Source organism: Streptomyces sp. NPDC104307, assembly GCF_055584045.1.
The window spans coordinates 335,701-392,123 of record NZ_JBVJMU010000003.1 but is presented as its reverse complement, the minus strand read 5'-3'; the positions used below and the strand labels follow the sequence as shown (position 1 = coordinate 392,123).

The window sequence follows — 56,423 nt, the reverse complement described above, 5'->3', positions numbered from 1 at the left end:
GCCGTCGAAGCCCGCGGCGATCACGGTGACCCGCACCTCGTCGCCCAGTGCGTCGTCGATGACCGCACCGAAGATGATGTTCGCCTCCGGGTGCGCCGCCTCGCTCACCAGCTGGGCGGCCTCGTTGATCTCGAAGAGACCGAGGTCGCTGCCGCCGGAGATGGAGAGCAGGACACCCCGGGCGCCGTCGATGGACGCCTCCAGGAGCGGCGAGGAGATCGCCATCTCGGCCGCCGCCACCGCACGGTCGTCGCCGCGCGCGGAGCCGATGCCCATGAGCGCCGATCCGGCCTCGGACATGACCGACTTGACGTCGGCGAAGTCGAGGTTGATCAGACCCGGGGTGGTGATGAGGTCGGTGATGCCCTGGACACCCGAGAGCAGCACCTGGTCGGCCGACTTGAACGCGTCGAGCACGCTGACCTGGCGGTCCGAGATGGACAGCAGTCGGTCGTTGGGAATGACGATGAGGGTGTCGACCTCTTCGCGGAGTTCGGCGATGCCGTCCTCCGCCTGGTTCGCGCGACGCCGGCCCTCGAAGGTGAACGGGCGGGTGACCACACCGATCGTCAGGGCGCCGAGCGAGCGCGCGATATTGGCGACGACGGGTGCGCCACCGGTTCCGGTGCCGCCACCTTCGCCTGCGGTGACAAAGACCATGTCGGCCCCCTTGAGGACCTCCTCGATCTCTTCACGGTGGTCCTCTGCCGCCTTGCGACCGACGGCCGGGTTCGCCCCGGCGCCGAGGCCACGGGTGAGTTCACGGCCGACGTCGAGCTTGACGTCGGCGTCGCTCATCAACAGGGCTTGCGCATCAGTGTTGATCGCGATGAACTCGACGCCCTTGAGACCGACCTCGATCATTCGGTTGATGGCATTGACACCACCGCCGCCGACACCGATGACCTTGATGACTGCGAGGTAGTTCTGCGGTGCTGCCACGTCGAAGGCCTCTCGCCTCGAGTTACGTGTCGTCGCTTGGCGGTAGTCCCGCCGCGACGACGGATGCCGATTGGGACGGTCCGAACGCCGACCCAAACCCTAACGTTGAAGTTTAGGGTTACCAGTGTGTCTGCTTCATGGACTCTTCCGAACAGGACACTAAGTCGACAAGTGGCGCACGTTCAACGAACACGCCGAACCTCCCGTTTTTCTTTTCACCCTATGTGATCACCCGTAGCGCTGACCAACCAGGGTGCTGGCCAGGCCGAATGTGCGTCAACTGCCCGACACCGCAGGAGCGGTGGGTGCACTCACGTCGAAGTGTCCTGCTTTGGGAGCGGCTTTCATGAGCGCGGTGAGGACTTTCGCCTTCACAGCACCTTCTTCACCACTCCCCCAGATCACCTCACGGTCCCGAGTGAGCTCCAGGGAGATCGAATCGTACGAGGTGACCCGCACGACCTCGGTGTCCCCGGCAATGCCGCCCGGAAGGTCGCCCGCGACCCGGACCGCCTCCCGCACCAGCCGGTCACTGCCGAAACGGCGCAGGCTCGCTGACTGACCAGGGGTCAGTTCCAGCAGGGGTACGCGCCCGGGCGCCTTGTCCACCGTGGCGAAGCGCACGCCTTTGGCGTCCACTTCGATGAACTTTGCGCCCTTTTTCACCAACAGGACCGGCTTTCGTTCGGTCACCTTAAGTCCGATGCCGTGCGGCCATGACCGTACGACATCCACCGAGTCGATACGAGGCAACTTCTGGCGCAATCTGTCCGCGATGACGCCCGTGTCCACGGAAACGAGCGGAGACCCCATCGGCACCGCCGCGGCAGACTCGACCTCTGCCGGTGACAGCACGTCGACGCCGGTGATCCGGACCTGTTCGGTCCGGAGCCAGGACGAGCCGTAGAGCGCCCAGACGGCGCCGGAGCCGAGCAGCAGTACGGCCGCGGCGATCACGATCAGCAGGGTCCGCCGGGACATCCGGCGCCCTTCGGTCCCCGGGCGCGGCGGCCGGTCCTGGGTGTCCTCCTGCTGCCCTGCACCGCGCTGGGCGGTCGTCGGTCCGGCCACGCTCGCTCCTTATGCCGGGTCCGGGGGCGCCGCCCCCGGACCCGTACGCCTCACGCGCCTCGGCGTGCGGCAATCGCCTCGTACACCATGCCGACCAGCAGGTCGTCGGCGTCCCGGCGGCCGAACTCGGCGGCCGCGCGGGACATTTCGTACAGCCGGTGCGGATCCGCCAGCACCGGAAGGACGTTGCCCTGCACCCACTCCGGGGTCAGCGCGGCGTCATCCACCAGCAGACCGCCGCCGGCGTTGATCAGCGGCTGGGCGTTGAGCCGCTGTTCGCCGTTGCCGATCGGCAGCGGGACGTAGGCGGCGGGCAGCCCGACGGCGGAGAGTTCCGCCACGGTCATCGCGCCCGCGCGGCAGAGCATCATGTCGGCCGCGGCGTACGCGAGGTCCATCCGGTCCACATACGGTACCGGGATATAGGGCGGCATACCGGGCATGTTGTCCACACGCGGCATTTCGTTCTTCGGGCCGACCACGTGCAGGATCTGGATTCCGGAGCGCTGCAGCAGTGGCGCGACCCGCTGGACCACCTCGTTGAGGTGACGGGCGCCCTGCGAGCCGCCGGAGACCAGCAGCGTCGGCAGGTTGGGATCGAGCCCGAAGGCGGCACGTGCCTCCGGACGGACCCGGGCCCGGTCCAGGGTGGCGATGGTGCGGCGGAGCGGAATGCCGATGTAGCGGGCGCCGCGGAGCTTGCTGTCGGGGGTGGAGACGGCGACCCCGTGCGCGTACCGCGAACCGATCTTGTTGGCCAGGCCGGGCCGGGCGTTGGCCTCGTGCACCACGATCGGCACCCCGGCGCGCTTGGCGGCGAGGTAGCCGGGCAGCGCGACGTAGCCGCCGAAGCCGACCACGCAGTCCGCCTTGGTCCGCTCCAGGATCTGCTCGGCGGCCTTGATGGTGCCGCGCAGCCTGCCCGGGACGGTGATGAGTTCGGGGGTGGGCTTGCGCGGCAGCGGTACGGCCGGGATCAGGGCGAGTTCGTACCCCCGCTCGGGTACGAGTCTTGTCTCCAGTCCGCGCTCCGTGCCGAGAGCGGTGATTCCCACGCTCGGGTCCTGCCTGCGCAGGGCGTCCGCGAGGGCGAGCGCGGGCTCGATGTGGCCGGCGGTCCCCCCACCGGCGAGTACGACATGCACCGAAATTCACCGCTCTCCGGACGAACGCTTCTTGACGCGCCGTCTCATCGTCTTCCATCTCACCCCGGGCCTCCGCATGGCCAGGGCCGCCTTCGCGGCGGGATCCTCTCGCGCGAACGCGATCAGCAGCCCGACAGCGAACATGGTCGGAAGCAGGGCAGACCCTCCGTAGGAGAACAGCGGGAGCGGGACGCCGGCGATCGGAAGCAGACCGAGCACCGCACCGATATTGATCACGGCCTGAGCCGTGATCCAGGTGGTCACACCTCCCGCGGCATACCTCACGAAGGGGTCCTCCGTGCGTCCGGCCACGCGGATACCCGCATAGCCTAGAGCCGCGAAGAGGGCGAGTACCGACAGCGTCCCCGCCAACCCCAGTTCCTCCCCCGTGATGGCGAAGATGAAGTCGGTGTGCGGTTCGGGGAGTTGCCCCCATTTCTCCACACTCGCACCGAGCCCGGATCCGAACCAGCCGCCGGACGCCAGAGCGTAGATACCGTGGACCGCCTGCCAGCACGAGCCGCCGGGTCCCGGCTCGCTCGCGCCCATGCAGTCGAGCCTGGCCATCCGGTTCGGACTGGTCTTGATCAGCACGAAGCCGATCAGTCCGGCGGTGGCGAGCACCCCGGCGAACAGCCGGGTGGGAGCCCCGGCCAGCCAGAGCAGCCCGAACAGTATCGCCGTGAGAATGATCGCAGTGCCCATGTCACCGCCGAGCATGATCAGCCCGAGGAGCATGAAGGCGACCGGCACCAGCGGTACGAGCATGTGCTTCCACTGGTTCAGCAGCCGCTTGTCCTGTTTGCGGGCGAGCAGGTCCGCCCCCCACAGGACGAGGGCGAGCTTGCCGAACTCGCTGGGCTGGAGCTGGAAGGGGCCGCCCAGGTAGAGCCAGTTGCGGTTGCCGTTGACCGACATCCCTATCCCCGGCACCTGGACCAGCACCATCAGGAAGACGGCGCCCATCAGCAGCGGGTAGGACAGGGCGCGGTGCAGCTTCACCGGCATCCGCGCGGCGATCGCCATCAGCCCGGCCCCGATGACGGCGGCCAGGAACTGCTTGCGGAAGAAGTAGGTGCCCGGCTTGTCGAGCTCCAGCGCCTTGATCATCGAGGCTGAGTAGACCATCACGAGCCCGAGCACGGTGATGAGCAGCCCGGCACCCAGGATCAGGTAGTACGCCGTCAGCGGCCGGTCCCAGGCCCGGCGTGCCTGCTCGTAGAGCCGCCGCACACCGCCGCCGCGCGGGGTACGGGGACCGCCCGTGCTCCTGGAGCGGGCGGCGGGGGGCCGCCGGGAGCCGGGCGCGGAGCGGACGCGGAGCGCGAGTCCGTCCGGCTGCGGGGCGCCCGCGGCCGCCAGGAGGGGCGGGTGGAGCGCCCGGCTGATCGCCGCGGACGCCCGTGAGCGGTCCCCGCCGCGTGCGGCAGGGCTCTCTTCGGCCGGCATGGTCCTGTCCCCTCCACTGCTCGTGCCCGGGGCTTCGGTGCCGAGGGCCCGTGCCCACGGCACTGCCGTACGCACCCGGTTGTGCCGGGACGGTACGGCGTGGAGGCCGGGCCCGTCAGGCGCTCTCGGCGGCGAGTGCGCGGACCGCGTCCGCGAAGGCCTCGCCCCGCTTGTTGTAGTTGGTGAACATGTCCATCGAGGCGCAGGCCGGGGCCATCAGTACGGTGTCTCCCGGCCGGGCGAGCCGTGCCGCCTCGCGGACCGCCTCCGACATCGCCCCAGTGTCGGTCCGGTCGAGGTCGGTCACCGGGACCTCGGGCGCGTGTCGCGCGAGGGCTTCGCGGATCAGGTGGCGGTCGGCGCCCATCAGTACGACGCCCCGCAGGCGCCCCGCGCACCCGGTCACCAGCTCGTCGAAGGTGGCGCCCTTGGCCAGGCCGCCGGCGATCCAGACGATGGGGTCGTACGAGGCCAGCGAGGCTTCGGCGGCGTGGGTGTTGGTGGCCTTGGAGTCGTCGATGTACGTGACCCCGGCGACGTCCGCGACGTGCTCGATGCGGTGCGGGTCGGGGCGGAAGTTCCGCAGCCCGTCGCGCACGGCGGCCGGGGCGACGCCGAAGGCGCGGGCCAGCGCCGCGGCCGCCAGCGCGTTGGCGATGTTGTGCGGGGCGGGCGGGTTCACGTCCGCGACCTCTGCGAGCTCCTGGGCCTGCTTCTGCCGGTTCGTCACGAAGGCGCGGTCGACGAGGATGCCGTCGACGACCCCGAGCTGGGAGGGCCCGGGGGTGCCGAGGGTGAAGCCGATCGCCCGGCAGCCCTCCTCGACGTCCGCCTGGCGCACCAGTTCCTCGGTGAGCCCGTCCGCCACGTTGTAGACGCAGGCCACGGTGTTGCCCTCGTAGATCCGGCCCTTGTCCGCGACGTACGCCGCCATGGAGCCGTGCCAGTCGAGGTGGTCGGGGGCCAGGTTGAGTACGGCCGCGGAGTGGGCGCGCGGTGAGGGCGACCAGTGCAGCTGGTAGCTGGACAGCTCGACGGCGAGTACGTCGTACTTCTCGTCGCCGAGCACCGCGTCCAGGAGTGAGACGCCGATGTTGCCGACGGCGGCGGTGCGCAGACCGGCCGCCTCCAGGATCGAGGCCAGCATCCGGACGGTCGTGGTCTTGCCGTTGGTGCCGGTGACCGCGAGCCAGGGTGCTGGTTCGCGGCCGTCCTGTCCGCGCAGCCGCCAGGCGAGTTCGACGTCGCCCCAGACGGGGACGCCCGCCTCGGCGGCCGCGGCGAACAGCGGCTTGTCGGGCTTCCAGCCCGGGGTGGTGACGATGAGCTCGGTGGACTCGGGCAGGGTGGCCCCGTCGCCGAGGCGCACGGTGATGCCCTGCGCCTCCAGCTCCGCTGCCTGGGCGCGCGAGCGCTCGTCGTCCCCGTCGTTGACGACGGTGACGACGGCGCCGAGACCGTTCAGCACCCGGGCCGCCGGGATCCCGGAGACTCCGAGTCCGGCGACCGTGACGTGCTTGCCCTGCCAGTCCGCGTTGCTCACTTCTTGGCTGCCCATCCTGCGTAGAAGAGGCCGAGGCCGACGATGACGCACATGCCCTGGATGATCCAGAAGCGGACTACGACAAGGACTTCGGACCACCCCTTGAGTTCGAAGTGGTGCTGGAGCGGCGCCATCCGGAACACCCGCTTGCGGGTCATCTTGAACGAACCGACCTGGATGACAACGGACATCGTGATCATCACGAAGAGGCCGCCGAGGACCGCCATCAGGAATTCGGTGCGGGAGCAGATCGCCAGACCGGCGAGCGCGCCGCCGAGGGCGAGCGAACCGGTGTCACCCATGAAGATCTTGGCGGGTGAGGTGTTCCACCACAGGAAGCCGAAGCAGGAGCCCATCAGGGCGGAGGCCACGACCGCGAGGTCGAGTGGATCTCGTACTTCGAAACAGGCGCTCGGGTTGGTGAGGGTGGCCGCGTTGGCGCACGACTCCTGGAACTGCCAGAGCCCGATGAAGGTGTACGCGCCGAAGACCATCACCGACGCGCCGGTGGCGAGGCCGTCCAGACCGTCCGTCAGGTTCACGCCGTTGGACATGGCGAGAATCATGAAGAGCGCCCAGACCACGAACAGCACCGGCCCGATCGACCAGCCGAAGTCCTCGACGAACGAGAGCTTGGTGGAGGCGGGGGTGTTGCCGCGGGCGTCGGCGAACTGGAGCGAGAGCACCGCGAAGGCGATGCCGACGGTCAGCTGGCCGATCATCTTCGCCCTGGCACGCAGGCCCAGCGAGCGCTGCTTGACGATCTTGATGTAGTCGTCGAGGAAGCCGACGAGCCCCATCCCCGCCATCAGGAAGAGGACCAGCACGCCGGAGAAGCGCATGTCCTCGCCGGTGATCAGCTTCGCGACGACGTACGCGATGATCGTCGCCAGGATGAAGGCGATGCCGCCCATGGTGGGCGTGCCCTTCTTCGATCCGTGGCTGCGCGGGCCGTCGTCGCGGATGAACTGCCCGTATCCCTTGCGGGCCAGCAGCTTGATCAGCAGCGGGGTACCGACCAGGGTCAGGAAGAGCCCGATGGCCCCCGCGAAGAGGATCTGCCTCATCGGCCGGCGACCTCGCCCTCGGTCGCGTTCTCCAGCAGTGCCGTAACGACCTGCTCCAGGCCGACCGACCGGGACGCCTTCACCAGCACGACGTCTCCCGGGCGCAGTTCACTGCGCAACAGGTCGACGGCAGCCTGTGCGTCGGACACATGCACCGACTCCTCACCCCACGAACCCTCGTTGTATGCGCCCAGTTGCAGCCAGGAGGCCTCTCTGCCCCCGACCGCGACGAGCTTGCTGACGTTGAGCCGGACGGCGAGCCGTCCGACCGCGTCGTGCTCGGTGAGCGAGGCGTCGCCGAGCTCGGCCATCAGGCCGAGCACCGCCCACGTACGACGCCCCTTTCCCATGGCGACCAGCGCGCGCAGCGCTGCCTTCACGGATTCGGGGTTGGCGTTGTAGGCGTCATTGACGAACGTCACGCCGTCCGGACGCTCGGTGACCTCCATGCGCCAGCGGGAGAGGGTGCCCGCCTCGGAGAGCCCTTCGGCGATCTCGTCTGCGGACAGGCCCAACTCATGGGCGACGGCGGCCGCGGCGAGCGCGTTCGACACGTGGTGCTCACCGTACAGGCGCATGGTCACATCGCTGCACCCGGTGGGTGTGTGGAGGCGGAACGCGGGGCGGCCGTCGTCGGTGAGCCGCACGTTCTCTCCCCGTACGTCCGCTTCCGCGGCTTCACCGAAGAGCAGAACGCGGGCCTTGGTGCGGGAGGTCATGGCGCGTACGAGCGGGTCGTCGGCGTTGAGTACGGCGAGACCTTCCGGGGGAAGGGACTCGACCATCTCGCCCTTCGCCTGGGCGATCTGCTCGCGGCCGCCGAACTCACCGATGTGGGCGGTGCCGACGTTCAGGACCAGGCCGATCCGGGGTGGGACGAGACCGGTGAGGTAGCAGATGTCACCGATGTAGCGTGCACCCATTTCGAGGACCAGGTGCCGGGTCTCGTCGGTGGCGCGCAGCGCGGTGAGCGGCAGGCCGATCTCGTTGTTGAGGTTGCCCTCCGGGTAGACGGTGGGGCCCTTGCGCTCCAGGAGCTGGGCGATCAGGTCCTTGGTGGAGGTCTTGCCGGCGGATCCGGTGAGGGCGACCACGGTGGTGCCCAGGCGGCCGACGACGGCGCGGGAGAGCGCGCCGAGGGCCGCCACCACGTCGTCCACGACGATCGCGGGGACGCCGACGGGCCGGGCGGCCAGCACGACGGCCGCACCCGCCTCGACGGCGCGCCGCGCGTAGTCGTGGCCGTCGACCCGTTCACCGGCGAAGGCGACGAAGAGGCTGCCTGGCTTCACCGCCCGTGAGTCGATGACGACCGGCCCGCTGACGGTTGCTGCCGGATCCGGTATGTCGTGCGGCTGCCCGCCGACGATTTCGGCGATCTCGGCGAGGGAAAGGGTGATCACTTGGTCATCCCTGACTGTTGTTCTCGTGGGTGGGGGCGCGGTGGGCGGCGCTCTCGTGTCCCATGGACCGCTCGATGGCCTCGCGCAGGACCACCCGGTCATCGAAGGGGCGCACGACGCCGTGGATGTCCTGGCCCTGCTCGTGGCCCTTGCCCGCGACGATCACGGTGTCGCCGGGCCCGGCCCGGCCGACCGCGGCGGCGATGGCGGCGGCCCGGTCGGCGTCGACCAGGACGTCGCCGCGTTCGTGCACGGGCACTTCCGCGGCGCCCGCGAGCATGGCGGCCAGGATGCCGAGGGGGTCCTCGGAGCGGGGGTTGTCGGAGGTCAGCACGGCGGTGTCGGAGAGCCGGGCGGCGGCCGCTCCCATCGGGCCGCGCTTGGTGGTGTCGCGGTCGCCGCCGCAGCCGAGGACGATGTGCAGCTTGCCCTCCGTGACCTTCTGGAGGGAGCGGAGCACCGATTCGACGGCGTCGGTCTTGTGCGCGTAGTCGACGAGCGCGAGGTACGGCTGTCCGGCGTCGATCCGCTCCAGCCGGCCGGGCACCCCGGGCACGGCGGCGACGCCGTCGGCCGCGATCTGCGGGTCGATGCCCGCGACGGCGAGGGTGACGATCGCGGCCAGGGTGTTGGCGACGTTGAACGGTCCGGGCAGCGGGGCCCTGGCGGTGGCCCGTTCGTCCTTGGGGCCGACGACCGTGAAGGTGGAGCCGAGCTGGCCGACCTCTACGTCCTCGGCCCGCCAGTCGGCGTCCGGGTGGCCCTCTGCGGAGAAGGTGGTGATCGGGACGGATGCCTCGGTGATCAGCCTGCGGCCGTACTCGTCGTCGTAGTTGACGACGCCCTGCCTGCTGCGCTGCGGGGTGAACAGCCGCGCCTTGGCCTGGAAGTAGTCCTCCATGCCGGAGTGGAACTCCATGTGCTCCGGGCTGAGGTTGTTGAAGACGGCCACGTCGAACGTGCAACCGTCGACCCGGCCGAGCACCAGGGCGTGGCTGGAGACCTCCATGGTCACCGCGTCGGCGCCGCGTTCGCGCATCACGGCGAACAGGGCCTGGAGGTCGGTGGCCTCCGGCGTGGTCCGCTCCGACTTGATGCGCTCGTCGCCGATCCGCATCTCCACGGTGCCGATCAGGCCCGTGCTGCGGCCCGCGCCTCGGAAGCCGCCCTCGACGAGGTAGGCGGTGGTGGTCTTGCCGGAGGTCCCGGTGATGCCGATCTGGAGCAGGCCGGTGCCGGGGTGCCCGTAGATCTCGGCGGCGAGTTCGCCCATCCGGCCGCGCGGGTCCTCTGTGACCAGCACCGGGAGTCCGGTGGCGGCGGCGCGTTCGGCGCCCGCCGGGTCGGTGAGGATGGCGGCCGCGCCGAGGCCGGCCGCCTGGGCGGTGAAGTCGGCGCCGTGCAGGCGGGCGCCGGGCAGGGCCGCGTACACGTCTCCGGGGCGTACGGCCCGGGAGTCGTGGGTGATGCCGGTGACTTCGCCGGTGCCCGGCGGTTCGACTCCCAGCCGGACGGCCAGCTCAGCGATGGAGGTCGGCCGCAGCCGATCCGGGCGGGGCGCTCCCGGGTAGTTCACAGGGGCGTCCTTCTGGGTGGTTCGGGACTGTTCAGCGTGGGACACGGCGGTGAGCGTACCGGGAGCACCCGGCCTCTCGCGAAGTGAGGGGCCGGGGTCGTGGTCGTTCCCGTTCCGGTTCCCGGGATCAGGGGTGATGGTTGTCACTGGAGGGTCTCCCCGAGTTCACTCGCCGGGTTTGAAGGACACCGGCAGCCTGGCCGGCTCGCTGCCGGAGGGTGCGGTCTGAAGGGTCTTGAGCGCGAATTCCATGACCTGCTTGTAGATGGGCCCGCAGATCTGGCCGCCGAAGTAGCCGCCCTTGGTGGGGTTCTGGATCGCACAGTAGACGGTGATCTGGGGGTTGTCGGCGGGGGCGAAGCCGGCGAAGGAGGCGGTGTAGCCGTGGTAGCCGCCGCGTACCGGATCGACCCGGTTGGCCGTACCGGTCTTGCCCGCGACCCGGTAGCCGGGGATCTTGGCCTTGGTTCCGGTGCCCTCCTGGTCGCCGACCACCGACTCCAGCATCTTCGCCAGTGTCTTCGCCGTCTTCTCGCTGACCACCCGGGACTGCTCGGGGGCGTCGGCGGCGGTGAAGCGCCCGTCGGCCCCCTTGGTGCCGCGGACCAGGGTGGGTGCGATCCGGACCCCGCCGTTGGCGATCGTGGAGTAGATCGAGGCGGCCTGCATGGCGTTGAGCGAGAGCCCCTGGCCGAACGGGATCGTGTACTGCTGCGAGGTCGACCAGTCCTGCGGCTTGGCGAGGATGCCGGGGGTCTCACCCGGGTAGCCGAGTCCGCTCGGTGAGCCGATGCCGAATTTGCGCAGGTAGGAGTAGAGCGTCTTGTTGGCCTGGGCCTGCGTCTTGCCGAGCTGTCCGGTAGCCAGGATGGTGCCGATGTTGCTGGACTTGGCGAGTACGCCGTTGAGCGTCAGGTACCAGGTGGGGTGGTCGATGTCGTCCTTGAAGAGCCGGTCGCCGCGGTGCAGCCGGTTGGGGACGGTGACGTGGGTGCCGGGGGTGGCCGCCCCCTCCTCCAGCACTGCGGCCATGGACATGACCTTGCTGGTGGAGCCGGGCTCGTACACGTCCTGGAGCGCGGCGTTGCCCAGGGACGCCGCGTCGGCCTGCGAGAGGTCGTTGGGGTCGAATCCGGGGGCGTTGGCCATGGCGAGCACCTCGCCGGTCCGGGTGTTCTGGACGACGACGTAGCCCCGGTCGGCCTTGGACTTCTCCACCTGTTCCGAGATGGCCTTCTGGGCCGCCCACTGGATGTCCCGGTCGATGGTCAGCTCGATGTCGGAGCCCGCGACGGCCGGGACCTCCTTGGTGCCCGCGGTGGGCACCCGGCGGCCGCCGGACTGGGCGTACTTGATCGTGCCGTCCTCGCCCGCCAGCTCCTTGTCCAGCTGCGATTCGAGGCCGCCGGCGCCCTTGCCCTCCGCGTTGACGTAACCCAGTATCCCGGCGGCCAGCCCGCCGTTGGGGTAGACCCGCTTGGTGGTCGCCTCCTGGAAGACACCGGCGAGCACATTGGCTCCGGGGCCGCCGGCCGCCTTGTCCTTGGCGGCCTTCTCCGCGAAGACCGACTTGAGGTCCTTGATCTGCTTCCAGACCTGCGGGGTCTGCCGGCGGGCGAGCACCGTGTACCGGCTCTTGGGCTTCGCGAGCTTCTTGGTCAGTTCGGCGGCGTCGGCGCCGAGGATGGGCGCGAGCAGGGCGGCCGCCTGCTGGGGGGCGTCCGGGGCCTTGCTGTCGGCCGGGGTGAACATCTTGGGGTCGGCGGTGATGTCGTACGCGTCGACGCTGGTGGCCAGCGCGATGCCGCTGCGGTCGGTGATCTCGCCGCGCTCGGCGGCGACGGTGTAGCTGAGGTAGCGGTTCTTGTCCGCCTTGGCGGCGTAGGCGTTGGCGTCGACGGCCTGGACCTGGAGGAGCCGGACGACGAACGCGATCATGACGAGCGTCAGGGCGAGGCTGACCAGCCGGAGCCGGGGGCGCGGGCTGCCGAGCCGCAGCGGACGGCCGGAGCGGGCGCGCGGGGCCGGCCGGCGCGCGGCGGGCGCGGACCGCCGTCGCGCGTCGGGGCGGGGACGGCCGGAGCGGGGCGCCGCGCCACGGGGGCGCGCCGGGCCGGGGACCCGGCGGCGCGGGGGTTCCTTGGAGGGCACTGCGTCACCTGCCGGGGCTTGAGGAGGTCTGGTCTGCCGGGGTACGCGGGGCCGCCTGGGTGCTCGGCGCGGCCACGTCGGGGCCGGCGGCGGAGGTGCTCGGGCCGGTGGCCGCGCTGCCCGACGGGGCGGGGACGCCGGACGCGGGCGAACCGGAGGGGGTCGCCGCGCCCGCGGGGGGCTGCGGCGGCGCGGTGGTCTTCTGCGGGGGTGCGGGGGCCGGTTCGGAGGTGGCGGCGGAGGGCACGCCCCGGACCCTGCCGTCGGGGCCGAGGAAGACGGGGCTGCCGCCGGGGACCATGCCCAGTTCCCGGGCCCGGCGGGCGAGCGCGTCGGGTTCCGCGGAGCTGTCGACGTCGTGCTGGAGCGCCTGCTGCTCGTCGGTGAGGTCCGTGGTGCGCTTCTTCAGCTCGCTCAGCCGGAACGATCCTTCGTTGAGCGCGGAGTTCAGCACGAGCAGGGTGATCAGGCCGCCGCCCAGGAGCAGGACGACCAACAGGACGAAGGGCGTCCGGGCGGCCTTGCTCGGCCCGGCCGGCATCAGCCGGGTGAGCCGTGCGGCACGCCCTTTCAACTGCCCGGCCGCTTTGCTCACCGCACCGCCCCGTCCCTCGGCCGTGTCAGCCCGCCGGGGTCCCGGGGGCTCATCGCTCCTCCGCCCTGATCCGCTGGGCACCGCGCAGCCGGGCGGGGGCGGCGCGCCGGTTCTCCGCGACCTCCTCCTCCGTGGGCAGCTCCGCGCCCCGGGTCAGCAGCTTCAGCCGGGGCTGGTAGCGCTCGGGGACGACGGGCAGCCCGGCCGGAGCGGTGTTGGCGGCGCCCGCCGCGAGCACCTGCTTGACCAGCCGGTCCTCCAGCGAGTGGTACGAGAGGACGGCGATGCGCCCGCCGACGGCGAGGCTCCGCACCGCGGCCGGGATCGCCCGTTCCAGCACGGTCAGTTCGCCGTTGACCTCGATGCGCAGGGCCTGGAAGGTGCGTTTGGCCGGGTTGCCGCCGGTGCGCTTGGCGGCCTGCGGCAGCGAGTCGCGGATCAGCTCGACGAGGCGGGCGCTGTTGCTGAAGGGTTCCTTCTCGCGCTCGCGGACGACGGCGGAGACGATCCGCTTGGCCTGCTTCTCCTCGCCGTACGCCCGCAGGATCCGGACCAGTTCGCCGGGCGGGTAGGTGTTGAGGACCTCTGCGGCGCCCATGCCGGTCGTCTGGTCCATGCGCATGTCGAGCGGGGCGTCCTGGGCGTACGCGAACCCCCGGTCGGCCTCGTCCAGCTGCATGGAGGAGACGCCGAGGTCGAAGAGGACTCCCTGGACCTTGGGGCTCCCCAGCCGGTCGAGCACCTCGGGCAGTTCGTCGTAGACGGCGTGCACCAGGGTGGCGCGGTCGCCGTAGGGGGCGAGCCGCTCACCCGAGAGGCGCAGCGCCTCCTTGTCCCGGTCCAGCGCGATCAGCCGGGCGGTGGGGAAGGCCGAGAGCAGCGCCTCACTGTGTCCGCCGAGGCCGAGCGTGCAGTCGACGACCACGGGCGGCTCGGTGCCCGGTGCCTCCAGAGCCGGGGCCAACAGGTCCAGGCACCGCTGGAGCATCACCGGGACGTGTCGGGTCTGGCTCATGCGCCCTCTCAGGCTCAGGTCCCGGGTGGCGGCACGTACGGCCTGGTCCCCGCCCGCTCGCGAAGGGGAGGTCCGCCGGCGCCGGGGAAGGGGCGTCAGCCGACCGGCGAGCGGGAGAGGGCCGGGCCGTACGTACGCCGCGCACACGGGGAAACTTCGGAATGTGCAGGGTGTCGGTAACTTCCCGTCACTTTAGACCGACCGGCAGCCGGTCCTGCTCCACCCTGCCATTCGATCGATTCCCGATCAATCAACCCGGCAGCGCGTCGGCCCTCCCTTTGTTCACCCGGCCGGGTGACCGGGAGTGAGGCTTGTGGGTTACCTCACAACAAACGCCGTTGACGTTCTTTGTCCGCTTCCACGCCACGCCGGAGCGGCCGAGCCGGGCTAACGTCTTGTCCATGTCGACTTCCACGCATTCCTCCGCCGAGCCGTCCGCTCCCGCCGCAGGCCAGGTCAACTCCGGCGGTACGGTCACCGACCGCCTCGTCGGCGCGAACACCGAGTACGCCGCCGAGTTCACCGATCCCGGCATGGACGCGAAGCCGGTGCTGCGCGTCGCCGTCGTCGCCTGCATGGACGCCCGGCTCGACCTGCACAAGGCGCTCGGCCTGGCGCTCGGCGACTGTCACACCATCCGCAACGCGGGCGGCGTGGTCACCGACGACGTGATCCGCTCGCTGACCATCAGCCAGCGGGCCCTCGGCACCCGCAGCGTGATCCTCATTCACCACACGAACTGCGGCATGGAGTCGATCACCGAGGAGTTCCGCCAGGAACTGGAGGTGGAGGTCGGCCAGCGCCCCGTCTGGGCCGTGGAGGCCTACACCGACGCGGACCAGGATGTCCGGCAGTCCATCCAGCGGGTCCGCACCTCGCCGTTCCTGCTGCACAAGGACGACGTCCGGGGCTTTGTGTTCGACGTGACCACCGGTCTGCTGCGCGAGATCCTTCCGGCTTCCTGACCTCAGGAAAGACCCTTTCCGGCAGCGAAAAACCCACCCAACCCGACATATCGGCCCCAGTTATCCACAGCCGAGTGACACGAAGCGGTAACGGCAACCAGAATGCGGGGGTGACACCCCGTTCGGACACCGTCCGCCGAGGTGTCCGTATTTCGGGGTGGGCCGGGCCGTACAGGAGCGCCGGACCGTGACTGGGGAATCCCGTGCTCCTGGTGAGCGTGGGGCAGGGCCGAGGAGGGCCGGGTGACGACCTATGACGATCGAGCGAGCCTCACAGATCTGACCACCACAGCGGAGCGGGTGCGCAGGTCGGTGGAGAGTGTGATCGAGGGCAAGCCTGAGGTCGTACGGCTTTCGCTGACCGTGCTGCTCGCGGAGGGGCATCTGCTGATCGAGGATGTCCCCGGCGTCGGCAAGACCATGCTGGCCAAGGCGCTGGCGCGGTCCATCGACTGCTCGGTGCGGCGTATCCAGTTCACACCGGACCTGCTGCCCTCCGACATCACCGGGGTCTCCATCTTCGACCAGCAGCGCCGCGAGTTCGAGTTCAAACCGGGTGCGATCTTCGCCCAGATCGTGATCGGCGACGAGATCAACCGCGCCTCGCCCAAGACGCAGTCGGCGCTGCTGGAGTCGATGGAGGAGCGCCAGGTCACGATCGACGGGCACTCCTACGAGCTGCCCGACCCCTTCATGGTCGTGGCCACCCAGAACCCGGTGGAGATGGAGGGCACGTATCCGCTGCCCGAGGCCCAGCGCGACCGGTTCATGGCCAGGGTGTCGATCGGCTACCCCAGCCCGGAGGCCGAGCTGCAGATGCTCGATGTGCACGGCGGTGTCTCGCCCCTGGACGACCTCCAGCCGGTGGCGCACGCACACGACATCGCGAAGCTGATCGAGGCCGTGCGCACGGTCCATGTCGCGGACGCGGTCCGCCGGTACGCGGTGCAGCTCGTCGGGGCCACCCGCGGCCATGCCGATCTCAGACTCGGCGCCTCGCCGCGCGCCACCCTGCACCTGCTGCGCGCGGCCAAGGCCACCGCGGCGCTGGCGGGACGGGACTACTGCCTGCCGGACGACGTGCAGGGGCTGGCGGTCGCGGTGCTCGCACACCGGCTGCTGCCGACCGCTCAGGCCCAGCTGAACCGCCGTACCGCGGAGCAGGTCGTGCTGGAGATCCTCCAGCAGACACCGGTGCCGACCGCCGCGGGCGGTGCGTCCGTCCCGGCTCCGCCGCATCGGCCGGGCACCGCGTACGACACCCGGCAGCAGCCCGGCGTACGGCGGCTCTGATGAGCGCCGGGGGGCCTGCCGCGATGGACGACGGCGACGACAAGGGGGGTCTGCGGGCCGCTCTGAGCGGGCTGACCACCCGGGGCCGGTCCTTCCTCGCCGCCGGTATCGCCGCAGCGGTCTGCGCGTATGTGCTGGGCCAGGGGGATCTGCTGCGGGTCGGACTGCTGCTCGCCGTACTGCCGCTGGTCTGTGTGGCGGTGCTCTTCCGGACCCGGTACCGGGTCGCGGGGACCCGGCGGCTCTCGCCGTCCCGGGTGTCCGCGGGCACGGAGGCGCGGGTCCACCTGCGGATGGACAACATCTCGCGGCTGCCCACCGGCCTGCTGATGCTCCAGGACCGGGTGCCGTACGTGCTCGGTCCCCGGCCCCGCTTCGTCCTGGACCGGGTGGAGGCGGGCGGCCGGCGCGAGGTGTCCTACCGGGTGCGGTCCGATCTGCGGGGACGCTATCCGCTCGGCCCGTTGCAGCTGCGGCTGAGCGATCCGTTCGGGATGTGCGAGCTGACGCGTTCGTTCACCGCGTACGACTCCCTCGTCGTCGTCCCCCGGACCGAACCGCTGCCGCCGGTGCGGCTGGCGGGCGAGTCCTCCGGGTACGGCGAGGGGCGGCAGCGGTCGCTGGCGCTGGCCGGCGAGGACGACGTGATCCCGCGCGGCTACCGGCACGGCGACGACCTGCGCCGCGTCCACTGGCGCTCGACCGCGCGCTACGGCGAGCTGATGGTGCGCCGTGAGGAGCAGCCGCAGCGGGCCAGATGCACAGTGCTGCTGGACACCCGGCAGACCGCCTACCAGGGGACGGGGCCCGACTCGGCGTTCGAATGGGCGGTGTCCGGGGCCGCCTCCGCGCTGATGCACATGCTGGAACGGGGCTTCTCCGTCCGGCTCCTGACGGACGAGGGCAGCGCGCTCCCGGTCGAGGGGGCGGGCGGATTCTCCGGCTCCGGCCAGGATCCGGCGGCCGCGGCCGGGCTGATGATGGACACCCTCGCCGAGGTGGACAACTCCGACGGGGGCGGCCTCTCCCGGGCGTACGACGTGCTGCGCGGCGGCAACGAGGGCCTGCTGATCGCCTTCCTGGGCGAACTGGACGAGGAACAGGCGGCGGTGGCCGCCCGGATGCGGCAGCGCAGCGGTGGTGCCGTCGCCTTCGTGCTGGACAGCGCCGCCTGGGTGCACGGTGAGTCGCCCGCCACGGAGGCGGCGTCCGAGCAGCGGCTGCGGCTGCTGCGCGAGTCGGGGTGGACGGCGGTCGCGGTGAAGCCCGGCAGCGGCCTCGCCGGGCTGTGGCAGCAGGCGAGCCATCTCGGTTCGCTCACGCAGTCCGCGGCCGTGGGCGGCTCGACGGGCGGCACGACAGGTTTCTCCGGTGGTTGGTCATGAGGGGACGGGCATGAGCGGTCGTGGTCGGCTGGCGCTGTGCGCCTACGCGGCGACACTGATGGCGGCGTGTTCGATGCTGCCGCTGGTCGACTCGGTCAGCTGGGTGGTGCAGGCCGCGTTCCTGCTGGCCATCCAGTACGGGGTGGGTGCGCTCGGCCGCCGGGTGCCGCTGCCGCGGCTGCTGACCGTCGCCGTGCAGATGCTGGTCACGCTGATGCTGCTCACCGTGGCGTTCGCCCGGGAGCAGGCGCTGGCGGGGTTCCTGCCGGGGCCGCAGACCGTGATGCTGCTCGCGGATCTGCTGTCGGAGGGCGCCGATGACGTCAGCCGGTACTCGATCCCGGCTCCGGCCACGGCGGGCATCCGGCTGATGCTGGTGGGCGGTGTGCTGCTGGTCGGTCTGGCGGTGGACGTGCTGGCGGTGACGTTCCGCAGTGCCGCGCCGGCCGGGCTCCCGCTGCTGGCCCTGTACTCCGTCGCGGCCGGGCTGTCGGACGGCGGTGCGGACTGGCTGTGGTTCCTCCTCGCCGCCTGCGGCTACCTGCTTCTGCTGCTGGCCGAGGGGCGCGACCGGCTCTCGCAGTGGGGACGGGTCTTCGCCGGTGCGGCCGGGCCCGCCAGAGGTCCGGCCGGTGGCGGCCTTTCGGGCGGCGGAGCGCTCGCCCCGGTGCGCACGGGGCGCCGCATCGGCGCGCTGGCCCTGGGCATCGCGCTGGTCGTGCCCGCGGCGCTGCCCGCTCTCGACAGCGGCCTGCTGTCCGGTTCTGGGGCCGGCAACGGGAAGGGGGGCGGCGGCGGCACCATCTCCGCGGTGAACCCGCTCGTCTCCCTGCAGAACAACCTCAACCAGCCGGAGAACCGGCAGGTGTTGTCGTACCGCACCAACTCGAACAGCCCGCAGGACTTCTATCTGCGGATCCTGGCGCTGGACCAGTTCAACGGCAACGAATGGCGGGCGTCGACCCGCCGGCTGAAGGACGTGCCGAAACGGCTGCCGAGCCCCGGGGGGCTGTCCCCGGAGGTCGCGGTCACGGAGATCAGCTCCAATATCTCCGCGTCCAGTTCGTACCGGCAGACGTATCTGCCGCTGCCCTATCCGGCGACCGAGGTCCGGGTCGGCGGGCACTGGCGGTACGAGTCCGAGGGGCGCACTCTCGTCGGCGACGGCGGGGAGACGACCCAGGGGGCGCAGTACCAGGTGTCCAGCCTGGTCGTGCAGCCGACGTCGGACCAGCTGGCCGACGCGGGACCGGCCCCGGCCGCTCTCCGGCGCGAGTACACCCGGGTGCCCGGCTCGCTGCCGAAGGTGGTCAAGGAGACGGCGGAGAAGGTGACGCGGGGCGCCGGCAACGCCTACGAGCAGGCGGTGAAGCTGCAGGACTACTTCGCCTACGAGGGTGGGTTCACCTACAACACCTCGGTGAACTCCGGCACCGGCAGCGCGGCGATCGGCCGCTTCCTGAAGGACAAGGAGGGCTTCTGCGTCCACTTCTCCTTCACGATGGCCGCGATGGCCAGGACGCTCGGGATTCCCGCCAGGGTGGCCATCGGCTTCACCCCGGGGACCACACAGTCGGACGGTTCGATGTCGGTCGGGCTGCGCGATGCGCACGCCTGGCCTGAGCTGTATTTCGAGGGCGTGGGCTGGACCCGGTTCGAGCCGACGCCGACGCGTGGCACCGCGCCGTCGTACACCCTGCCGGACACCCCCTCCGGCGATCCGGCCGGTCCGGACCGGCCGGAGACGGGCGCGTCGGCCGCCACTCCGGTCGCCCCGTCCGCCTCGGAGAGCTGCCCGGCGCAGTCGCGCAAGCAGGGCGAGTGCGGCAGCACGGTGGCGCCCGGGGCGGTGGGCCCGACGGATTCGGGAACGCCGGCCGGCACGGTGGCCGGTGTGATCCTGCTGGTGGTGCTCATCGCTCTGCTGCCGATGCTGCCGATGCTCTGGCGGATCCGGGCACGGGCCCGCAGGCTGAGCTTCTCCGCCGGGCGTACGCCGGGTGACGTCACCGCCAGAACGCTGGCCGCCTGGCGGGAGATCACCGATACGGCGTGGGACCACGGCATCGTCCCGGACGAGTCCCTGACCCCGCGCAAGGCCGCGGAGCGCCTCGTGCGGCTGGGACGGCTGGACAGCGACGAGGCCGGGGCCGGGGCGGTGCACCGGGTGGCGGGCGCGGTGGAGCAGGTGCTGTACGCGCCGGAGCCGCGGCCCGGGACGGGGCTCTCCGAGGACGTGCAGGCGGTACGGGCCGCGCTGCGGGCCTCCGTCGGCGGGCTGCTCCGGCTCCGCGCGGTCGTGGCACCTCGCTCGGCCGTACGGGTGGTGTGGGCGGCCTCGGACCGCCGGGCGGCTCTGACCGCCCGGTGGCACCTGCCCCGGCGCCCCGCGTGGCTGCGGCGCCCGGCCTGGTCACGGCGCCCGTCCGGCCAGGAGGGCTGACCGGCCCGTCCGGGCTGCCGAACCTGTCCGGGCTACCGGGCCTGTCCGGGCTACCGGGCCCGCCCGGACGGGGCCGGGGCGCGTGCCCGCCGGGCCCACACCGTCCGGCCGGTGTTCTCCCCGGGCGGACAGCGTGTGCGGAGACACGTGTGAGGGGCGGCCGCAGAAATGCGACCGCCCCTCACCCATAAGTGTTCGAAGCGCTTACTGGCCCTGCTCATCGCGGCGGCGCTGCCACCGCTGCTCGATCCGATTCATCACGGTCCGGCGCTGTTTGGGCTGTCGACGCTCGCCCCCGCCTCCGGTCCCGGCCGTCTGTTGCTCACCGGGCTTGGGCGCTTTGCGCCAGCCCGTGACCGCGAGCACCGCGCAGCCCAGCATGACGAGGAACCCCACCACGCTGATCCAGATCTGCTGGGCGACCATTCCGGCCATGAGGAGCGCGATACCCACCAGGAAGCCAGCAACTGCCTGGTAGACCCGTCGCCGGGTGTACGTACGCAGCCCGCTTCCCTCAAGCGCTGTCGCGAACTTGGGATCTTCGGCGTACAGCGCTCGCTCCATTTGCTCGAGCATTCGCTGCTCGTGCTCCGAGAGCGGCACGGAGTCCTCCTCGTCGTCGGCCGCGGGGGGCGGCCGGTATGCGGCCCTTCCAGGATAGGCAGGGAATCGTCCCCGTGAAACCCGCCCTCATTGCCAATCAGCCAGTCCGGGCCGCCACGACGGCTCAGCTGCTGAGGCGTTGATTCCCCAACCTCCGATCCGTCATGCCGGATGGTGTCCTCCGATCATACGGGGCTCAGGCGCTGATCGGGGCTGCTGGGCCGTACTCCGTCTGCGGCTGCGTTGCTGATCAGCCGCGCTAGCAGCGTGATCCGGCGGTGGCTCAGGCCTCCCTGGCACCCAGAACGTGCAGCTGGGTCGCCACCGAATGGAAGGCCGGCAGTTCCGCGGCCGCCGTCTCCAGCTTGAGCAGGGCTTCCATCGCACCGGGCTCGGTGTCCACCAGGACGCCCGGAACGAGGTCCGCGAAGACGCGTACGCCGTGCACCGCGCCGACCTCGGCACCGGCCTCGGAGACCAGCTCGGTGAGCTGCTCCGCCGTGTAGCGCCGGGGCATCGGGTCGCCCTCGCCCCAGCGGCCCGCCGGGTCGCTGAGCGCCTGCCTGGCCTCGGTGAAGTGGCCGGCGAGCGCACGGGCCAGGACCGCGCCGCCCAGCCCGGCGGCGAGCAGGCTGAGGGCGCCTCCCGGCCGGAGCGCGTCCACCGCGTTGCGCACGCCCTGTGCGGGGTCGTCCACGTACTCCAGGACGCCGTGACAGAGCGCCGCGTCGTAGCCACCGCGCCCGGCCACGTCGAACAGGCCGAGGATGTCGCCCTGGACACCGTGGACCCGGTCCGCCACCCCGGCCTCCGCGGCGCGGCGCTCCAGCGCGAAGAGCGCGTTGGGGCTGGGGTCGACGACGGTGACCCGGTGGCCGAGGCGGGCCACCGGCACGGCGAAGTTGCCCGTGCCGCCGCCGGTGTCCAGTACGTCCAGGGCGTCCCTGCCGGTCGCCTTGACCTGACGGTCGAGGGCGTCCTTGAGGACCTCCCAGACCACGGCGGTACGGAGGGAGGCGCGGGGGCGCAGCTGGTCCGACACGGCAGTTGACTCCTCGGCACGGGCCGCCGCTGAGGGCGGAGCGTGAACAGCGCGGGTGACAGGTCCCGACCACCCTATTGCCTCGCGCCGCCCGCACCGTCCTCACGCGTCGGGCCGCTCCCCGCGCGGCTGCGGCAGCACCGGCTGGAGGGCCAGCAGCCGCTCCACCAGGCGCAGGAACATCGCGGCGTCCCGCAGCAGATCGTCCGCGTCACGCCGGCCCGCCGCACCCGGTATGCCCGCCTCCGCACGGGCCCGGCGCCGGGCACCGGAGGCGAACAGCGCGCTCCACTCGGTCAGCTCGGGGGCGATCTCCGGGAGAACCTCCCAGGCGCTGCGGATTTTCTCGCGGCGCCGCCTGGAGGGCTCGGGGCGCCCCCGGACGGCGAGCACGGCGGCGGCGGCGCGCAGCGCGGCGAGGTGGGCGGTGGCATACCGCTCGTTCGGCACGTCGAGAACAGCTGCCTCTTCGAGGCCGGCGTGGGCCTGGGCGAGGAGATCGAGAGCGGCGGGCGGCGCAGTGGCACGCCGGAGAACGGGGTGGACGTCGTGCGCCGGACCGGTCGATGAGGGGGCAGGGCCGTCTGCGCGGCGTCGCGGGGCGGCTGCTGCGGACGAGTGGGCCATGACAGAACCTCCTGTCTCGTAACGGCTCGGTGGCCGTCTGTATCCATCGTGACGGCCCCCACTGACAATCGGTCCCGATCGCCGCCTGACCTGGAGTTTTGCTTCGATCGCAAGTTCGGGCTACCTTTTTTGCACTGACCAGTCAGTCTAAAGAAATGGGGCAGAGCTTGTGGACAGCCCGCACGGGGCCGCCGTCACCGCCGGGAATCTCGGGCTCAAGGGGCCGCGCGGATGGGCCTTCCGCGATGTGAGCTTCAGCGCCGGGCCCGGCTCCCTGATCGCGGTCGAGGGCCCCTCCGGCTCCGGCCGCACCTGCCTGCTGCTCACCCTCACCGGCCGGATGCGCCCCTCGGAGGGGCACGCCGAGACCGGCGGACTGCGCCTGCCGCGCCGGGCGGCCGCCGTACGGCGCATCGCCGCACTGGGGCCGGTGCCGGGGGTCAGCGAGCTCGACCCGGCCTTCACGGTCGCCGAGCACCTGCGCGAACGCGCCCTGCTCCAGCGCCGCTACGACGGCTCCCCGCGCGCCCTGCTGCGCCCGCGCCGCGAGCGCGCCGCCACGGCCGGGGCCCGGATCGACGCGGCGCTGGACGCTGCCGGGCTCGACCCCGCCACCCTGCCCAAGGCGGAGCGGACCCGCGTACGGGATCTGGAGCGGCTGGAGGCGCTGCGGCTCTCCGTCGCCCTCGCGCTGATCGGGCGGCCGGCGCTGATCGCGGTGGACGACGCCGATCTGAAGCTCTCCGACGCCGAACGCGCCGAGGCCTGGGAGCTGCTGCGCTCCCTCGCCGCCGGCGGTACGACCGTGCTGGCCGTGTGCAGTGGCCCGGCTCCGGAGGACGCGGTGACCGTACGCACGGGAGCCGCGAGGACGGCCGAAGCCACCACGGGCACCACCGGCACCACCGCCACAGCACCGGCGGACTCCACGGACACAGCCACGGACACATACACAGCCACAGACACGGACGACGAAGGGACCGCCGATGCGCTCGCCGCGACTGGCCGCTCTTGAGCTGCGGCGCTTCGGCCGGGGCAGGCTGCCGAGGGCCGCCCTCGCCGCCCTCCTGCTGCTGCCGCTGCTCTACGGCGCCCTGTACCTGTGGTCGTTCTGGGACCCGTACGGCCGCTTGGACCGCATCCCGGTCGCCCTGGTCAACGACGACAAGGGCGCCGCCGCCGAGGGCAAGCGCATCGAGGCCGGGGACGAGATCACCGGCAAACTGCTCGACTCCAAGGTCTTCGACTGGCACGAGGTCAGCGCCAAGGAGGCCGACAAGGGCGTCGAGGACGGTACGTACTACCTCTCGCTGCGCATGCCGTCGGACTTCAGCGAGCGCATCGCCTCCAGCTCCGGGGACTCCCCCGAGACCGGCGCGCTCCAGGTGCGCACCAACGACGCCAACAACTACATCGTCGGCCAGATCTCCCGCACGGTCTTCTCCGAGGTCCGCACCGCCGCCTCGGCCGACGCCTCGCGCGGCTTCCTGGACCGGATCTTCATCAGCTTCTCCGATCTCCACGACTCGACGGCGAAGGCCGCCAAGGGCGCCGACGATCTCCAGGGCGGGATCGGCAAGGCGAAGAAGGGCTCCAAGGACCTCGCGGACGGGCTCAAGGACGCGAAGGCCGGCAGCAGCCGGCTGGCCGGCGGCATCGTCAAGCTGAACACCGGCGCGGGCGACCTGAAGACCGGCTCGCACCAGGTCGCGGACGGCACCCAGCTGCTCGCCGACAAGGTGAACGGAGTGGCGGCCGACATCCGCCCGTTCCTCAAGGACAACGGGAAGTCGATCGGGGACACCGCCCGGCTGGTGGCCGATTCCTCGCAGACCGTACGGGACAACCTCGACGTGCTGGTCAAGGCCGCGCCCGCCGCCGCCACCGCGGCGCACACGGCGTCCGACGATCTCACCGCCGTCCACCGCACCCGGTGCGAGGAGCAGCCCCTTCCCGACGCCACCGTCTGCGCACCGCTCAAGCGGGCCGTGGCGGCGGCCGCCGATGTGGCGGCCGTGGCCGACGACGTGAACGTCCTGGTGACGAACCAGCACGGGGACCTCAAGACGCTCCGGGACCAACTGGCCACCCTCCAGAAGCAGGCCGACGCCCTCGCCGAGCGCTCACCGCACCTGGACGAGGACCTGAACGGCGCGGTCAAGAAGATCAACGCGCTCAACACCGGTGCCCACAAGGTCGCCAAGGGCGCCGCCCAGCTGCACACCGGGCTGGCCACGGCCCAGACGGGTTCGGCCGAGCTGAACACCGGCGTGGGCGACCTGAAGAAGGGCGCGACGAGCCTGGACAGCGGGATGATCCGGCTCAAGGACGGCTCGGCCACCCTCGCCCAGGGCCTCAATGAGGGGGCCGGCAAGATCCCCGACTACGACAAGAAGGACCGCGACGCCCGTACCGGGGTGATGGCCGACCCGGTGCAGCTGGCCTCCCAGTCGCTGCACGCCGCCCCGAACTACGGCACCGGCTTCGCGCCCTACTTCATCCCGCTCTCCCTCTGGGTCGGCGCGATGGTGGCGTACATGCTGATCCAGCCGCTGAACCGGCGCGCGCTCGCCGCCGGGGCCCCGGCCTGGCGGATCGCCCTCGCGGGCTGGCTGCCGGTGGCCGCGATCGGTCTGCTCCAGGTGGCCGCCCTGATGTCCGTACTGCACTGGGGTCTCGGACTGCAGATGGTCCGGGCGGCCGGGACTGTCGGCTTCCTGGCGTTGGTGACCTGCTGTTTCGCCGCGATCGTGCAGTGGCTGAACGCCCGCTTCGGGGCGGCGGGGCGCATCCTCGTGCTGGCCGTGCTGATGCTCCAGCTGACCTCGGCCGGGGGCACGTACCCCGTCCAGACCAGTCCGGGCTTCTTCAACGCGATCCACCCCTACCTGCCGATGAGCTACGTCGTCGAGGGGCTGCGCCGACTGATCACGGGCGGCGGGCTCGGCCCGGTCTGGCAGGGCTGCGCGGTGCTGGCGGCCTTCACCGCGGGCGCTCTCGCGCTGACCGCCGTCTCGGCGCGCCGCAAGCAGATGTGGACCGTGGACCGGCTGCACCCGGAGCTGAGCCTGTGAGCACCCCGGGACCTGTGAGAATCAGGAGCATGGAAAGCAGTAGCACCACGCGCCGCCAGGCCACCCGGCAGAAGCTCTACGAGGCGGCCGTGACCCTCATCGCCGAGAAGGGCTTCTCGGCCACCACCGTGGACGAGATCGCCGAACGCGCCGGGGTCGCCAAGGGCACGGTCTACTACAACTTCAAGAGCAAGACCGAGCTGTTCGAGGAGTTGCTGCGGCACGGCGTCGGGCTGCTCACCGCCTCGCTGCGTGCGGCGGAGGAGGAGACCGACGCCCGGGGCGGCAGCCGGGTCGAGGCGCTGGACGCCATGATCCGGGCGGGTCTGGCCTTCATCGACCGCTATCCCGCCTTCACCCAGCTGTACGTGGCGGAGCTCTGGCGCACGAACCGGGCCTGGCAGGCGACCCTGCTGGTGGTGCGTCAGGAGGCCGTCGCCGTGGTCGAGGGAGTGCTCAGGGAGGGAGTCGCGGGCGGCGAGCTCAGCGAGGAGATCGACATCCCGCTGACGGCGGCCGCGCTCGTCGGCATGGTGCTGGTGGCGGCGCTGGACTGGCAGGCGTTCCAGCCGGAGCGGTCGATCGACGACGTGCACTCGGCGCTGTCCCTGCTGCTGCACGGGCGCGTCAGCGGGCGCTGACCCGCCCATGCCGCCGGCCTGCGGGCTCCGGCGGTCCGGACGCACGACGACGCCGGTCAGACCGGGCCCGATCCCCCCGGGCCTCGCCTGACCGGCGTCATCCGTGCTACCGGAGAGCCTCCCCCGTGACCCCGTTCGTTCCCCCGTGGTCCCGGGCCCTCCGTCGCTGCCCCCGTTCGGACGGGGCACCGCGCCTGTTCCGCCGCCCCGTGCCGGCGGTACCGTCGCGGCGCCCCTCCCGTGGTCACCACTCTGCCGTCCAAGCAGGTGGCGGCCCATCCGCGTCCCTACTCATCTCGTCTCCTAGGTACGGATACTCAGAGCTGCGCACCGAAGCCCTCCCCAGCCCGTACGCCAACTGATTACGATCGCCTGCGTGTCCGTACTCCCCCTGGTGTTCACAAGCGGCTGGGCGAGCGGGATCAACGCCTACGCGGTGGTCCTCCTCCTCGGCATCTTCGGCGCGACCGGTGTGAGCGACGAGGTGCCCGCCTCGCTCCAGCGCACCGATGTGCTCGTCGTGGCCGGTGTGCTCTTCCTGTGCGAGCTGGTGGCCGACAAGATCCCTTACGTAGACTCGGTCTGGGACACCGCCCACACCGTCATCAGGCCGGTCTCCGGAGCGGTCGTCGCGGCGCTGCTGGCGGGCGGGGACGGTTCGCTGCCGGAGCTCGCGGCCGGGGCCGTCGGCGGTTCCACCGCGCTGGTGAGCCATCTGGTGAAGGCGGGCACCAGGATGGCGGTCAACACCTCGCCGGAGCCGTTCAGCAATATCGCCATGAGCACGGTCGAGGACCTGGGCGTGGCCGGCGTCGTCACGTTCGCCATATTCCATCCCTGGATCGCGGCCACCATCGCCGGGACGCTGCTGGTGCTCGGTCTGGTGATACTGGCCTTCCTGGCCTCCCGCATCCGCCGGTTCCTGCGCCGCAGGGCGCAGCGGCGGGAGGAGAAGCGGCCGGCCGCCGTCCCTTCCCGGTGGCCTGACGGCTGATCCAGCTGGCCTGACGGCTGAGCTGTCGGTGGCGGCCGTTAAGGTCGCTGCCATGGCACGTATTGCGGTGATCGGCGCCGGGATGGGCGCGATGTCGGCGGCGGCCCGGCTGGCCGTGGCAGGCCACCGGGTGACGGTGTACGAGCGCTCCGAGACCTTCGGCGGCTCGCTCGGCCGCCATGCCCGGGGCGGCTTCGCGTTCGACACCGGACCCTCCCTGCTGCATCTGCCCGCGGTCTACCGCGACCTGTTCGTGAAGACGGGCAAGGAGCCGCTGGAGCGGTGCGTCACGCTGTCCCAGGTCGATCCGGCGAGCCGTCATGTCTTCGCGGACGGCACCTCGGTGTCGCTGCCGAACGCCTCACGGTCCGGAGTCGTCACTGCGCTGGACGCGGCGCTCGGGGACGGTGCGGGTGCGCGCTGGGGCGCGTTCCTGGACCGGGCCGGGGATGCCTGGGACCGGTCCAGGCGGCCCTTGCTGGAGGAGCCGTTGCGCCCCGACTGGCAGGTGCTGGCCCGTGATCCGTACCCGGCCCCGGTGCGGCGGCGGCTGCTGCGCCCGGCGTTGCGGGCCGGCACGGTGGCGGAGGTGGGTTCCTGGGAGCTGGCGGACCCCCGGCTGGCCGCCCTGCTCGACGGGTACGCGCTGTCCTACGGCCTGGATCCGCTGCACGCCCCGGCGAGCGCGGCCCTGCTGCCGTACATGGAGGAGACGTTCGGCAGCTGGTACGTCTCCGGTGGCATGCGGGCGCTGGCGCGGGCGGTGTACGAGCGGTGCCTGGCGCGCAGGGTGGAGTTCGTCTTCGGTGCCGAAGTGGCCCGGGTGGTGGAGAAGGACGGCCGGGCGGCCGGTGTGGAGCTGGCCGACGGGACGGTCGCGGAAGCCGCCCATGTGGTCCTGGGCGCCCAGCCGCGACCGGGGCTGATTCCCGGTCAGGAGATCTGGCGGGACGGCGATGTGACGGTCCAGCCCCGGCCGGGCGGCGCCGGGGCGACGGGCCGGTTCCTGGTGCTGCTGTCGCTGCGCGGCGCCCGCCCCTCCGATGCCGTGCACCGGACGCTGGTTCATCCGACGGACGGGGCGGCCGAGCGCGCGGCGGTGTTCGGTGGCCGGCTCGCCGAGCACCCCACGGTGACGGTGCTGCGCCCCGACGACCCCTCGACCCGTCCCGACGCGGACCACGAGGCGGTGACCCTGATGGCGACGGTCGCCCCGCACGGCGCGGTGGACTGGACGGACGCCGCGCTGCGGAAGCGGTACGCGGACACCCTGATCGACGCGGCGGACGCGGCCGTGCCGGGCCTGCGCGAACGCGTGCTCCACACGGAGGTGCGGACGCCCGCGGAGACCGAGGCGGAGACCGGCGCGGCGGGTGGCGCGGTTCCCCCGCCCGCACTGGCCGGGGCCGGGGGCGGGTATCTGCACGCGGGCAACAGCACCCGGCTGCCCGGCCTGCTGCTGGCGGGCGGCTGGTCGCATCCGGGCGGCGGGCCGGCGCACGCGGGGATGTCGGGGACGCTGGTCGCGGGGCTGATCGTCGAGGGGGACGGCTTCCGCGGCTCGCAGTGAGCCGGGCGTCGCCCGAGCGGGAGCGGCGCCGGGTACCGTCCCGGCGGCCGTCGCGGGCTCAGTAGCGGTACTGGTCGTTGTGGCCGGTGTCGTAGCCGTTCGGGTACGGGGCCGGCTCGGCGGGCTGCTCCGGGGGCAGCGGGGCGTAGTGCTGCTCGCCCTCGCGCTGCTGCGGCACCCAGACCCCGCCCGGAGGCGTCTCGGGGGCGTACTGCTCGGACGGGGCGTACGGGTCGGCGTACTGCGCCCCGCCGCCGTTGCTGTCGTGGTTCCCGTAGCTGTCGTACGTGCCGTACTGCGGGGCGCCCGCGGTCGTGCCGGTGCCGATGTACGGGTCGGAGTAGGCCGCGTACTGCTGCCCGGAGGTGCCGTAGTCGTACTGCCCGGCTCCCGCGTAGCCGTCCTGGCCCGCGTAGGTCTCCTGGCCGGGGTAGCCGCCCTGGCTGCCGTAGGGCTCCTGGCCGCCGTAGGCGTCCTGGCCCTGCGCCGGGTACGCGGAGTAGTCGGTGTAGGGCTCGTAACCGGCGTACTGCGGCCGGCCCTGGGGCTGTTCGGGTCCCTGGTGCTGCTGCTGTTCCTGCCGGGGCCGGGAGTCGGTGTAGACGCCGTACTGGCCGGTGTCGTCCGGCAGGGGCTCCGGCTCGTAGACCGCCGCCGGGCCCTGCGGGGCGTGGGACGGCTCCGGCGGCGTGGAGCCGGGCTCGTACTCCGTCTCCAGGTCAGAGACCTGCAGCCGGGGTTCGCGGTCGGGGCTTCCACGGCGGCGGCGGCTCTCGCCGGGGCTGCCGCCTATGGCCCAGCCGGTCGAGAACCCGCGCCGGAACGAGAGCGTGACGTACGTCTGGCCCGTCGCGAAGGCGATCGCGCCGATCACGATCACGGGCACGGACGGCATCAGTACACCGATGACCACACCGACGAAACCGGTGAAGGCGAGCAGGCGCCAGCGGAGTCGCGCCTTGTACTGGAGCAGCACCTCTCCGAGCAGCCACAGCGCAACGATGCCGAACGCGATGTAGAGGACCGTCCAGCCCATGCCCGCCCCCTTCTACGGCCGCCGCCCCGGAGCTCGGCGGGTACGGCCGGTCACGACTGCCTGTGCAGTCCGAGATTTTCGTAGATTTCGAGCGTCGCCGTCGAGTTGTTCAGCGTGATGAAGTGCAGCCCGGGGACACCCTCGGAGAGCAGCTTCGCGCAGAACCGCGTTGCGAAGTCGATGCCAATGGAGCGTACAGCGGCGGGATCGTCCTTGGCGGCGAGGATGCGTTCTTTCAGGGCTGTGGGCAGCGTCGCGTTGCTGAGCTGCGCGAATCGCTCCAATTGCCGGACGCTCGTGAGGGGCATCACCTCGGGAATGACCGGAGTTTCGCAACCGGCGGCGACCACCCGGTCACGCATCCGCAGATAGTCCTCCGGGTCGAAGAACATCTGGGTGATCGCGTAGTCCGCGCCGGCGCGGCACTTGTCCACGAAGTGCCGGATGTCGGTGTCCCAGTCGGCCGAGCGCGGATGCATTTCCGGGAAGGCCGCGACGCCGACGCAGAAGTCGCCGGACTCCTTGATCAGCCGGACGAGATCCGCCGCGTACCGCACGCCCTGCGGGTGCTCGACCCACGGACCCATCGGATCGCCGGGCGGGTCACCGCGCACGGCGAGGATGTTCCGGATCCCGGCGTCCGCGTACTGGCCGATCATGTTGCGCAGTTCGGCGATGGAGTGGTTGACCGCCGTGAGGTGCGCGACCGGGGTGAGGGTGGATTCGGCGGCGATGTCCTGGGTCGCCTTCACCGTCCCGGCCCTGGTGGACCCGCCGGCTCCGTACGTCACCGAGACGAAGCTCGGGCCCACCGCCTCGATCCGGCGCAGCGCGTTCCAGAGGTTCCGTTCACCCTTCTCGGTCTTGGGCGCCCAGAACTCGAACGAGTGCAGGGTCTTGCCGGTCGCGAGCATCTCGCGCACGGTGCGCGCGCGATCTGTCCTGGTGGAGGGTGTACCGAAGGCCATAACGGCAGGTTAACCAGGGCGTGACGGCGACCCAACCGAACTGGCGAGATTTGCCCGAATTGACCGGTTCTTGTCCACGCTTCGGACACCGATGTCCCAAACACGTCCCCGGAAGGCCGGCGGATCACGCGTCGGCGCGCGCCCGGATCCTTTCGGCCAGCTCGGCGGCGGCGGCAGCCGGATCCGACGCCTCGGTGAGGGCACGTACGACGACGACGCGGCGCGCTCCGGCGTCGAGCACCTCGTCGAGGTTGCCGGCGTCGATGCCGCCGATGGCGAACCAGGGGCGGGCCGGGGCGAGCGAGGCGGCGTAGCGGACGAGGTCCAGACCGGGTGCGTGGCGGCCGGGCTTGGTCGGAGTGGGCCAGCAGGGGCCGGTGCAGAAGTAGTCCACGCCGGGCTCGGCCACGGCGGCGTCGACCTCGGCCTCGGCGTGCGTGGAGCGGCCGATGACGACGTCCTGGCCGATGATCGCGCGGGCGGCGGGCACCGGCAGGTCACCCTGGCCCAGGTGCAGCACGTCGGAGCCGATGGCGTGAGCCACGTCGGCCCGGTCGTTGACCGCGAGGAGCTTGCCGTGCCGCCCGCACGCCTCGGCGAGGACCGCGAGGTGTTCGAGCTCCTCGGCCGCCTCCATCCCCTTGTCGCGGAGCTGGACGATGTCCACTCCGCCGGAAAGCACCGCGTCGAGGAACTCGGGGAGGTCTCCCTGGCGCCTTCGGGCGTCCGTGCACAGGTACAGCCGGGCGTCGGAGAGCGGTGCGCGAGGCTTGGGCATGGCGAGGTTCCCCCGGGGAGCGATGACGTCGGTCAGGTGGCGCGGAGGGATGCGGACCGCACGGCGCGGCCCGCATCCCGGTACGGCAAAAGGTCAGACGGCGAGCGCCTGGGCGCGGCGCTTCACCTCCGTGCCGCGATTCTCACTCAGCGCCTGCGCGGGCGTGCCCGGCAGGCTCGGGTCGGGGGTGAAGAGCCATTCCAGCATCTCCTCGTCGGAGTAGCCGTCGTCCCTCAGGAGCGTCAGGGTCCCCGAAAGGCCCTTGACCACCTTGTCGCCGTCGATGAAGGCGGCAGGCACCTGGAGCGCCCGGTTCTCACCACGTCGTACGGCGATGAGCTGGCCCTCCTTGACCAGCTGCCGTACACGCGTCACCTGGATATCGAACATTTCGGCGATATCGGGAAGGTGGAGCCAGGCAGGGACGAGAGCATCGATCTTTGCGTCAATCTCGGTCACGGGACAAGCCTGCCATCCCGGACTGACAGCCGACACCCGGACTCCGCCCTTGGGGGCCTCGCGCACCCCGTCGGCGGTGCGGCCGGGGCCTGATCCGCCGGACAGGCCCTACTGGCGTACGGCCGACTTCAGCGGCACCGAGGCGTCACCGGCCAGCCGCGGATCGAGCGGCGTCCCCGCCTCGATGAGCTTGCGTCCCTGGATCAGGTCGCGCGGCCGGCCGACGGAGAGCACGGCGGCCAGGACACCGCCTCGCAGCCAGCACACGGACCAGGCGGGACCGTCCGGATCGCCGCGCCACAGCAGGGTGTCGGCGCCCTCGTGGTAGCCCGCGTACTGCACGAACCTGCCGAACTGCTCGGACCAGAAATAGGGCACGGGGTCGTAGGCGGGCGGCTCCGACCCGTCCGGCGACGCCCCGATGATGTGGGCGGCCGCGGTCCGCGGCCCCTGGAGCGCGTTGTCCCAGTGGTGGACCAGCAGCCGCGCCCCGTAGCGCGCGGAGGGGAAGGAGGCGCAGTCGCCCACGGCGTACACGTCGGGCAGCGAGGTGCGCAGCGCCGCGTCGGCGGTCACAGATCCGTCGGGCCCGAGTGCGACGCCGGAGCCGGCCAGCCATCCGGTGGCGGGCCGTGCGCCGATCCCCACGACGACGGCGTCGGCCGGCAGGGCGCGGCCGTCCGCCAGGAGCACCCGGCCCGGCTCGACCCCGGCCACCCGCGCCCCGGTCAGCAGCGTGGCGCCGCTCTCCGCGTACCAGGCGGCCATCGGGGCGGCGACCTCGGCGGGGAGGGCGCCCGCGAGGGGGCGTTCCGCGGCCTCGACGACGGTGACCTCGCAGCCTGCGGAGCGGGCCGCGGTGGCGAACTCGGCGCCGATCCAGCCCGCGCCGACGACCACGACGGTGTGCCCCGCGTCCAGGACGGGCCGCAGCCGCGCCGCGTCGTCCAGGGTGCGCAGCAGATGGACCCCCGGCACCCCCTCGGAGCCGGGCAGCACGACGGGTTCGGCTCCGGTGGCGATGACCAGGACGTCGTAGGGGACGGGCCCCTGCGAGGTGTCCAGCTCGTGGTCCGCGGCGCGCAGGCCCGTGACCTCGCGGCCCAGCCGCAACTCGATGCCGAGTGTCTCGAAGTCGATGTCGAAGGCGGATTCCTCGGCCTTGCCGAGCAGCACCGCCTTGGACAGCGGTGGACGGTCGTAGGGCTGATGGGGTTCGGCGCCGATGAGAGTGAGGGCGCCGGTGAAGCCCTGTTCCCGCAGGGCCACCGCCGTCTGCACACCCGCCATGCCCGCGCCGACGACGACCACCCGCCGCCCGGCCCGCTCCGACTGCCGCTCCGGCCGCTCTGCCCGCTGCTGCTCGTTCACCCGACCACCTTAATCAACTGACGGTCCGTCAGGAAAGGGGTTCCTCACCGTCCTCGTACCACCGGCCTCCTGCTTTACCCGTCCAGGGAGGCTGGGTCTAGGGTGGCTGACGTAAAAGACTCGCGGGAGCCCGGACGTACCGGGCTGAGAGGGAGGCTGGACGGCCTCCGACCGTACGAACCTGATCCGGGTCATGCCGGCGAAGGGAGGGGCTGGATGCCCATGCCTGTCCACCACGAGAGCGGCTACGAGGTCCTCGTCATCGGGGGCGGGATCATCGGCCTGGTCACCGCCTGGCGGGCCGCCCAGCGCGGTCTGACCGTCGCGGTCGTCGATCCGGAGCCGGGCGGCGGGGCCGCCGGGGTCGCGGCCGGAATGCTGGCCGCCGTCACCGAACTGCACTACGGCGAGGAAATGCTGCTGGGGCTCAACCTGGCCTCCGCCGCGCGCTATCCGGCGTTCGCGGCCGAGCTGGAGGCGGCGAGCGGGCAGGACATCGGGTTCCGCGCCTGCGGCACCCTGGCCGTCGCGCTGGACACCGACGACCGCGCCCATCTGCGGGAGCTGCACGAGCTGCAGCGCCGCTCCGGGCTGGAGTCGCAGTGGCTCACCGGCCGGGAGTGCCGGCGCCTGGAACCGATGCTCGCGCCGGGCGTACGCGGCGGACTGCGGGTCGACGGCGACCACCAGGTCGACCCGCGCCGGCTGTCCGCCGCGCTGCTGACGGCGTGCGAGCGGGCCGGGGTCGTCTTCCACCGGCAGCGGGCAGAGCGGCTCTCCGTGGTGCGCGACCGGGCCACCGGGGCGGTACTGGCCGATGGTTCCGAGCTGCCGGCCGATCAGGTCGTGCTCGCCGCCGGCAGCCTCAGCGGCCGGCTCGCGGAGGTGCCGGAGCACGTCCGGCCACCCGTCCGCCCGGTCAAGGGCCAGGTGCTGCGGCTGACCGTACCCACCGCGTACGCCCCCTTCCTCAGCCGCACCGTGCGGGCCGTGGTCCGGGGCAGCCACCTCTACCTCGTGCCGCGCGAGAACGGCGAACTGGTGGTCGGCGCCACCAGCGAGGAGATGGGCTGGGACACCACCGTCACGGCGGGCGGGGTCTACGAGCTGCTGCGCGACGCCCACGAGCTGGTGCCCGGCATCACCGAGCTGCCGCTCACCGAGACCCGGGCCGGTCTGCGCCCCGCCTCCCCCGACAACGCCCCGCTGCTCGGCCGCACCGCGCTGCCCGGCCTCCACCTCGCCACCGGCCACCACCGCAACGGGGTGCTCCTCACCCCGGTCACCGGTGACGCCATGGCCCGGCTGCTGGCCGAGGGCGAGCTGCCCGAGGTGGCCCGCCCCTTCTCCCCCGGCCGCTTCCCGGCCGCCGCCCCCGTACGACAGGAGCAGCCCGCATGACCGCGCCCACCTCACTGGCCGTCTCCGTGAACGGCGAGACCGTCACCGTCGCCGCCGGCACCACCCTGGACGTCCTCGTCGCGACCCTGACCGAAGCGCCCTCCGGGGTCGCGGCGGCGCTGAACGAGACCGTCGTGCCGCGCGGCCAGTGGTCCGGCGCGGCGCTCGCGGACGGCGACCGGGTCGAGGTCCTCACCGCGGTCCAGGGAGGCTGACCGTGTCCGACGACCTCTTCACCCTCGGGGACACCACCTTCGGCTCCCGGCTGATCATGGGGACGGGCGGGGCGCCCAGCCTCGATGTGCTGGAGCGCGCGCTGACCGCCTCCGGCACCGAGCTGACCACCGTCGCGATGCGCCGCCTCGACCCGACCGTGCAGGGCTCCGTGCTCTCCGTACTGAAGAAGCTCGACATCCGGGTGCTGCCGAACACGGCGGGCTGCTTCACCGCGGGCGAGGCCGTGCTCACCGCCCGGCTGGCCCGCGAGGCGCTCGGCACCGACTGGGTCAAGCTGGAGGTGGTGGCCGACGAGCGCACCCTGCTGCCCGACCCGGTCGAGCTGCTGGACGCCGCCGAGATCCTGGTGGACGACGGGTTCACCGTGCTGCCGTACACCAATGACGACCCGGTGCTGGCCCGGAAGCTGGAGGACGTGGGGTGCGCGGCCGTCATGCCGCTCGGCTCCCCGATCGGCTCGGGCCTGGGCATCCGCAATCCGCACAACTTCCAGCTGATCACCGAGCGGGCCGGGGTCCCGGTGATCCTGGACGCGGGCGCCGGTACGGCCTCGGACGCGGCGTTCGCCATGGAGCTGGGGTGCGCGGCTGTGATGCTCGCCTCGGCGGTGACCCGGGCCCAGGAGCCCGAGCTGATGGCCGCCGCGATGCGGCACGCGGTGGAGGGCGGGCGCCTCGCGTACCGGGCGGGCCGGATCCCGCGCCGCCACTTCGCCGAGGCATCGTCGCCGGTGGCGGGGCGTGCGGCGCTGGACCCGGAGCGCCCGGCGTTCTGACGCAGGGCCCCGCGGCACCGGATCGCGTGTCCCTGTCACGGCTCGGCTGCAGTACTGCCCCGGGATCGCCCCGGGCAGTCGGTGGTGTCCGTGGCGGCTCGTAGACTCGCTGCGTGGATACGACCCTCCAGGACCCTCTCGTCGGGCAGCTGCTCGACGGCCGCTACCGCGTCGATGCCCGCATCGCCGTGGGCGGCATGGCCACGGTCTACCGGGCCATGGACACCCGCCTCGACCGGGTGCTCGCCCTCAAGGTGATGCACCCGGCGCTCGCGACCGACGCCTCGTTCGTCGAGCGCTTCATCCGCGAGGCCAAGTCGGTGGCGGGGCTCGCGCACCCCAATGTGGTCGGGGTCTTCGACCAGGGAGCCCAGGGTCAGTACGTCTACCTGGCCATGGAGTACGTCGCGGGCTGCACGCTGCGCGATGTGCTGCGCGAGCGCGGCGCGCTGCAGCCTCGGGCCGCGCTGGACATCCTGGAGCCGGTGCTCGCCGCGCTCGGCGCCGCGCACCGGGCCGGATTCGTACACCGGGACATGAAGCCGGAGAACGTGCTCATAGGCGACGACGGCCGGGTCAAGGTCGCGGACTTCGGCCTGGTACGGGCCGTGGGCACGGTGACCAACACCACCGGCTCCATCCTGGGCACCGTCTCCTATCTCGCCCCCGAGCAGATCGAGCACGGCACCGCGGACACCCGCGCCGATGTGTACGCGTGCGGCGTGGTGCTGTACGAGATGCTCACCGGCGCCAAGCCGCACACCGGGGAGTCCCCCGCCCAGGTCATCTACCAGCACCTCAACGAGGACGTCCCGGCCCCCTCCACCCTCGTCCCCGGGCTCGCGCCCGAGCTGGACAGGCTGGTCGCGAGCGCCACCGCGCGGGACCGCGAGGTGCGGCCGTTCGACGCGGTCGCACTGCTCGCCGAGTCCCGCGAGGCCCGCGCCGGGCTCACAGAGGCCCAGCTGGACGCCGTACCGCCACAGGCCCTGGCGGAGGTGCGCGACGCCGCGGAGGACCGCACGAGCGTGATCCCGAGGGTGCTGCCGCCCGGTCAGGGCACCGCCCACCACACCAGCCGGCTGGAGACGCCCCCGCCGCTGCCGCCTGAGCGGCCCGCCCGCCGGGCCGGGTTCCTCGGCGGCCCCCGGCGCGGCATCATCGCCTCGGTCGTCGCGGTGCTGCTGGTCCTCGGGATCGGCGGCGGTGTCTGGTACATCAACTCCGGACAGTTCACCCACGTCCCCCGGGTGCTCGGCCAGAGCGAGAAGGCGGCCAAGGAGCGGCTGTCGGACGCCGGCCTGGAGCTGAAGGGCGTGGAGCGCGCCTACAGCGACACCGTCGAGCGCGGCAAGGTGATCGACAGCGACCCGAAGTCGGCCGCCCGGATCCGGGGCAACGGCTCGGTGAGGCTCGTCGTCTCGCGCGGGCCCGAGATCGTGAAGGTGCCCGATGTCGAGGGCGTCAAGCTGGCCGAGGCCAAGCGGCAGCTGACGAAGGCGGGCCTGGTGCCCGGCATGACCACCAAGGAGTTCAGCGAGGACGCGGCGGCCGGTGAGGTGGTGCGCACGGACCCCGAGGCCGGTGCCGAGCGCCACCCGGACACCGCGGTCGCACTCGTCGTCTCCAAGGGCAGCCCGGTCGACGTCCCCGACGTCACCGGCCTCTCCGTCGAGGACGCCACCGACGCGCTGGACGATGAGGGCCTGAAAGCCAAGGTGCTGCCGGGCCGGGTGAACTCCCCCGAGGACGCGGGCGACGTCGCCAAGCAGTCCCCCGCCGAGGGCAAGGAGGCCGCCGAGGGCGACACCATCACGCTGACGGTCTCCAAGGGCCCCCGCATGATCGACGTGCCGGACGTCACCGGCAAGGACGTGGACGACGCCCGGAGCGAGCTGGAGGACGCGGGCTTCGAGGTCAAGGTCGACCGCCCGTTCCTCTCCTTCAGCGACACGATCGCGAGCCAGTCCGTCGACGGCGGCGACCGGGCGCCGGAGGGCAGCACCATCACCATCAAGACCAAGGGACTGTAGGGCCTTATGCGCAACCCCGTCGGTGGCCACGTGCCGGTGGCCGGTGGCCTGGCCAAGGTCGGCCTCCCCTACGCCCGGGAGATGGGCGCGGAGGCCGTCCAGGTCTTCGTCGCCAATCCGCGCGGCTGGGCGACGCCCGCGGGGAACCCGGCGCAGGACGAGCGGTTCCGGGCCGAGTGCGCCGCCGCGTCCATGCCCGCCTACGTACACGCCCCGTACCTGATCAACTTCGGCTCGCACACCCCGGCGACCGTCGAGAAGTCCGTGGACTCGCTGCGCCACTCCCTGCGCCGGGCCCGCGAGATCGGCGCTCTGGGCGTCGTGGTGCACACCGGCTCCGCGACCAACGGCAGGCCGCGCGAGGAGGCGCTGGCCCAGGTACGCACACACCTGCGGCCGCTGCTGGACGAGCTGACGCACGAGGACGACCCGTTCCTGCTGCTGGAGTCGACCGCGGGCCAGGGCTTCTCGCTCTGCTCGCGGACCTGGGACTTCGGCCCGTACTTCGAAGCGCTCGACGCCCATCCGAAGCTTGGCGTCTGCCTCGACACCTGCCACATCTTCGCGGCGGGACACGATCTGGCCGGTCCCGGCGGGATGAAGGAGACGCTGGACCTGCTGGTGGAGACGGTCGGCGCGGGCCGGCTCCAGCTGATCCACGCCAATGACTCCAAGGACGTGGCCGGTGCCCACAAGGACCGGCACGAGAACATCGGCGCCGGTCACATCGGTGAGGAGCCGTTCCGGGAGCTGTTCTCCCATCCGGCCACCGAGGGCGTACCGCTGATCATCGAGACGCCGGGCGGCAAGGAGGGCCACGCGGCGGACGTGGCCCGGCTGAAGGAGCTGCGCGGCCGGAGCTGACCGCGCTCAGCCCGTGGTGAGGTCAGAGCTCGGGGCCGTCCCCGGGCTCCTCCTGGTAGGAGTAGCGCTGCTCCTTCCACGGATCGCCGACGTTGTGATAGCCGCGCTCCTCCCAGAAGCCGCGGCGGTCGGCGGTCATGTACTCGATGCCCCGGACCCACTTGGGGCCCTTCCAGGCGTAGAACTGCGGAACCACGAGCCGGAGCGGGAAGCCGTGCTCCGCGGTGAGCAGCTCGCCGTCCTTGTGGGTGGCGAACAGGGCCCGTTCCGCCGTGAAGTCGTCGATCCTGAGGTTCGAGCTGAATCCGTATTCGGCCCAGACCATCACATGGGTGACTTGGGGCGCGGGCGGTGCGAGGGCGACGACGTCGCGGACGAGCACCCCGCCCCACTCGGCGCCGAGCATGCTGAATTTCGTCACGCAGTGCAGATCCGCGACGACCGAGGAGAACGGCAGTTCCGAGAATTCCTGATGGTTCCAGCAGTGCTTGTCGCCATCGGCGGTGGCCCCGAAAACGCGGAATTCCCAGCGCTCGGGTTTGAACTTCGGCACCGGTCCGTAATGGGTGACCGGCCAGCCTCGCTGAAGTCGCTGCCCCGGCGGAAGCTCGGACTGCTCTGCTGCGCGGTTTTCCCGGCTTTCCGGCTGACCCATGACTCCATGGTGACAGACAGGCAGGGGTGGTCATGACCAGCACAGAGACGATTCGGGCATGCCTTACTAAGCATGTACTTACTGGACGGCCACCGGGTGCGATGCGAAGATGCGGCCAACTTGCCCAGTTCACCGGTTGGAAGGAGCCTCTGCGATGCAGGGCGACCCCGAGGTCCTTGAGTTCCTGAACGAGCAGCTGACCGCCGAATTGACTGCCATCAATCAGTATTTCCTGCACGCGAAGATGCAGGACAACTTCGGCTGGACGAAGCTCGCGAAGTACACGCGCTCCGAGTCGTTCGACGAGATGAAGCACGCCGAGATCCTGACCGACCGGATTCTGTTCCTCGACGGACTGCCGAACTACCAGCGGCTCTTCCACGTCCGGGTGGGCCAGACGGTCACCGAGATGTTCCAGGCGGACCGCCAGGTCGAGGTGGAGGCGATCGACCGCCTCAAGCGCGGCATCGAGCTGATGCGCGCCAAGGGCGACATCACGTCCGCGAACATCTTCGAGTCGATCCTGGCCGACGAGGAGCACCACATCGACTATCTCGACACCCAGCTGGACCTGGTCGAGAAGCTCGGCGAGCCGCTGTACATCGCGCAGCTGATCGAGCAGCCGGAGAGCTGACCCGGCTCAGGCGGCTTCGGGGAAACCGGCCGCAGGTACGGGAGCGGTGCCCGTGTCGAGACGCTCGACGGTGCCGGCCGGCTGCTTCTGGTCGAGCAGTTCGCGGCGCGGACAGGCGCCGCGGCCGAGCATCGCCTGGATGGTGCGCACACAGCCGCCGCAGTCGGTACCCGCCTTGCAGGCGGAGGCTATCTGGCGGGGCGTGCAGGCGCCGGCTTCCGCATGCTTCTTGACCTGCTGCTCCGTAACGCCGAAGCACGAGCAGACGTACATGCGGTTTCACCTCCCGGCGGGACGAGGTCGTGGCGGCCGCCCCGATAATCGGTGAGGCTAACCTAACCTTACCCGCCACTCAAGGGCGGTAAAAGCCCCGGAACGCCCTGTGGGGCACGGATCACATCGATCCGTGCCCCACAGTCGTACGTGTGCCACCTGCCGTGACGCCTACTGGTCCCGGTACATCTCGGCGACCAGGAACGCGAGGTCCAGCGACTGGCTGCGGTTGAGCCGCGGGTCGCAGGCCGTCTCGTAACGCTGGTGCAGATCGTCCACGAAGATCTCGTGGCCGCCGCCGACGCACTCGGTGACGTCGTCACCGGTGAGCTCGACGTGGATGCCGCCCGGGTGGGTGCCCAGGCCCTTGTGCACCTCGAAGAAGCCCTTGACCTCGTCCAGGACGTCGTCGAAGCGGCGGGTCTTGTGGCCGGACGCGGCCTCGAAGGTGTTGCCGTGCATCGGGTCGGTGACCCAGGCGACGGTGGCACCGGAGGCGGTGACCTTCTCGACCAGCTCGGGGAGCTTGTCGCGGACCTTGTCGGCGCCCATCCGGACGATGAAGGTCAGCCGGCCGGGCTCGCGCTCGGGGTCGAGGCGGTCGATGTAGCCGAGCGCCTCGTCGACGGTGGTCGTCGGTCCGAGCTTGATGCCGATGGGGTTGCGGATCTTCGAGGCGAACTCGATGTGCGCGCCGTCCATCTGGCGGGTGCGCTCACCGATCCACACCATGTGGCCCGAGGTGTCGTACAGCTCGCCGGTGCGCGAGTCGGTACGGGTCAGCGCCGACTCGTAGTCCAGCAGCAGGCCCTCGTGCGAGGCGTAGAACTCGACGGCCTTGAACTCGGCCGGGTCGGTGCCGCACGCCTTCATGAAGTTCAGCGCGCTGTCGATCTCGCGGGCCAGTGCCTCGTAGCGCTGGCCGGACGGGGACGACTTCACGAAGTCCTGGTTCCAGGCGTGCACCTGGCGCAGGTCGGCGTAACCGCCGGTGGTGAAGGCGCGCACGAGGTTCAGCGTGGAGGCGGACGCGTGGTACATCTGCTTCAGCCGGTCCGGGTCCGGAACGCGCTCGGCCTCGGTGAAGGCGAAGCCGTTGACGGAGTCGCCGCGGTAGGTCGGCAGGGTCACGCCGTCGCGGGTCTCGGTCGACTTGGAGCGGGGCTTGGAGTACTGGCCGGCGATCCGGCCCACCTTGACGACGGGCACGGAGGCCGCGTAGGTGAGGACGGCGCTCATCTGGAGCAGCGTCTTCAGCTTGGCGCGGATGTGCTCGGCCGACACGGCGTCGAAGGCCTCGGCGCAGTCACCGCCCTGGAGCAGGAACGCCTCGCCCTTGGCGACGGCTCCCATGCGGGCGCGCAGCTGGTCGCACTCGCCCGCGAAGACGAGCGGCGGATACGACGCGAGGTCCGCGAGTACATCGCGCAGCGCCTCGGAGTCGGGGTACTCGGGCTGCTGCGCCGCGGGAAGGTCTTGCCAGGTGTTGCCACCGGCGACGGAGGTATTGGCGTTCACGGTCACGGGTCCCACATTACGGGGTCGTGTCGAGTGCTTTTTCTGGTGCTCAGTGACTGAGACGGCTGACGTGGCGCGCCAGTGACCGGGGACACAGCCGGGTGCCGGCGCGTCTGCGGCCGCCTCGCTTCCCGATCGTGGGTTATGGTTCAGCCATGTTCGCGCACTCGACCCGTAATTGGTGGTGGACCGCTCATCCGGCGGCCCACTGACTGCGCGTACACAGAACGCAGAGGCCGCCCGAGGGGCGGCTTTTTTCCGTTTTCACGGGCCGTTCCTCCCAGCTGATCCCACTGGAAGGAACCCGGCATGACGCCGCACACGACCCCGCACCCGGCACCGCACACGCTCGTCCAGCGACTCCTCGGTGCCGACTGCCCGCCGTTCGCCCTGCTCCGCAGGCGCACCCCAGGCCATGACCACGACACCGTCGAGGTGCTGATCGGTGAGGTACGGGAGGTGGACCGGCTGGCGGACCTCCCGGTCGGTGAGCGGCCCTCGCTCGCCCTGGTCCCGTTCCGGCAGATCGCCGAGCGCGGCTTCGATGTGCGGGACGACGGGACGCCGCTGTCCGTACTGGTCGCGGACGAGACGTACACGCTGCCGCTCGACGAGGCGCTGGAGCTGCTCCCCACGCATGAGGTGCGGGTCAGGGACGGTGCGTTCGACGTTCCGGACGAGGAGTACGCCGGGACCGTCCGGCGGGTCATCGAGGACGAGATCGGCCGGGGCGAGGGCGCGAACTTCGTCATCCGGCGGACCTTCCGGGGCGAGATCCCCGGTTTCGGGCGGGCGGACGCGCTGGCGCTCTTCCGGCGGCTGCTGGCGGGCGAGCGGGGCGCGTACTGGACGTTCGTCGTGCACACCGGGGCCAGGACGCTGGTCGGCGCCAGTCCGGAGGTGCATGTGCGGATGTCGGGCGGGACGGTCGTGATGAACCCGATCAGCGGCACCTACCGCTACCCCGCGGAGGGGCCGACCGCCGAGAACCTGCTGACGTTCCTCGGCGACCGCAAGGAGACGGAGGAGCTCTCCATGGTGGTCGACGAGGAACTCAAGATGATGTGCACCGTCGGGGACATGGGCGGGGTGGTGATCGGCCCCCGGCTCAAGGAGATGGCCCATCTCGCGCACACCGAGTACGAGTTGCGCGGACGCTCCTCGCTGGATGTGCGCGAGGTGCTGAAGGAGACCATGTTCGCGGCCACGGTCACCGGCTCCCCGGTGCAGAACGCCTGCCGGGTCATCGAGCGGTACGAGTCCGGCGGGCGCGGCTACTACGCGGGCGCGCTGGCCCTCCTGCGGCAGGGCCCGGACGGGGCGCAGACGCTGGACTCACCGATCCTGATCCGGACGGCCGACATCTCGCCCGAAGGTGAGCTGCGGGTGCCGGTCGGCGCGACGCTGGTGCGCCACTCGGACCCGGAGAGCGAGGTGGCGGAGACCCACGCCAAGGCGGCCGGCGTGCTGACCGCGCTGGGGGTGCGGCCGGGCCGTCCGCGCGCGGAGGAGACCCGGCCGCTGCTGGCCGCCGACCCCCGGGTGCGGGCGGCGCTGGACGCCCGGCGGGACGGGCTCGCGCCGTTCTGGCTGCGGATGCAGGAGCGCACCGACGAGCTGTCCGGCCATGCGCTGGTCATCGACGGCGAGGACACGTTCACCGCGATGCTCGGGCATCTGCTGCGCGCTTCGGGGCTCGACGTGTCGGTGCGCCGCTACGACGAGCCGGGGCTGCGCGAGGCCGTACGGGCGCACGAGGGGCCCGTGGTGCTGGGCCCCGGGCCGGGAAATCCGGGCGATCAGGACGATCCGAAGATGCGGCTGCTGCGGGCGCTCGCGGCGGAGCTGGTCCGGGACCACCGGCACGGGCTGCTGGGGGTGTGCCTGGGCCACGAGCTGATCGCGGCGGAGCTGGGCCTCGACATCGTCCGCAAGGCGGTGCCGTACCAGGGTGCGCAGACCCGGATCGAGCTGTTCGGGCGCCCGGAGACCGTCGGCTTCTACAACAGCTTCACCGCGCGCTGCGACGAGGCCTCGGTCAGCGAGCTGGCGGCGCACGGCATCGAGGCGAGCGTGGACGGGGCGACCGGGGAGCTGCACGCGCTGCGCGGGGACGGCTTCGCCTCGGTGCAGTTCCACCCGGAGTCGGTGCTGACCCTGCGCGGCGCGGGGATCGTGGGCGAGTTGCTGGCAGGGCTGCCGGTGCGGGGCTGAGGGAGCGGGTTCAGGGGGCGGGCGCCGCGGGGACCAGGACGTTCTCGCTGCGTCGGCCGGCCACGTAGTCGTCGATGTTGCGGACGGTGGCGTCGATGATCTGGCCGACCGCGTCCTGCGTGTAGTACGCCTGGTGCGAGGTGACGATGACGTTGGGGAAGGTGACGAGCCGGGCGAGGGTGTCGTCGTCGACGCCCTCCAGGGACTTGTCGAGGAAGAAGAGCCCGGCCTCGGCCTCGTACACGTCGAGTCCGACGCCCAGGAACCGGCCGGCCCGCAACTCCCCGACCAGGGCCGTGGTGTCGACGAGCCCGCCCCGGCTGGAGTTGATCAGGATCGCGTCGTCCTTCATCCGGGCCAGGGCCTGTCTGCCGATGACGTGGTGCGTCGCGGGGAGCAGCGGTACGTGCAGGCTGATCAGGTCGGACTCGGCCAGCAGCTGCTCCTTCGCCACGTAGCGCATGCCCAGCTCGACGCAGGCCGGGTTCTCCGCGACGTCCCAGCCCAGCAGATTCATGCCGAAGCCATGGGCGATCCGGGTGAAGGCCTCGCCGATCTTGCCGGTGCCGATGATGCCGGCCGTGCGGCCGTGCATGTCGCGGCCGAGGAGCCCGTCGAGGCGGAAGTCGAAGTCGCGGGTGCGGCTCGCGGCCCGGATGACGCGGCGGTTGACCGCCATGGCGAGGGTCCAGGCGAACTCGGCGACGGCGTACGGGGAGTAGTAGGAGACCCGGGCGACGCGCATGGCGAGGCGCTCCGCGACGTCCAGGTCGATGTTGTTGAAGCCGGTGGAGCGCTGGGCGATCATCTGGGTGCCGCCGGCCGCGAGGGTCTGCAGGACGGCGCTGCCCAGGTCGGCGTTGACGCTGGTGGAGACGGCCTCGTAGCCGGCCGCGAGGGGTGCGGTGTCCCGGTTCAGGAAGACGTCCAGGCAGCGGACCTCGTGCTTGCCGGCGAAGGCTTTCTCGATCAGCGGCTTCTCGTCGGACTGCACACCGAAGGCCAGGATTTCCACGACGTCTCCCGTGACGGATGCGGGCGGGGTGCCGGGGTCCGGACCCGCATTGGGGTGCGGGTCCGGGCCCCGGTCCGGTCCTCGCGAATATAAGGCCGGGGCGCCCGGCGCGCCGCCGCGCTCTCAGCCGAAGAAGACCTCCGCCTCCGCGTAGAGCGCCGGGTCGACCGTCTTGAGCCTGGCGGTCGCCTCCGCGATCGGCACCCGCACGATGTCCGTGCCGTTCAGGGCGACCATCTTCCCGAAGTCGCCGTCGTGCACGGCGTCGATGGCGTGCAGCCCGAACCGGGTGGCCAGCCAGCGGTCGAAGGCGCTGGGGGTGCCGCCGCGCTGGATGTGGCCGAGGACGGTGGTCCTGGCCTCCTTGCCGGTGCGGCGCTCGATCTCCTTGGCCAGCCATTCACCGACCCCGGAGAGCCGGACATGGCCGAAGGAGTCCTGCGAGCCGTCCTTGAGGACCATCTCGCCCTGTGCGGGCATGGCGCCCTCCGCGACCACCACGATCGGGGCGTAGCTCGCCCGGAACCGGGAGGCCACCCAGGCGCAGACCCGGCCGACGTCGAAGCGCTGTTCCGGGATGAGGATGACGTTGGCGCCGCCGGCCAGTCCCGAGTGGAGCGCGATCCAGCCGGCGTGGCGGCCCATCACCTCGACGACGAGGACCCGCATATGGGACTCGGCCGTGGTGTGCAGCCGGTCGATGGCCTCGGTGGCGATGTTGACGGCGGTGTCGAAACCGAAGGTGTAGTCGGTGCCGGAGAGGTCGTTGTCGATGGTCTTGGGTACGCCGACGCAGTCGATCCCGTGCTCCTCGGACAGGGTCGCCGCCACGCCGAGGGTGTCCTCGCCACCGATCGTGACGAGTGCGTCGACCTCGTGCCGGTCGAGGTTGTCGCGGATGCGGCGGACACCGTGATCCGCCTTGAGGGGGTTGGTGCGCGAGGAACCGAGGATGGTGCCGCCGCGCGGCAGGATGCCGCGCACCACAGGGATGGAGAGCGGGACGGTCACCCCCTCCAGCGGTCCCCGCCAGCCGTCCCGGAATCCGATGAAGTCGTAGTCGTACTCCTGCACGCCCTTGCGGACGACGGCACGGATGACCGCGTTGAGTCCGGGGCAGTCGCCGCCCCCGGTCAGTACTCCGACCCGCATGGAAGCATCCCTTCGCCGAAGTGAGCTCACTCCACTCCAAGCTAAGGTGATCCAGGTCACAACGGGATGGGTCGTACGGTCAATTCCCGTGCAATGTCCGGGTGTTGATCTCAGGCGTCGTCAAGGCCGCGCTCGATGGCGTACCGCACCAGCTCCACCCGGTTGTGCAACTGGAGCTTGCCCAGGGTGTTCTGGACGTGGTTCTGCACGGTGCGGTGCGAGATCACCAGCCGTTCCGCGATCTGCTTGTACGAGAGCCCCTTGGCGACCAGCCGCAGCACCTCGGTCTCCCGCTCCGTCAGCTCCGGGGCCTTCGGCTCGTCGGAGGCCGCGGGGACCGGCTCGGAGGCCAGCCTGCGGTACTCGCCGAGTACCAGACCCGCGAGGCCGGGGGTGAAGACCGGATCGCCGGCCGCGGTGGAGCGGACGGCCTCGGTCAGCTCCTGGGTGCTCGCGGACTTGAGCAGGTAGCCGGTGGCGCCCGACTTGACCGCCTCCAGCACATCGGCGTGCTCGCCGCTCGCGGAGAGCACCAGGACCCGCAGCCCGGGGTGCGCGCCGACCAGTTCCTTGCAGACCTGGACGCCCGGCATCCCGGGCAGGTTGAGGTCCAGGACCAGGACGTCGGGGGTGACGGCCCCGGCCCGGCGGACCGCCTGGGGGCCGTCGCCCGCGGTCGCCACCACGTCGAACCCGGACTCCGCGAGGTCGCGGGCGACGGCGTCGCGCCACATCGGGTGGTCGTCGACCACCATCACCCTGATCGCCCGCCGCTGGGCACCTGCTTCATGTGCTGCGTTCATCGGACCGAACCCGCCTTCCCCCGTGAAACCTTCGGAACCTTCAACTCGACCTCCGTGCCCTGGCCGGGAACCGAGATCAGCTCTGCCGTACCGCCGAGCTCCCGCAGTCTGCCGCGTATCGACAGGGCCACCCCGAGCCGCCCTTCACCCTCGGCCTGGGCGAGCCGCCCGTCCGGGATGCCAGGCCCGTCGTCCCGGACCGTGACGATCACCTCCTCCGGCCAGTCCTCGACCAGGATCCAGGCCTGGGCGCCCTCCCCCGCGTGCACCCGGACATTGTCCAGCGCGGCGCTCACCGCGGCCGCCAGCTCCATCGCCGCCGGGGGCGGGAGCAGCACCGGGGCGCCGGGCTCCGCGAAGCTGACCCTGGATCCGGCGTGCGGGGCGAGCAGGGCGCGCAGATCGGTCTCGCCGGGCTCGTCGTCGTCCGTCTCGACGGTGCGCACCACGGCGCCCTCGGCCGCGTCCTCCGACACCCGGGTCGGCGGCACCAGGCCGCTGGAGACCAGGGTGCGCAGGGCGACCTCCTGCTCCCCGGCCATCCGGCCCAGCTCCGCGGCCTCGCCGCCGATCGCCGTACCCCGTCGCTGCACCATCGCCAGGACCTGGAGCACGCTGTCGTGGATGTCGCGGGCCAGCCGTTCCCGTTCCCGGGTGGCGGCCTCGATCTCCAGGGCGCGGGCGAGGGTGCGCTCACTGGCGCGGGCCACCTCGACGACGTAACCGATCGCGATGGAGGCGACCCAGACCAGCAGGACGTTGTGCAGGGTGTCGCGGCTGGGTTCGGCGCGCTCGATCAGGTTGGCGGCGGCCACGAAGGTGGAGGCGAAGGCCGCCCAGCGCCAGCCGCCCTTGATCGCGAAGGCCAGCACGGAGCCCGCGGTCCAGATGGACGGCAGCGTCGGACCGTCCATGTGCTGGGCCTGGAAGTCCGCGAGCGGGGTCAGCAGGATGCCGGCGAGAGCGAGCGCGAGATCGGTGCCGAGGAAGCGCTTGGTGCAGGCCACCGCGCCGGAGACCTTCGGCAGGGTGGCGAGCGTCCAGACGGCCATGACCGTCAGAAAGGCGATGGCCACCCAGGGCCGTTCGTACTTGTCGCGTCCGAAGACGGCGAGCAGGATCGCGTAGAGCATCGTGAGAATGCGGTAGGCGGTCAGCGCACGCCACAGCGGCTGCTCGACCGACATCCGCACGACCCGCACACGTTTGGCCATCTTGTTCTCCCCCACCCCCGACGGACCGGCGACCGCTCAGGCGCCGCCGCCGTCCCCGTCCGTACCCGGCTGCCCGTCCCGGCGGCCGGACGAGGCCCGCTTGGCGGCCTCCGCCTGCCGCTTCGACTCGTCCGCGAGCTGCCGCTTGGCGGCGGTCGCGTAGATGTCCACGTACTCCTGACCGGACAGCCTCATGATCTCGTACATCACCTCGTCGGTGACCGAGCGCAGGATGAAGCGGTCGCCCTCCATGCCGTGGTAGCGGCTGAAGTCGAGCGGCTTGCCGATCCTGATCCCCGGGCGCATCAGCTTGGGCACCACCTGGCCGGGCGGCTGGATCTTCTCCGTGTCGATCATCGCGACGGGGATGACCGGCGCCCCGGTCGCGAGCGCCACCCGGGCCAGCCCACCGGGCTTGCCCCGGTAGAGGCGGCCGTCGGGCGAGCGGGTGCCCTCCGGGTAGATGCCGAAGAGGCCGCCGCTCTCGATCACCTCGATGCCGGCCTTGATCGCCGCCTCGCCGGCGCCCCGGGCGCCCGAGCGGTCCACCGGGAGCTGGCCGACGCCCTTGAAGAAGGCGGCGGTCAGCTTGCCCTTGACGCCCGGCGCGGTGAAGTACTCGGCCTTGGCGATGAAGGTGACCTTGCGGTCCAGGACAGCGGGCAGGAAGAAGGAGTCGGAGAAGGACAGATGGTTGCTCGCGAGGATCGCCGGTCCCTGCGCGGGGATGTTCTCCAGGCCCTCCACCCACGGCCTGAAGGCGAGCTTCAGAGACCCGCCGATGGAGAACTTCATAGCGCCGTAGATCAACTCGGGTGCCTCCTGTGTGCTGTCGGTCAGACCCTAACCCGTCCGGTCTCCCCTGCTCCTGCCCGGCACGGCGCGGGGTACCCGGCCCGTGCCGGTGACGGCCCTGGTCGGTGTCGGTCCGGTCGCGTACGGTGAAGTAATCCTCTGCACTCCCCCCTTTCGCTCCCCTCCGAGCCTCACGAACAGGAGACCCCGGTGCCGGTCCTTCCTGGAGCCGAGCCGTTCCGCCACGACGGCGGAGAGGTCGGCGTCCTCCTCTGTCACGGATTCACCGGCTCCCCGCAGTCGCTGCGCCCCTGGGCCGGTTATCTGGCGGAGCGCGGGCTCACGGTCTCGCTGCCGCTGCTCCCCGGACACGGCACCCGCTGGCAGGACATGCAGGTGACCGGCTGGCAGGACTGGTACGCGGAGGTGGACCGGGAGCTGCGGTCACTGCTGGAGCGGTGCTCCCAGGTCTTCGTCTTCGGCCTCTCCATGGGCGGCGCCCTCGCGCTGCGGCTCGCGGCGAAGCACGGCGACGCGGTCCGGGGTCTGGTGCTCGTCAATCCGGGCAACAAGGTGCACGGTCTCGCCGCGCACGCGCTGCCGGTCGTCCGCCATCTGGTGCCGACGACGAAGGGGCTGGTCAACGACATCGCCCTGGGGAGCTCCGAGGAGATCGGCTACAACCGGGTGCCGCTGCACGCGGCCCACTCGCTGCGGAAGTTCTTCCGGCTGGTCGACGCGGAGCTGCCCCAGGTGACCCAGCCGCTGCTGCTCCTGCACAGCCCGCAGGACCATGTGGTGCCGCCCGCCGACTCGGCCCGGATCCTGAGCCGGGTCTCTTCGAGGGACGTCGAGGAGATCCTCCTGGAACAGAGCTACCACGTGGCGACGTTGGACCACGATGCGGAGCGGATCTTCGACGAGAGCTACTCGTTCATCGGCCGCCTCGCTCCGAGCGTCGGGAAGAAGGGGAGCACGTCCGGTGGCTGAGTACAACGCGGATCGCGCGGGCGGCGAGGAGGAGCGCGAGCCGCTCCCCGCCGAGGGAGCGGCCGTCCCCGATGACGGCGGCGCACCACCGCCGGAGGCCCCGGGCACGGACCGGGGCGGCGACGGGGAGCTTCCGGTGGACGAGGACGCCGTCTGGGAGGCGATCGTCGCGGGGTACGGCGACGAGCCGCCGGACCCGCCGGGCGCCAGGCCGTTCCGGTCCATCGAGGACGTGGCGCTGCTGGAGGACGGTCCGCTGACCGCCCTGGACCCGGACAAGGGCATCGGCAAGCGCCCGCCCAAGCCGCCGGAGAAGCCGCTCGGCAGTTCGGTAGTGTTCGCCCCCGGTGTCGGTGCCGGCCCGCGCGACTACGAGCCGGCGGAGCCTGCCGAGGGTGACACGGACGACGACGACAGCGGCGAGGGGCACTTCGTGCCGCCGGAGCCGCCGCCGCTGCCGGAGGCCGACGTCACGGCGAAGTTCGCCTGGCTCGCGGTGATCGGCGGTCCGGTCCTGCTGCTGCTCGCGGTGCTGCTGCGCTGGGAGATGACCTGGTGGCTGACGACGGTCTGCGTCGGCGGTTTCCTGGGCGGCTTCGTGACGCTGGTGGCGCGGATGGAGCACGACGAAGAGGACGGCGACGACCCCGGCCGCGGCGCGGTGGTCTGAGCGGGTCCCCTGCGAGTGGCCGCGCCGCAGAGTGGTTGCCCCTTTCCGGGGCGCGGGGTTCCGTCCTCAATCGCCGGACGGGCTTGGGTGGTGCGAGTGCTCCGCGTTGCGCAGGTGCGCCTGCCCGGTGGGTGGGGGTTCGGGGTCCCTCCGGGGCGTCTCCTCAAACGACGAACGTGCGGGGGGTCCGTATTGCGTACCCGGGTCTGTGTTCGTCGTTCTGCGGGGACTCCCCTGCACGCCCCCGAACCCGCTCCGTCGCGCGTCTGCGACAGTAGTCCGGCCGGTGTGCAGACGCGACTGGGGCTGGGGTGGGGACGTGCAGGGGAGTCCCCGCAGAAAATGGCGTACGACCCGGGTCCCTTACGTACCCGGGTGAACACGCCATTTTTGAGGAGACGCCCCGGAGGGGCACCACCCCCCACCCACCGGGCAGGCGCACCCGCACACGCGGAGCACCCGCACTCAAGCCCGTCCGGCGATTGAGGACGGAACCCCGCCACCCCTCGCCGCAGGCACCCGCAGCGCGGCCAGCACCGGCAGGTGGTCGGAGGCGGTCGGCAGGTCGCCCTCGGCCACGCCGGGCAGCCCGGCCGGGACCCCGCAGCCGAGCACCTCGATGCCCCCCGTCGCGAAGAGCGCGTCGATCCGCCGGACCGGATCGTGCGACGGGAAGGTGTGCTCGCCGCCCCGGGGCCGTACCGTCCAGCAGTCCTGGAGCCGCCCGGCCAGCCGCCGGAACGCCTGCCCGCCCGGTGCTTCGTTGAGGTCGCCGCCCACCACGGCATGCTCCACACCCATCGCCTCCAGCCGGCCCAACAGTGCCTCCGCCTGGGCCAACCGCTCCTCGCGCCGCAGGCTCAGATGGCAGCTCAGCACCCCGATCCGGGTGCCAGCGATCCGGACGACCGCGGTGGCGAAGCCCCTGCGGTGCAGTCCGGGGGTGAGCGGCAGCAGGACGTCCTCGGTGCGCTCGACCGCGACGCGCATCGAGCAGAGCAGGAGCGGTCCGGCCGCGGTGGCTCCGCCGCCGAGGATCACCAGATCACTGGCGCGCGCGAGCCGGGCGGCGTACTTGCGCCAGCGGAAGAAGCGCGGCGCCTCCTGGACGAGGACCAGATCGGGCGCGCAGGCGCGGATCACCCGGGCCAGCGCGGCAGGGTCGTCGCGCATCGACCGGATGTTGTAGCCGAGCACTCTGATGACGGCCGAGCCGTCCTGCTCGGTACGGGATTCTGGCAGCGACGTCATGACCATGCCGGTCACGATACGACGGACGCCCGCCGTGCCCCGAGAGGGGCGCGACGGGCGTCCGGTGTGTCCGTATCCGCTCGGATCAGCCCTGCCGGGCCAGGTCCGCCGCGCCCACCAGACCGGCCTTGCCGCCCAGTTGGGCGGCGAGGACCTGGGCGTGCGGGCGCCACTCGCCGCCGATCAGCCAGCGCCGGAACGACTTGCGGATCGGGTCGAGCACCAACTCGCCCTCGTCCGAGACGCCGCCGCCGACGATGAAGGCGGACGGGTCGAACAGCGAGGCGAGGTCGGCCAGTCCGGCTCCGGCCCAGCGGGCCAGCTCGCGGAACGAGTCGACGGCCACCGGGCAGCCCTGCCGGGCGGCCTCGCTGATGTGCTTGCCCTCGATGCCCTCGACCGTGCCGTCACCGAGCGACAGCAGGATCGTGGCGTTCTCGGGGGTGGCGTTGGCCCGCTGCTTCGCGTACCTGACGAGCGCCCGCCCGGAGGCGTACTGCTCCCAGCAGCCCTGGCTGCCGCAGCCGCAGAGCAGACCGTCCGGGACGACCCGGATGTGGCCGAACTCGGCGGCCACGCCGAAGCGTCCGCGGCGCAGCTTGTTGCCGATGATGATGCCGCCGCCGAGGCCGGTGCCGAGCGTGATGCAGATGACGTCGTCGTGGCCCTGGCCGGCGCCGAAGCGGTATTCGCCCCAGGCCGCCGCGTTGGCGTCGTTCTCGACGACCACCGGGAGGCCGACGCGCTGCTCGACCTTGTCCTTGAGCGGCTCGTGCCGCCAGTTGATGTTCGGTGCGAACAGCACCGTGGCACGCTTGTCGTCGACATATCCGGCCGCGCCGATGCCGACCGCCTCGACCGGGTGCCCCTCGCTCGCGCCGGACACCGCCGCCGCGATCGCGTCCACGATGCCTTCGGCCGTCGGCGGGGTCGGCACCTTGAAGGTCGAGAGGATGTGGCCCTCTTCGTCGACCACTCCAGCTGCGATCTTCGTGCCGCCGATATCGACGCCGATGGTGAGTCCCATGAATCCCTCAGTTTCGGTCGAGCCCCGCTGGGGGCAACCGTACCCGAGGCCGGGCGCCGTCCTGTCGGTGCCGGTCAGTCCAGGTCGATCTGTTCGCCGGTGTCAGGCCCCTCTTCCCGGGGGTCCGTGGCGTCGTCCGCCTTCTTTTCCGTGCCCGCCGGGTCCCCGGCGCCCTGGGTCCAACGGCGTTCCTGACCCTCGACGGCCGAGCGGTAGGCGGCGAGCAGTTCACCACCGGCTGCGGCGATGTGGTCGAAAACGTCCGGATTGCGTTCGATGACGGGCTCGACCGCGGACTTCGCCTGCCGGATGACCTGCTGGACCGCGCCCTGGGCCGCCACGCCGAACAGCGGCGACTGGAGGGAGGAGACCTTGTCGGCCACCGCGTCCACCAGCTTGCGCAGCTCCTCGGCGGCGGAGCCGGGCGGCGGACCGTACTCGGCACGGCGGCGGGCCTTCTCGGCGGCGAGGTCCTCGGCGCAGGCCTGGGCCCACGCGTCGTCGTCGGCGGGACGATCGGTGGCTTCGCTCATGGCGGACTCCTGCGACGTGGGTGGCCGGCGGCCCGGCAAACGGGACCGACCCGTACCTACGACGTTACCCGAACGGCCACGAGCCGTTCAGCCCGTTCTGGGCCACAGGTCCGGGTCGGGCGTGAACCGGACCCGGAGCACCCCGTCGGTGAGTGCGGCGCCGGAGACGGTGCAGCGGCGCAGAGCGGACTCCAGGGGCACGATGCGGTGGAACGGGCCTACGGTGAGCAGGAGTTCGCTGCCGCGGCGGACCAGCTGGAGGTCCTTCTTGACCGCTCCGGGCAGCCGCAGGCACCAGACCAGTATCCCGTCCGGACCGCCCGGACCGCCCGGACCGTCAGGAACATCCGGACCGTCCGGCGCCTCGGACTCCTCGATCCACCAGGGGTCCTCCGCACGGCCGGTCCCCCGGTCGTCCACGGCCACGGCCGGCGCCCCGTCCCCACCGGCCGGGGCGGCCAGGGCGGTCAAGTCGTCAGGGCCCTGCGGGTCCCGGCCCAGGTGCGGCAGCTCCCGCGGCGGGGCTTCCGCCGCCCACTCCTCGCGCCAGTGGTCGAGGCACTTCTCCTGCTGCGCGGCGAGCGCCGCGAACCAGGGGTCCGGGGAGTGCCGGGGCAGCACCCGGTTGGCCACCAGGGCGTCGACGCGCAGTCCTTGCAGGGCGAGTCCGGTACGGGCGGTGCGCAGCGCGTCCTCCGCGGCCGGGCCCGGTTCCGCGACCAGCCGGAGTGTGGTGGCGCGGTCCTCGATGAGGGCCTGGACCTCGGCGAGTTCGGCGTCGCGCCGGGCCGCGGCCTCGTACAGCCACTGGGCGGGCATCGGCACGCCCGCCAGCTGGGCGAGCATCGGGCGCAGGGCGCGTGCGGCCTGGCGTTCCTGGGGCAGCAGCCGGCGCAGGTAGCGGCGCAGCTGTTCGGGCAGGGCCAGTACGGCGAGGGCCTCGCGCAGCGGCGGCAGGTCGACGACGAGGAGGTCGTAGCCGTCGCGGGACCAGTCGCCCCGGGCGGCGCGGCGCAGGCTCTGCAGGAGGGCGAGCTGACCGCTGCCGGGGAGCTCGGTGAGCTCCTCAGCGTCCAGCCGGTTGCCGCCGAGCAGGCCGAGCACTCCGGACAGCTGGTCTTGGAGGGCGAGGAGTTCGGCGCGGAAGTGCTCCGCGGAGTCGGTCCGTACGGACCACAGGGTGTCGGTGACCCGGGCGGGCTCGGTGGACGAGGGGAAGCCGGGTATGTCGTCCGGGGAGATCAGCAGGGTGCGGACGCCCCGGCGCGAGGCGGCCAGCGCGGTCGCCGCCGCGACGGTGGTACGGCCGGCCCCGCCGGGGCCGGTGACCAGGACCGTACGCACCGCGTCAGGCCTTCGGGACGGACTCGACGCGCTTCTTCAGTCCGGCCAGGGCGCGGTCGATGATGACCTTCTCGGCCTTGCGCTTGATCATGCCGAGCATCGGGATCTTGACGTCGACGGTCAGCCGGTAGGTGACCTCCGTGCGGTCGCCGTCGCCCAGCGGGGCCAGCGCGTAGGAGCCGTCGATGGCGCGCAGCATCTGGGACTTGACCAGGGTCCAGCTGACCTCGTAGTCACCGATCCAGGTGTACGCGAGGGTGTGGTCGTCCTTGATCGCTCCGGCGTCGAGGACGAGGCGGACCTTCTCGGCGCGGCCGTGGTCGTCGGAGGCGAGCACCTCGGCCTCCTTGACCTCGCCGGTCCACTCCGGATAGCGGTCGAAGTCGGCGATCACACCCATGACGTCGGCCGGTGCCGCCTCGATCGTGATCGTCGAGCTGGTGTGTTCAGCCATCGCTGTGGCCCTCCAGTGCGGTGTACCGGTCGGTCGGCAGAGACCTGCCGCCAGAAGGCTATCGCGTGTGCGCCGCGCCCCGGCCCAGGGCCTGCCGCGATGCCCGGCCGGGCCCGGTCACCATTCCAGCGCCCAGGGCGTGCCGGTCGAGGCGAAGTGGCCGACGTTCACGCACTCGGTGGCGCCGATCCGCATCCGGCGGACCAGGGGCTGGTGGACGTGGCCGAACAGGGAGTACCGGGGGCGGGTGCGGCGGATGGCGTCGAGCAGGGCGCGGCTGCCGCGTTCGAACCGGCGCGCCACGGTGTCGTAGGTCAGCTCGGGGACGTCCGGCGGGATGTGGGTGCAGAGCACGTCGACCTCGCCCACCGCCTCGATCTTGGCGGCGTACTCCTCGTCGCTGATCTCGTACGGGGTGCGCATCGGGGTCCGCAGGCCGCCGCCGACGAAGCCGAAGACGCGGCCGCCGATCTCGACGCGCTCGCCGTCCAGGACGGTGGTTCCGGGGCGGGCGTACTCGGGCCACAGGGTGGGGATGTCGACGTTGCCGTAGGTGGCGTACGTCGGGGTGGGCAGCGCGGCGAACATCTCGGCGTACTGCTTGCGCACGGCCGAGATGATCGCGGCGTTGCGGTCCACGCCCGCCCAGAGCTCCCGGCCGAAGTCCCGGGCCTCCTCGAAGCGGCGCTCGGTGCGCAGGGCGACGATGCGGTCGGCGTTCTCCACACCGAAGAGTTCCGGGAAGATGCCGCGCGCGTGGTCGGCGTAGTCGAGGAAGAGCACCAGGTCGCCGAGGCAGACGAGGGCGTCGGCGCCGTCGCCCGCGCGGGCCAGTGCCTCGGTGTTCCCGTGCACGTCACTGACCACGTGGATGCGGGTGCGCCGCTCGGCGGCGGCCTCCCGGCTGTTCGGTCCTGCTCGCATGATGATCACCCTAGAACCCCCGCGTCCGCCTGGGTAGAGGGCGCCGGACCTGCGGTTACTTCCAGGGGGCGGTACGGGTGCACTACTGTGCGCGAAAGCCCGGCCGATATGTGTGACGCGTAAGACATCTGGCCGGAAACCCCTATCCGGAACCGAGTACTGGTGGGTAACGTCCGGGCAGTCCAGTTGTGCTCACCCCACTGAGCACCCGCCATCTTGGACCGCATCCGGTGCGTCACACAGAGCCGTGGCACCGGAGCCCGATGAGGAGCAGCAGTCTTGCGCGAGTTCAGCCTTCCGGCCCTGTACGAGGTCCCCTCGGACGGCAACCTGACGGATCTCATCCGCCGCAATGCCGCTCAGCATCCTGATGTCGCGGTGATGAGCCGCAAAGTGGCGGGCGTCTGGACGGACGTCACCGCCACCGAGTTCCTGGCCGAG

General features: G+C 71.7%; 53 protein-coding genes and 1 riboswitch (2 of these 54 only partly in view). Of the genes, 20 read left to right on the top strand and 33 right to left on the bottom strand.

Annotated features, from left to right (window positions below; translation table 11 throughout):
• From ftsZ to rsmH, 11 genes are all read right to left on the bottom strand, one after another.
• Positions 1–942: the 5' portion of a cell division protein FtsZ gene (gene ftsZ, locus ACZ601_RS11820; protein WP_311306201.1), read on the bottom strand. 273 nt of this gene lie to the left of the window's left edge; only the first 942 of its 1,215 coding nucleotides appear in the window; it begins with the start codon at positions 940–942; its stop codon lies off the left edge, out of view.
• Positions 943–1,218: 276 nt separating this feature from the next.
• Positions 1,219–2,013, bottom strand: coding sequence for a cell division protein FtsQ/DivIB (locus ACZ601_RS11815; protein WP_469536063.1), 795 nt, complete (start codon positions 2,011–2,013; stop codon positions 1,219–1,221).
• 50 nt (positions 2,014–2,063) lie between these two features.
• Positions 2,064–3,158, bottom strand: coding sequence for an undecaprenyldiphospho-muramoylpentapeptide beta-N-acetylglucosaminyltransferase (gene murG, locus ACZ601_RS11810; RefSeq protein ID WP_073735528.1), 1,095 nt, complete (start codon positions 3,156–3,158; stop codon positions 2,064–2,066).
• Positions 3,159–3,164: 6 nt separating this feature from the next.
• Entirely contained in the window at positions 3,165–4,607 is a 1,443-nt protein-coding gene (gene ftsW, locus ACZ601_RS11805; protein ID WP_469536060.1) for a putative lipid II flippase FtsW, read from the bottom strand.
• A 115-nt stretch (positions 4,608–4,722) separates the two neighbouring features.
• Positions 4,723–6,165, bottom strand: a complete 1,443-nt coding sequence (murD, locus tag ACZ601_RS11800) for a UDP-N-acetylmuramoyl-L-alanine--D-glutamate ligase (RefSeq protein WP_469536057.1) — start codon at positions 6,163–6,165, stop codon at positions 4,723–4,725.
• A complete protein-coding gene (gene mraY, locus ACZ601_RS11795; RefSeq protein WP_393616980.1) occupies positions 6,147–7,217 on the bottom strand; it encodes a phospho-N-acetylmuramoyl-pentapeptide-transferase in 1,071 nt (356 codons plus the stop codon). The genes murD and mraY overlap by 19 nt, the downstream gene beginning before the upstream one ends.
• Positions 7,214–8,620, bottom strand: coding sequence for a UDP-N-acetylmuramoyl-tripeptide--D-alanyl-D-alanine ligase (locus ACZ601_RS11790; RefSeq protein ID WP_469536054.1), 1,407 nt, complete (start codon positions 8,618–8,620; stop codon positions 7,214–7,216). The genes mraY and ACZ601_RS11790 overlap by 4 nt, the downstream gene beginning before the upstream one ends.
• A gap of 4 nt (positions 8,621–8,624) precedes the next feature.
• Entirely contained in the window at positions 8,625–10,343 is a 1,719-nt protein-coding gene (locus ACZ601_RS11785) for a UDP-N-acetylmuramoyl-L-alanyl-D-glutamate--2,6-diaminopimelate ligase (RefSeq protein ID WP_469536051.1), read from the bottom strand.
• An 18-nt stretch (positions 10,344–10,361) separates the two neighbouring features.
• Positions 10,362–12,347, bottom strand: coding sequence for a peptidoglycan D,D-transpeptidase FtsI family protein (locus ACZ601_RS11780; RefSeq protein ID WP_469536049.1), 1,986 nt, complete (start codon positions 12,345–12,347; stop codon positions 10,362–10,364).
• Between the two features lie 4 nt (positions 12,348–12,351).
• A complete protein-coding gene (gene ftsL, locus ACZ601_RS11775; protein ID WP_469536046.1) occupies positions 12,352–12,942 on the bottom strand; it encodes a cell division protein FtsL in 591 nt (196 codons plus the stop codon).
• Positions 12,943–12,991: 49 nt separating this feature from the next.
• Positions 12,992–13,957 (bottom strand): 16S rRNA (cytosine(1402)-N(4))-methyltransferase RsmH, encoded by a 966-nt coding sequence (gene rsmH, locus ACZ601_RS11770; RefSeq protein ID WP_469536043.1) that lies wholly within the window; start codon positions 13,955–13,957, stop codon positions 12,992–12,994.
• Between the two features lie 401 nt (positions 13,958–14,358).
• On the opposite strand from rsmH, the gene ACZ601_RS11765 reads away from it, so the two are divergent.
• The 4 genes from ACZ601_RS11765 (at position 14,359) to ACZ601_RS11750 (ending at position 20,043) form a co-directional block, all read left to right on the top strand.
• On the top strand, positions 14,359–14,922 hold the full coding sequence (locus tag ACZ601_RS11765) for a beta-class carbonic anhydrase (RefSeq protein WP_440575361.1): 564 nt from the start codon (positions 14,359–14,361) through the stop codon (positions 14,920–14,922).
• Positions 14,923–15,165: 243 nt separating this feature from the next.
• Positions 15,166–16,215 carry an AAA family ATPase gene (locus ACZ601_RS11760; protein WP_469536039.1) on the top strand — a complete coding sequence of 350 codons (1,050 nt, stop codon included), beginning with the start codon at positions 15,166–15,168 and terminating at the stop codon, positions 16,213–16,215.
• Positions 16,215–17,600, top strand: a complete 1,386-nt coding sequence (locus ACZ601_RS11755) for a DUF58 domain-containing protein (RefSeq protein ID WP_469536036.1) — start codon at positions 16,215–16,217, stop codon at positions 17,598–17,600. The genes ACZ601_RS11760 and ACZ601_RS11755 overlap by 1 nt, the downstream gene beginning before the upstream one ends.
• Before the next feature lie 10 nt (positions 17,601–17,610).
• Positions 17,611–20,043 carry a transglutaminase TgpA family protein gene (locus ACZ601_RS11750; RefSeq protein WP_469536033.1) on the top strand — a complete coding sequence of 811 codons (2,433 nt, stop codon included), beginning with the start codon at positions 17,611–17,613 and terminating at the stop codon, positions 20,041–20,043.
• Between the two features lie 204 nt (positions 20,044–20,247).
• Here ACZ601_RS11750 and ACZ601_RS11745 read toward each other — a convergent pair whose 3' ends face one another.
• The 3 genes from ACZ601_RS11745 to ACZ601_RS11735 all read right to left on the bottom strand — a co-directional run bounded on the left by ACZ601_RS11745 (position 20,248) and on the right by ACZ601_RS11735 (position 22,315).
• Positions 20,248–20,646, bottom strand: coding sequence for a DUF3040 domain-containing protein (locus ACZ601_RS11745; RefSeq protein ID WP_024493487.1), 399 nt, complete (start codon positions 20,644–20,646; stop codon positions 20,248–20,250).
• Positions 20,647–20,929: 283 nt separating this feature from the next.
• Positions 20,930–21,688 carry a methyltransferase gene (locus ACZ601_RS11740; protein ID WP_440575357.1) on the bottom strand — a complete coding sequence of 253 codons (759 nt, stop codon included), beginning with the start codon at positions 21,686–21,688 and terminating at the stop codon, positions 20,930–20,932.
• A 102-nt stretch (positions 21,689–21,790) separates the two neighbouring features.
• Positions 21,791–22,315, bottom strand: coding sequence for an SAV_6107 family HEPN domain-containing protein (locus ACZ601_RS11735; RefSeq protein ID WP_469536028.1), 525 nt, complete (start codon positions 22,313–22,315; stop codon positions 21,791–21,793).
• 169 nt (positions 22,316–22,484) lie between these two features.
• Here ACZ601_RS11735 and ACZ601_RS11730 point away from each other — a divergent pair, with 169 nt between their 5' ends.
• The 5 genes from ACZ601_RS11730 (at position 22,485) to ACZ601_RS11710 (ending at position 28,594) form a co-directional block, all read left to right on the top strand.
• Positions 22,485–23,330 carry an ATP-binding cassette domain-containing protein gene (locus ACZ601_RS11730; protein WP_469536025.1) on the top strand — a complete coding sequence of 282 codons (846 nt, stop codon included), beginning with the start codon at positions 22,485–22,487 and terminating at the stop codon, positions 23,328–23,330.
• Positions 23,302–25,389: a YhgE/Pip family protein gene (locus tag ACZ601_RS11725; RefSeq protein ID WP_469536023.1), complete on the top strand. Its 2,088-nt coding sequence runs from the start codon at positions 23,302–23,304 to the stop codon at positions 25,387–25,389. The genes ACZ601_RS11730 and ACZ601_RS11725 overlap by 29 nt, the downstream gene beginning before the upstream one ends.
• 29 nt (positions 25,390–25,418) lie before the next feature.
• Positions 25,419–26,030, top strand: a complete 612-nt coding sequence (locus tag ACZ601_RS11720) for a TetR/AcrR family transcriptional regulator (RefSeq protein WP_311306182.1) — start codon at positions 25,419–25,421, stop codon at positions 26,028–26,030.
• A gap of 376 nt (positions 26,031–26,406) precedes the next feature.
• Positions 26,407–27,024, top strand: a complete 618-nt coding sequence (locus ACZ601_RS11715) for a DUF4126 domain-containing protein (RefSeq protein ID WP_469536020.1) — start codon at positions 26,407–26,409, stop codon at positions 27,022–27,024.
• Positions 27,025–27,076: 52 nt separating this feature from the next.
• Positions 27,077–28,594: a phytoene desaturase family protein gene (locus ACZ601_RS11710; RefSeq protein ID WP_469536017.1), complete on the top strand. Its 1,518-nt coding sequence runs from the start codon at positions 27,077–27,079 to the stop codon at positions 28,592–28,594.
• Between the two features lie 58 nt (positions 28,595–28,652).
• Here ACZ601_RS11710 and ACZ601_RS11705 read toward each other — a convergent pair whose 3' ends face one another.
• The 5 genes from ACZ601_RS11705 to ACZ601_RS11685 form a co-directional block, all read right to left on the bottom strand.
• Positions 28,653–29,630: a hypothetical protein gene (locus ACZ601_RS11705; RefSeq protein ID WP_469536016.1), complete on the bottom strand. Its 978-nt coding sequence runs from the start codon at positions 29,628–29,630 to the stop codon at positions 28,653–28,655.
• A 50-nt stretch (positions 29,631–29,680) separates the two neighbouring features.
• Positions 29,681–30,598 (bottom strand): methylenetetrahydrofolate reductase [NAD(P)H], encoded by a 918-nt coding sequence (gene metF / locus ACZ601_RS11700; protein ID WP_440575350.1) that lies wholly within the window; start codon positions 30,596–30,598, stop codon positions 29,681–29,683.
• 124 nt (positions 30,599–30,722) lie between these two features.
• Positions 30,723–31,376 carry a thiamine phosphate synthase gene (gene thiE / locus ACZ601_RS11695; protein WP_469536012.1) on the bottom strand — a complete coding sequence of 218 codons (654 nt, stop codon included), beginning with the start codon at positions 31,374–31,376 and terminating at the stop codon, positions 30,723–30,725.
• A gap of 93 nt (positions 31,377–31,469) precedes the next feature.
• Entirely contained in the window at positions 31,470–31,835 is a 366-nt protein-coding gene (locus tag ACZ601_RS11690) for an Rv2175c family DNA-binding protein (protein ID WP_123526562.1), read from the bottom strand.
• Between the two features lie 108 nt (positions 31,836–31,943).
• Positions 31,944–33,125: an NAD(P)/FAD-dependent oxidoreductase gene (locus tag ACZ601_RS11685; RefSeq protein WP_469536489.1), complete on the bottom strand. Its 1,182-nt coding sequence runs from the start codon at positions 33,123–33,125 to the stop codon at positions 31,944–31,946.
• A gap of 193 nt (positions 33,126–33,318) precedes the next feature.
• A riboswitch (TPP riboswitch) is annotated at positions 33,319–33,431 on the top strand.
• Here ACZ601_RS11685 and thiO point away from each other — a divergent pair.
• The 5 genes from thiO to ACZ601_RS11660 all read left to right on the top strand — a co-directional run bounded on the left by thiO (position 33,429) and on the right by ACZ601_RS11660 (position 38,516).
• On the top strand, positions 33,429–34,607 hold the full coding sequence (gene thiO / locus ACZ601_RS11680; RefSeq protein ID WP_469536486.1) for a glycine oxidase ThiO: 1,179 nt from the start codon (positions 33,429–33,431) through the stop codon (positions 34,605–34,607). It overlaps the preceding riboswitch by 3 nt.
• The gene (thiS, locus tag ACZ601_RS11675; protein WP_469536009.1) at positions 34,604–34,822 is read left to right on the top strand and encodes a sulfur carrier protein ThiS; all 219 of its coding nucleotides are present in this window, start codon (positions 34,604–34,606) and stop codon (positions 34,820–34,822) included. The genes thiO and thiS overlap by 4 nt, the downstream gene beginning before the upstream one ends.
• 2 nt (positions 34,823–34,824) lie before the next feature.
• Complete coding sequence (locus ACZ601_RS11670) at positions 34,825–35,619, top strand: thiazole synthase (protein ID WP_440575207.1); 795 nt, start codon at positions 34,825–34,827, stop codon at positions 35,617–35,619.
• 113 nt (positions 35,620–35,732) lie between these two features.
• Positions 35,733–37,652: a Stk1 family PASTA domain-containing Ser/Thr kinase gene (pknB, locus tag ACZ601_RS11665; RefSeq protein ID WP_469536006.1), complete on the top strand. Its 1,920-nt coding sequence runs from the start codon at positions 35,733–35,735 to the stop codon at positions 37,650–37,652.
• Between the two features lie 6 nt (positions 37,653–37,658).
• Positions 37,659–38,516 carry a deoxyribonuclease IV gene (locus ACZ601_RS11660; protein ID WP_469536004.1) on the top strand — a complete coding sequence of 286 codons (858 nt, stop codon included), beginning with the start codon at positions 37,659–37,661 and terminating at the stop codon, positions 38,514–38,516.
• 22 nt (positions 38,517–38,538) lie between these two features.
• On the opposite strand, the gene ACZ601_RS11655 is transcribed toward ACZ601_RS11660, so the two are convergent.
• Complete coding sequence (locus tag ACZ601_RS11655; protein ID WP_469536001.1) at positions 38,539–39,171, bottom strand: sulfite oxidase-like oxidoreductase; 633 nt, start codon at positions 39,169–39,171, stop codon at positions 38,539–38,541.
• Between the two features lie 154 nt (positions 39,172–39,325).
• Between ACZ601_RS11655 and bfr the strand changes: the two genes are divergently transcribed.
• A complete protein-coding gene (gene bfr / locus ACZ601_RS11650) occupies positions 39,326–39,805 on the top strand; it encodes a bacterioferritin (protein WP_390090354.1) in 480 nt (159 codons plus the stop codon).
• 6 nt (positions 39,806–39,811) lie between these two features.
• Here the strand turns inward: bfr and ACZ601_RS11645 are convergent, their stop codons facing one another.
• Both ACZ601_RS11645 and ACZ601_RS11640 read right to left on the bottom strand, forming a co-directional pair.
• Positions 39,812–40,078, bottom strand: a complete 267-nt coding sequence (locus tag ACZ601_RS11645; protein ID WP_440575211.1) for a (2Fe-2S)-binding protein — start codon at positions 40,076–40,078, stop codon at positions 39,812–39,814.
• Positions 40,079–40,249: 171 nt separating this feature from the next.
• A complete protein-coding gene (locus tag ACZ601_RS11640) occupies positions 40,250–41,596 on the bottom strand; it encodes a class II 3-deoxy-7-phosphoheptulonate synthase (protein WP_440575225.1) in 1,347 nt (448 codons plus the stop codon).
• Positions 41,597–41,751: 155 nt separating this feature from the next.
• Here ACZ601_RS11640 and ACZ601_RS11635 point away from each other — a divergent pair, with 155 nt between their 5' ends.
• Together ACZ601_RS11635 and ACZ601_RS11630 are read left to right on the top strand one after the other, a co-directional pair.
• Entirely contained in the window at positions 41,752–41,808 is a 57-nt protein-coding gene (locus tag ACZ601_RS11635) for a trp operon leader peptide (protein ID WP_073735655.1), read from the top strand.
• A 97-nt stretch (positions 41,809–41,905) separates the two neighbouring features.
• Entirely contained in the window at positions 41,906–43,810 is a 1,905-nt protein-coding gene (locus tag ACZ601_RS11630) for an anthranilate synthase family protein (RefSeq protein ID WP_469535998.1), read from the top strand.
• A 10-nt stretch (positions 43,811–43,820) separates the two neighbouring features.
• On the opposite strand, the gene ACZ601_RS11625 is transcribed toward ACZ601_RS11630, so the two are convergent.
• The 5 genes from ACZ601_RS11625 to ACZ601_RS11605 form a co-directional block, all read right to left on the bottom strand.
• Positions 43,821–44,825, bottom strand: a complete 1,005-nt coding sequence (locus ACZ601_RS11625; protein WP_469535995.1) for a 2-hydroxyacid dehydrogenase — start codon at positions 44,823–44,825, stop codon at positions 43,821–43,823.
• A 123-nt stretch (positions 44,826–44,948) separates the two neighbouring features.
• Complete coding sequence (locus ACZ601_RS11620; RefSeq protein ID WP_469535992.1) at positions 44,949–45,977, bottom strand: 6-phosphofructokinase; 1,029 nt, start codon at positions 45,975–45,977, stop codon at positions 44,949–44,951.
• A 110-nt stretch (positions 45,978–46,087) separates the two neighbouring features.
• Positions 46,088–46,780 (bottom strand): response regulator, encoded by a 693-nt coding sequence (locus tag ACZ601_RS11615; RefSeq protein WP_440575215.1) that lies wholly within the window; start codon positions 46,778–46,780, stop codon positions 46,088–46,090.
• Complete coding sequence (macS, locus tag ACZ601_RS11610; protein WP_469535989.1) at positions 46,777–47,994, bottom strand: MacS family sensor histidine kinase; 1,218 nt, start codon at positions 47,992–47,994, stop codon at positions 46,777–46,779. Before macS ends, ACZ601_RS11615 begins: the two co-directional genes overlap by 4 nt.
• 36 nt (positions 47,995–48,030) lie before the next feature.
• On the bottom strand, positions 48,031–48,804 hold the full coding sequence (locus tag ACZ601_RS11605) for a lysophospholipid acyltransferase family protein (RefSeq protein ID WP_440575217.1): 774 nt from the start codon (positions 48,802–48,804) through the stop codon (positions 48,031–48,033).
• Between the two features lie 195 nt (positions 48,805–48,999).
• Here ACZ601_RS11605 and ACZ601_RS11600 point away from each other — a divergent pair, with 195 nt between their 5' ends.
• Together ACZ601_RS11600 and ACZ601_RS11595 are read left to right on the top strand one after the other, a co-directional pair.
• On the top strand, positions 49,000–49,779 hold the full coding sequence (locus tag ACZ601_RS11600) for an alpha/beta hydrolase (RefSeq protein ID WP_440575218.1): 780 nt from the start codon (positions 49,000–49,002) through the stop codon (positions 49,777–49,779).
• A complete protein-coding gene (locus ACZ601_RS11595) occupies positions 49,772–50,449 on the top strand; it encodes a hypothetical protein (protein ID WP_440575219.1) in 678 nt (225 codons plus the stop codon). The genes ACZ601_RS11600 and ACZ601_RS11595 overlap by 8 nt, the downstream gene beginning before the upstream one ends.
• A 465-nt stretch (positions 50,450–50,914) precedes the next feature.
• Here ACZ601_RS11595 and ACZ601_RS11590 read toward each other — a convergent pair whose 3' ends face one another.
• The 6 genes from ACZ601_RS11590 to ACZ601_RS11565 all read right to left on the bottom strand — a co-directional run bounded on the left by ACZ601_RS11590 (position 50,915) and on the right by ACZ601_RS11565 (position 55,982).
• The gene (locus ACZ601_RS11590; RefSeq protein WP_469535985.1) at positions 50,915–51,706 is read right to left on the bottom strand and encodes an endonuclease/exonuclease/phosphatase family protein; all 792 of its coding nucleotides are present in this window, start codon (positions 51,704–51,706) and stop codon (positions 50,915–50,917) included.
• Positions 51,707–51,785: 79 nt separating this feature from the next.
• Positions 51,786–52,727 carry an ROK family glucokinase gene (locus ACZ601_RS11585; protein WP_123526544.1) on the bottom strand — a complete coding sequence of 314 codons (942 nt, stop codon included), beginning with the start codon at positions 52,725–52,727 and terminating at the stop codon, positions 51,786–51,788.
• 74 nt (positions 52,728–52,801) lie between these two features.
• Positions 52,802–53,260 carry a DUF5304 domain-containing protein gene (locus ACZ601_RS11580; RefSeq protein ID WP_440575221.1) on the bottom strand — a complete coding sequence of 153 codons (459 nt, stop codon included), beginning with the start codon at positions 53,258–53,260 and terminating at the stop codon, positions 52,802–52,804.
• Between the two features lie 87 nt (positions 53,261–53,347).
• On the bottom strand, positions 53,348–54,604 hold the full coding sequence (locus tag ACZ601_RS11575; RefSeq protein WP_469535981.1) for an ArsA family ATPase: 1,257 nt from the start codon (positions 54,602–54,604) through the stop codon (positions 53,348–53,350).
• Between the two features lie 4 nt (positions 54,605–54,608).
• A complete protein-coding gene (locus tag ACZ601_RS11570) occupies positions 54,609–55,058 on the bottom strand; it encodes an SRPBCC family protein (RefSeq protein ID WP_311306157.1) in 450 nt (149 codons plus the stop codon).
• 117 nt (positions 55,059–55,175) lie between these two features.
• Positions 55,176–55,982 carry a metallophosphoesterase family protein gene (locus tag ACZ601_RS11565; protein ID WP_469535978.1) on the bottom strand — a complete coding sequence of 269 codons (807 nt, stop codon included), beginning with the start codon at positions 55,980–55,982 and terminating at the stop codon, positions 55,176–55,178.
• 279 nt (positions 55,983–56,261) lie between these two features.
• Between ACZ601_RS11565 and ACZ601_RS11560 the strand changes: the two genes are divergently transcribed.
• On the top strand, positions 56,262–56,423 hold the beginning of the coding sequence (locus tag ACZ601_RS11560) for an AMP-dependent synthetase/ligase (protein WP_469535976.1). The gene runs 1,638 nt beyond the window's last position; the window shows 162 of its 1,800 coding nt (coding positions 1–162); it begins with the start codon at positions 56,262–56,264; the stop codon falls past the right edge of the window.

Bases quoted from the DNA above. Each gene is read 5' to 3' on its own strand.
- ftsW (WP_469536060.1), bottom strand. From the start codon at position 4,607: ATGCCGGCCGAAGAGAGCCCTGCCGCACGCGGCGGGGACCGCTCACGG.
- murD (WP_469536057.1), bottom strand. From the start codon at position 6,165: ATGGGCAGCCAAGAAGTGAGCAACGCGGACTGGCAGGGCAAGCACGTC.
- mraY (WP_393616980.1), bottom strand. From the start codon at position 7,217: ATGAGGCAGATCCTCTTCGCGGGGGCCATCGGGCTCTTCCTGACCCTG.
- rsmH (WP_469536043.1), bottom strand. From the start codon at position 13,957: ATGAGCCAGACCCGACACGTCCCGGTGATGCTCCAGCGGTGCCTGGAC.
- ACZ601_RS11765 (WP_440575361.1), top strand. From the start codon at position 14,359: ATGTCGACTTCCACGCATTCCTCCGCCGAGCCGTCCGCTCCCGCCGCA.
- ACZ601_RS11755 (WP_469536036.1), top strand. From the start codon at position 16,215: ATGAGCGCCGGGGGGCCTGCCGCGATGGACGACGGCGACGACAAGGGG.
- ACZ601_RS11750 (WP_469536033.1), top strand. From the start codon at position 17,611: ATGAGCGGTCGTGGTCGGCTGGCGCTGTGCGCCTACGCGGCGACACTG.
- ACZ601_RS11735 (WP_469536028.1), bottom strand. From the start codon at position 22,315: ATGGCCCACTCGTCCGCAGCAGCCGCCCCGCGACGCCGCGCAGACGGC.
- ACZ601_RS11725 (WP_469536023.1), top strand. From the start codon at position 23,302: ATGCGCTCGCCGCGACTGGCCGCTCTTGAGCTGCGGCGCTTCGGCCGG.
- ACZ601_RS11720 (WP_311306182.1), top strand. From the start codon at position 25,419: ATGGAAAGCAGTAGCACCACGCGCCGCCAGGCCACCCGGCAGAAGCTC.
- ACZ601_RS11710 (WP_469536017.1), top strand. From the start codon at position 27,077: ATGGCACGTATTGCGGTGATCGGCGCCGGGATGGGCGCGATGTCGGCG.
- ACZ601_RS11705 (WP_469536016.1), bottom strand. From the start codon at position 29,630: ATGGGCTGGACGGTCCTCTACATCGCGTTCGGCATCGTTGCGCTGTGG.
- metF (WP_440575350.1), bottom strand. From the start codon at position 30,598: ATGGCCTTCGGTACACCCTCCACCAGGACAGATCGCGCGCGCACCGTG.
- thiE (WP_469536012.1), bottom strand. From the start codon at position 31,376: ATGCCCAAGCCTCGCGCACCGCTCTCCGACGCCCGGCTGTACCTGTGC.
- ACZ601_RS11685 (WP_469536489.1), bottom strand. From the start codon at position 33,125: ATGGCGGGTGTGCAGACGGCGGTGGCCCTGCGGGAACAGGGCTTCACC.
- thiO (WP_469536486.1), top strand. From the start codon at position 33,429: ATGCCTGTCCACCACGAGAGCGGCTACGAGGTCCTCGTCATCGGGGGC.
- thiS (WP_469536009.1), top strand. From the start codon at position 34,604: ATGACCGCGCCCACCTCACTGGCCGTCTCCGTGAACGGCGAGACCGTC.
- ACZ601_RS11660 (WP_469536004.1), top strand. From the start codon at position 37,659: ATGCGCAACCCCGTCGGTGGCCACGTGCCGGTGGCCGGTGGCCTGGCC.
- ACZ601_RS11655 (WP_469536001.1), bottom strand. From the start codon at position 39,171: ATGGGTCAGCCGGAAAGCCGGGAAAACCGCGCAGCAGAGCAGTCCGAG.
- bfr (WP_390090354.1), top strand. From the start codon at position 39,326: ATGCAGGGCGACCCCGAGGTCCTTGAGTTCCTGAACGAGCAGCTGACC.
- ACZ601_RS11645 (WP_440575211.1), bottom strand. From the start codon at position 40,078: ATGTACGTCTGCTCGTGCTTCGGCGTTACGGAGCAGCAGGTCAAGAAG.
- ACZ601_RS11630 (WP_469535998.1), top strand. From the start codon at position 41,906: ATGACGCCGCACACGACCCCGCACCCGGCACCGCACACGCTCGTCCAG.
- ACZ601_RS11620 (WP_469535992.1), bottom strand. From the start codon at position 45,977: ATGCGGGTCGGAGTACTGACCGGGGGCGGCGACTGCCCCGGACTCAAC.
- ACZ601_RS11615 (WP_440575215.1), bottom strand. From the start codon at position 46,780: ATGAACGCAGCACATGAAGCAGGTGCCCAGCGGCGGGCGATCAGGGTG.
- macS (WP_469535989.1), bottom strand. From the start codon at position 47,994: ATGGCCAAACGTGTGCGGGTCGTGCGGATGTCGGTCGAGCAGCCGCTG.
- ACZ601_RS11590 (WP_469535985.1), bottom strand. From the start codon at position 51,706: ATGGTCATGACGTCGCTGCCAGAATCCCGTACCGAGCAGGACGGCTCG.
- ACZ601_RS11585 (WP_123526544.1), bottom strand. From the start codon at position 52,727: ATGGGACTCACCATCGGCGTCGATATCGGCGGCACGAAGATCGCAGCT.
- ACZ601_RS11580 (WP_440575221.1), bottom strand. From the start codon at position 53,260: ATGAGCGAAGCCACCGATCGTCCCGCCGACGACGACGCGTGGGCCCAG.
- ACZ601_RS11570 (WP_311306157.1), bottom strand. From the start codon at position 55,058: ATGGCTGAACACACCAGCTCGACGATCACGATCGAGGCGGCACCGGCC.
- ACZ601_RS11565 (WP_469535978.1), bottom strand. From the start codon at position 55,982: ATGCGAGCAGGACCGAACAGCCGGGAGGCCGCCGCCGAGCGGCGCACC.